The organism is Duganella dendranthematis (assembly GCF_012849375.1).
Lineage (GTDB): Bacteria > Pseudomonadota > Gammaproteobacteria > Burkholderiales > Burkholderiaceae_D > Rugamonas > Rugamonas dendranthematis.
The window spans coordinates 6,000,286-6,056,268 of record NZ_CP051684.1 but is presented as its reverse complement, the minus strand read 5'-3'; the positions used below and the strand labels follow the sequence as shown (position 1 = coordinate 6,056,268).

56 protein-coding genes and 2 riboswitches (2 of these 58 cut by a window edge) are annotated in these 55,983 nt (G+C 63.2%); of the genes, 36 read left to right on the top strand and 20 right to left on the bottom strand.

Annotation, left to right across the window (positions count from 1 at the left end):
* From pheT to HH213_RS27690, 5 genes are all read left to right on the top strand, one after another.
* Positions 1 to 183: the 3' portion of a phenylalanine--tRNA ligase subunit beta gene (pheT, locus tag HH213_RS27710; protein WP_169114421.1), read on the top strand. It extends 2,241 nt beyond the left edge of the window; the window shows 183 of its 2,424 coding nt (coding positions 2,242–2,424); the start codon falls outside the window, past its left edge; the stop codon is at positions 181 to 183.
* 145 nt (positions 184 to 328) lie between these two features.
* On the top strand, positions 329 to 676 hold the full coding sequence (locus HH213_RS27705) for an integration host factor subunit alpha (RefSeq protein ID WP_019919772.1): 348 nt from the start codon (positions 329 to 331) through the stop codon (positions 674 to 676).
* A 17-nt stretch (positions 677 to 693) separates the two neighbouring features.
* A complete protein-coding gene (locus HH213_RS27700) occupies positions 694 to 1,107 on the top strand; it encodes a MerR family transcriptional regulator (RefSeq protein ID WP_110849665.1) in 414 nt (137 codons plus the stop codon).
* 142 nt (positions 1,108 to 1,249) lie between these two features.
* Entirely contained in the window at positions 1,250 to 1,882 is a 633-nt protein-coding gene (locus tag HH213_RS27695; RefSeq protein WP_110849666.1) for a response regulator, read from the top strand.
* A gap of 108 nt (positions 1,883 to 1,990) precedes the next feature.
* A complete protein-coding gene (locus HH213_RS27690; RefSeq protein WP_110849667.1) occupies positions 1,991 to 3,571 on the top strand; it encodes a CHASE3 domain-containing protein in 1,581 nt (526 codons plus the stop codon).
* On the opposite strand, the gene HH213_RS27685 is transcribed toward HH213_RS27690, so the two are convergent.
* Positions 3,468 to 4,271 (bottom strand): Crp/Fnr family transcriptional regulator, encoded by an 804-nt coding sequence (locus HH213_RS27685; protein WP_169114420.1) that lies wholly within the window; start codon positions 4,269 to 4,271, stop codon positions 3,468 to 3,470. The two genes, HH213_RS27690 and HH213_RS27685, sit on opposite strands and share 104 nt — an antisense overlap.
* A gap of 224 nt (positions 4,272 to 4,495) precedes the next feature.
* On the opposite strand from HH213_RS27685, the gene HH213_RS27680 reads away from it, so the two are divergent.
* From HH213_RS27680 to HH213_RS27640, 9 genes are all read left to right on the top strand, one after another.
* Positions 4,496 to 5,164, top strand: coding sequence for a response regulator transcription factor (locus tag HH213_RS27680; protein WP_169114419.1), 669 nt, complete (start codon positions 4,496 to 4,498; stop codon positions 5,162 to 5,164).
* A complete protein-coding gene (locus HH213_RS27675) occupies positions 5,161 to 6,150 on the top strand; it encodes a sensor histidine kinase (protein WP_169114418.1) in 990 nt (329 codons plus the stop codon). The genes HH213_RS27680 and HH213_RS27675 overlap by 4 nt, the downstream gene beginning before the upstream one ends.
* 101 nt (positions 6,151 to 6,251) lie before the next feature.
* Positions 6,252 to 6,680, top strand: coding sequence for a type IV pilin protein (locus HH213_RS27670; protein WP_110849670.1), 429 nt, complete (start codon positions 6,252 to 6,254; stop codon positions 6,678 to 6,680).
* On the top strand, positions 6,665 to 7,297 hold the full coding sequence (locus HH213_RS27665) for a GspH/FimT family pseudopilin (RefSeq protein ID WP_169114417.1): 633 nt from the start codon (positions 6,665 to 6,667) through the stop codon (positions 7,295 to 7,297). Before HH213_RS27670 ends, HH213_RS27665 begins: the two co-directional genes overlap by 16 nt.
* Entirely contained in the window at positions 7,294 to 7,713 is a 420-nt protein-coding gene (locus tag HH213_RS27660; protein ID WP_110849672.1) for a type IV pilus modification PilV family protein, read from the top strand. Before HH213_RS27665 ends, HH213_RS27660 begins: the two co-directional genes overlap by 4 nt.
* Position 7,714: 1 nt before the next feature.
* Positions 7,715 to 8,914 carry a PilW family protein gene (locus HH213_RS27655; protein ID WP_169114416.1) on the top strand — a complete coding sequence of 400 codons (1,200 nt, stop codon included), beginning with the start codon at positions 7,715 to 7,717 and terminating at the stop codon, positions 8,912 to 8,914.
* Positions 8,911 to 9,507 carry a pilus assembly PilX family protein gene (locus tag HH213_RS27650; protein ID WP_229263197.1) on the top strand — a complete coding sequence of 199 codons (597 nt, stop codon included), beginning with the start codon at positions 8,911 to 8,913 and terminating at the stop codon, positions 9,505 to 9,507. The genes HH213_RS27655 and HH213_RS27650 overlap by 4 nt, the downstream gene beginning before the upstream one ends.
* A gap of 25 nt (positions 9,508 to 9,532) precedes the next feature.
* Positions 9,533 to 14,140 carry a pilus assembly protein gene (locus tag HH213_RS27645; RefSeq protein ID WP_169114414.1) on the top strand — a complete coding sequence of 1,536 codons (4,608 nt, stop codon included), beginning with the start codon at positions 9,533 to 9,535 and terminating at the stop codon, positions 14,138 to 14,140.
* Positions 14,141 to 14,208: 68 nt separating this feature from the next.
* The gene (locus tag HH213_RS27640; protein WP_110849675.1) at positions 14,209 to 15,873 is read left to right on the top strand and encodes a peptide chain release factor 3; all 1,665 of its coding nucleotides are present in this window, start codon (positions 14,209 to 14,211) and stop codon (positions 15,871 to 15,873) included.
* Positions 15,874 to 15,904: 31 nt separating this feature from the next.
* On the opposite strand, the gene HH213_RS27635 is transcribed toward HH213_RS27640, so the two are convergent.
* The 3 genes from HH213_RS27635 to xth are packed head-to-tail and all read right to left on the bottom strand — an operon-like array spanning position 15,905 to position 18,347.
* Entirely contained in the window at positions 15,905 to 16,801 is an 897-nt protein-coding gene (locus tag HH213_RS27635) for an NAD(P)H-hydrate dehydratase (protein WP_169114413.1), read from the bottom strand.
* Positions 16,798 to 17,562, bottom strand: coding sequence for a histidine phosphatase family protein (locus HH213_RS27630; RefSeq protein ID WP_169114412.1), 765 nt, complete (start codon positions 17,560 to 17,562; stop codon positions 16,798 to 16,800). Before HH213_RS27630 ends, HH213_RS27635 begins: the two co-directional genes overlap by 4 nt.
* Complete coding sequence (gene xth / locus HH213_RS27625; RefSeq protein ID WP_169114411.1) at positions 17,562 to 18,347, bottom strand: exodeoxyribonuclease III; 786 nt, start codon at positions 18,345 to 18,347, stop codon at positions 17,562 to 17,564. Before xth ends, HH213_RS27630 begins: the two co-directional genes overlap by 1 nt.
* 184 nt (positions 18,348 to 18,531) lie before the next feature.
* Between xth and HH213_RS27620 the strand changes: the two genes are divergently transcribed.
* Genes HH213_RS27620 through HH213_RS27610 form a run of 3 tightly spaced genes read left to right on the top strand, consistent with a single transcriptional unit; the run spans position 18,532 to position 21,034 of the window.
* Complete coding sequence (locus HH213_RS27620) at positions 18,532 to 18,912, top strand: GntR family transcriptional regulator (protein WP_229263196.1); 381 nt, start codon at positions 18,532 to 18,534, stop codon at positions 18,910 to 18,912.
* Positions 18,909 to 19,622 carry an ABC transporter ATP-binding protein gene (locus HH213_RS27615; RefSeq protein WP_169114409.1) on the top strand — a complete coding sequence of 238 codons (714 nt, stop codon included), beginning with the start codon at positions 18,909 to 18,911 and terminating at the stop codon, positions 19,620 to 19,622. The genes HH213_RS27620 and HH213_RS27615 overlap by 4 nt, the downstream gene beginning before the upstream one ends.
* Positions 19,619 to 21,034, top strand: a complete 1,416-nt coding sequence (locus HH213_RS27610) for a hypothetical protein (RefSeq protein WP_169114408.1) — start codon at positions 19,619 to 19,621, stop codon at positions 21,032 to 21,034. Before HH213_RS27615 ends, HH213_RS27610 begins: the two co-directional genes overlap by 4 nt.
* Here the strand turns inward: HH213_RS27610 and HH213_RS27605 are convergent.
* Positions 21,031 to 21,372 (bottom strand): hypothetical protein, encoded by a 342-nt coding sequence (locus HH213_RS27605; protein WP_169114407.1) that lies wholly within the window; start codon positions 21,370 to 21,372, stop codon positions 21,031 to 21,033. The genes HH213_RS27610 and HH213_RS27605 overlap by 4 nt on opposite strands.
* A 96-nt stretch (positions 21,373 to 21,468) precedes the next feature.
* On the opposite strand from HH213_RS27605, the gene HH213_RS27600 reads away from it, so the two are divergent.
* On the top strand, positions 21,469 to 21,903 hold the full coding sequence (locus HH213_RS27600) for a cache domain-containing protein (RefSeq protein ID WP_110849683.1): 435 nt from the start codon (positions 21,469 to 21,471) through the stop codon (positions 21,901 to 21,903).
* Between the two features lie 61 nt (positions 21,904 to 21,964).
* Positions 21,965 to 23,545 (top strand): methyl-accepting chemotaxis protein, encoded by a 1,581-nt coding sequence (locus HH213_RS27595; protein ID WP_229263195.1) that lies wholly within the window; start codon positions 21,965 to 21,967, stop codon positions 23,543 to 23,545.
* Here HH213_RS27595 and HH213_RS27590 read toward each other — a convergent pair.
* The 6 genes from HH213_RS27590 to gcvT all read right to left on the bottom strand — a co-directional run bounded on the left by HH213_RS27590 (position 23,542) and on the right by gcvT (position 29,137).
* Positions 23,542 to 23,949: a hypothetical protein gene (locus HH213_RS27590; RefSeq protein WP_169114406.1), complete on the bottom strand. Its 408-nt coding sequence runs from the start codon at positions 23,947 to 23,949 to the stop codon at positions 23,542 to 23,544. The two genes, HH213_RS27595 and HH213_RS27590, sit on opposite strands and share 4 nt — an antisense overlap.
* A gap of 26 nt (positions 23,950 to 23,975) precedes the next feature.
* A complete protein-coding gene (locus HH213_RS27585; RefSeq protein WP_110849684.1) occupies positions 23,976 to 24,212 on the bottom strand; it encodes a hypothetical protein in 237 nt (78 codons plus the stop codon).
* A gap of 9 nt (positions 24,213 to 24,221) precedes the next feature.
* A complete protein-coding gene (locus HH213_RS27580; RefSeq protein WP_110849685.1) occupies positions 24,222 to 24,548 on the bottom strand; it encodes an ArsR/SmtB family transcription factor in 327 nt (108 codons plus the stop codon).
* A 92-nt stretch (positions 24,549 to 24,640) separates the two neighbouring features.
* Positions 24,641 to 27,535 (bottom strand): aminomethyl-transferring glycine dehydrogenase, encoded by a 2,895-nt coding sequence (gene gcvP, locus HH213_RS27575; RefSeq protein ID WP_169114405.1) that lies wholly within the window; start codon positions 27,533 to 27,535, stop codon positions 24,641 to 24,643.
* Positions 27,536 to 27,603: 68 nt separating this feature from the next.
* Positions 27,604 to 27,984, bottom strand: coding sequence for a glycine cleavage system protein GcvH (gene gcvH, locus HH213_RS27570; protein ID WP_110849687.1), 381 nt, complete (start codon positions 27,982 to 27,984; stop codon positions 27,604 to 27,606).
* 28 nt (positions 27,985 to 28,012) lie between these two features.
* Positions 28,013 to 29,137, bottom strand: coding sequence for a glycine cleavage system aminomethyltransferase GcvT (gene gcvT, locus HH213_RS27565; protein WP_169114404.1), 1,125 nt, complete (start codon positions 29,135 to 29,137; stop codon positions 28,013 to 28,015).
* A 43-nt stretch (positions 29,138 to 29,180) separates the two neighbouring features.
* Positions 29,181 to 29,280, bottom strand: a riboswitch (glycine riboswitch).
* Between the two features lie 8 nt (positions 29,281 to 29,288).
* Positions 29,289 to 29,375, bottom strand: a riboswitch (glycine riboswitch).
* Between the two features lie 122 nt (positions 29,376 to 29,497).
* Between gcvT and HH213_RS27560 the strand changes: the two genes are divergently transcribed.
* Positions 29,498 to 30,058 carry an ATP-dependent Clp protease proteolytic subunit gene (locus HH213_RS27560; protein WP_110849689.1) on the top strand — a complete coding sequence of 187 codons (561 nt, stop codon included), beginning with the start codon at positions 29,498 to 29,500 and terminating at the stop codon, positions 30,056 to 30,058.
* Positions 30,059 to 30,120: 62 nt separating this feature from the next.
* Here the strand turns inward: HH213_RS27560 and HH213_RS27555 are convergent, their stop codons facing one another.
* Positions 30,121 to 30,327: a hypothetical protein gene (locus HH213_RS27555; protein WP_110849690.1), complete on the bottom strand. Its 207-nt coding sequence runs from the start codon at positions 30,325 to 30,327 to the stop codon at positions 30,121 to 30,123.
* Between the two features lie 157 nt (positions 30,328 to 30,484).
* Positions 30,485 to 31,969 carry a methyl-accepting chemotaxis protein gene (locus HH213_RS27550; RefSeq protein WP_169114403.1) on the bottom strand — a complete coding sequence of 495 codons (1,485 nt, stop codon included), beginning with the start codon at positions 31,967 to 31,969 and terminating at the stop codon, positions 30,485 to 30,487.
* Between the two features lie 176 nt (positions 31,970 to 32,145).
* On the opposite strand from HH213_RS27550, the gene HH213_RS30375 reads away from it, so the two are divergent.
* Both HH213_RS30375 and HH213_RS27545 read left to right on the top strand, forming a co-directional pair.
* Entirely contained in the window at positions 32,146 to 32,505 is a 360-nt protein-coding gene (locus tag HH213_RS30375) for a hypothetical protein (RefSeq protein ID WP_229263194.1), read from the top strand.
* Positions 32,498 to 34,669 carry a DUF1631 family protein gene (locus HH213_RS27545; RefSeq protein WP_229263193.1) on the top strand — a complete coding sequence of 724 codons (2,172 nt, stop codon included), beginning with the start codon at positions 32,498 to 32,500 and terminating at the stop codon, positions 34,667 to 34,669. The genes HH213_RS30375 and HH213_RS27545 overlap by 8 nt, the downstream gene beginning before the upstream one ends.
* Here HH213_RS27545 and HH213_RS27540 read toward each other — a convergent pair.
* Positions 34,666 to 35,289 (bottom strand): LysE family translocator, encoded by a 624-nt coding sequence (locus HH213_RS27540; RefSeq protein WP_169114402.1) that lies wholly within the window; start codon positions 35,287 to 35,289, stop codon positions 34,666 to 34,668. The genes HH213_RS27545 and HH213_RS27540 overlap by 4 nt on opposite strands.
* A 97-nt stretch (positions 35,290 to 35,386) precedes the next feature.
* Between HH213_RS27540 and HH213_RS27535 the strand changes: the two genes are divergently transcribed.
* Positions 35,387 to 36,262: a LysR family transcriptional regulator gene (locus HH213_RS27535; protein ID WP_169114401.1), complete on the top strand. Its 876-nt coding sequence runs from the start codon at positions 35,387 to 35,389 to the stop codon at positions 36,260 to 36,262.
* Here the strand turns inward: HH213_RS27535 and HH213_RS30730 are convergent, their stop codons facing one another.
* Positions 36,263 to 36,421 carry a glutathione S-transferase family protein gene (locus HH213_RS30730; protein ID WP_371875688.1) on the bottom strand — a complete coding sequence of 53 codons (159 nt, stop codon included), beginning with the start codon at positions 36,419 to 36,421 and terminating at the stop codon, positions 36,263 to 36,265. It lies immediately after the preceding gene.
* A complete protein-coding gene (locus HH213_RS30725; RefSeq protein ID WP_371875687.1) occupies positions 36,412 to 36,648 on the bottom strand; it encodes a thioredoxin domain-containing protein in 237 nt (78 codons plus the stop codon). The genes HH213_RS30730 and HH213_RS30725 overlap by 10 nt, the downstream gene beginning before the upstream one ends.
* 44 nt (positions 36,649 to 36,692) lie before the next feature.
* Here HH213_RS30725 and HH213_RS27525 point away from each other — a divergent pair, with 44 nt between their 5' ends.
* The 7 genes from HH213_RS27525 (at position 36,693) to HH213_RS27495 (ending at position 46,979) form a co-directional block, all read left to right on the top strand.
* On the top strand, positions 36,693 to 37,319 hold the full coding sequence (locus HH213_RS27525; protein WP_169114400.1) for a phosphatase PAP2 family protein: 627 nt from the start codon (positions 36,693 to 36,695) through the stop codon (positions 37,317 to 37,319).
* Between the two features lie 92 nt (positions 37,320 to 37,411).
* Positions 37,412 to 40,939 (top strand): chromosome segregation protein SMC, encoded by a 3,528-nt coding sequence (gene smc / locus HH213_RS27520; protein WP_110849696.1) that lies wholly within the window; start codon positions 37,412 to 37,414, stop codon positions 40,937 to 40,939.
* Positions 40,936 to 42,123, top strand: a complete 1,188-nt coding sequence (locus HH213_RS27515; RefSeq protein WP_169114399.1) for a cell division protein ZipA C-terminal FtsZ-binding domain-containing protein — start codon at positions 40,936 to 40,938, stop codon at positions 42,121 to 42,123. The genes smc and HH213_RS27515 overlap by 4 nt, the downstream gene beginning before the upstream one ends.
* A 12-nt stretch (positions 42,124 to 42,135) precedes the next feature.
* Positions 42,136 to 44,475: an NAD-dependent DNA ligase LigA gene (gene ligA, locus HH213_RS27510; RefSeq protein WP_169114398.1), complete on the top strand. Its 2,340-nt coding sequence runs from the start codon at positions 42,136 to 42,138 to the stop codon at positions 44,473 to 44,475.
* Position 44,476: 1 nt separating this feature from the next.
* Positions 44,477 to 45,376, top strand: coding sequence for a UTP--glucose-1-phosphate uridylyltransferase GalU (galU, locus tag HH213_RS27505; RefSeq protein ID WP_110849699.1), 900 nt, complete (start codon positions 44,477 to 44,479; stop codon positions 45,374 to 45,376).
* Entirely contained in the window at positions 45,373 to 45,909 is a 537-nt protein-coding gene (gene def / locus HH213_RS27500) for a peptide deformylase (protein ID WP_110849700.1), read from the top strand. Before galU ends, def begins: the two co-directional genes overlap by 4 nt.
* Before the next feature lie 11 nt (positions 45,910 to 45,920).
* Positions 45,921 to 46,979, top strand: coding sequence for an AI-2E family transporter (locus tag HH213_RS27495; protein ID WP_110849701.1), 1,059 nt, complete (start codon positions 45,921 to 45,923; stop codon positions 46,977 to 46,979).
* On the opposite strand, the gene HH213_RS27490 is transcribed toward HH213_RS27495, so the two are convergent.
* From HH213_RS27490 to HH213_RS27480, 3 genes are all read right to left on the bottom strand, one after another.
* Positions 46,976 to 47,401 carry a hypothetical protein gene (locus HH213_RS27490; RefSeq protein ID WP_169114397.1) on the bottom strand — a complete coding sequence of 142 codons (426 nt, stop codon included), beginning with the start codon at positions 47,399 to 47,401 and terminating at the stop codon, positions 46,976 to 46,978. The genes HH213_RS27495 and HH213_RS27490 overlap by 4 nt on opposite strands.
* Before the next feature lie 60 nt (positions 47,402 to 47,461).
* Positions 47,462 to 48,538, bottom strand: a complete 1,077-nt coding sequence (locus HH213_RS27485; protein WP_169114396.1) for a DNA topoisomerase IB — start codon at positions 48,536 to 48,538, stop codon at positions 47,462 to 47,464.
* A gap of 73 nt (positions 48,539 to 48,611) precedes the next feature.
* Positions 48,612 to 48,839, bottom strand: coding sequence for a hypothetical protein (locus tag HH213_RS27480; RefSeq protein ID WP_110849704.1), 228 nt, complete (start codon positions 48,837 to 48,839; stop codon positions 48,612 to 48,614).
* A 152-nt stretch (positions 48,840 to 48,991) separates the two neighbouring features.
* On the opposite strand from HH213_RS27480, the gene HH213_RS27475 reads away from it, so the two are divergent.
* From HH213_RS27475 to urtE, 6 genes are all read left to right on the top strand, one after another.
* On the top strand, positions 48,992 to 50,104 hold the full coding sequence (locus HH213_RS27475) for a porin (protein WP_229263192.1): 1,113 nt from the start codon (positions 48,992 to 48,994) through the stop codon (positions 50,102 to 50,104).
* Between the two features lie 22 nt (positions 50,105 to 50,126).
* A complete protein-coding gene (urtA, locus tag HH213_RS27470) occupies positions 50,127 to 51,383 on the top strand; it encodes an urea ABC transporter substrate-binding protein (protein WP_169114395.1) in 1,257 nt (418 codons plus the stop codon).
* A gap of 102 nt (positions 51,384 to 51,485) precedes the next feature.
* A complete protein-coding gene (gene urtB / locus HH213_RS27465) occupies positions 51,486 to 53,060 on the top strand; it encodes an urea ABC transporter permease subunit UrtB (RefSeq protein ID WP_169114394.1) in 1,575 nt (524 codons plus the stop codon).
* Positions 53,057 to 54,130 (top strand): urea ABC transporter permease subunit UrtC, encoded by a 1,074-nt coding sequence (gene urtC / locus HH213_RS27460; RefSeq protein ID WP_110849707.1) that lies wholly within the window; start codon positions 53,057 to 53,059, stop codon positions 54,128 to 54,130. Before urtB ends, urtC begins: the two co-directional genes overlap by 4 nt.
* Positions 54,127 to 54,918, top strand: coding sequence for an urea ABC transporter ATP-binding protein UrtD (gene urtD, locus HH213_RS27455; protein ID WP_169114393.1), 792 nt, complete (start codon positions 54,127 to 54,129; stop codon positions 54,916 to 54,918). The genes urtC and urtD overlap by 4 nt, the downstream gene beginning before the upstream one ends.
* Before the next feature lie 4 nt (positions 54,919 to 54,922).
* Positions 54,923 to 55,621 carry an urea ABC transporter ATP-binding subunit UrtE gene (gene urtE / locus HH213_RS27450; RefSeq protein ID WP_169114392.1) on the top strand — a complete coding sequence of 233 codons (699 nt, stop codon included), beginning with the start codon at positions 54,923 to 54,925 and terminating at the stop codon, positions 55,619 to 55,621.
* 12 nt (positions 55,622 to 55,633) lie between these two features.
* Here urtE and HH213_RS27445 read toward each other — a convergent pair whose 3' ends face one another.
* Positions 55,634 to 55,983 carry the final stretch of a c-type cytochrome gene (locus HH213_RS27445; protein ID WP_169114391.1) on the bottom strand. The gene runs 544 nt beyond the window's last position, so the window shows 350 of its 894 coding nt (coding positions 545–894); its start codon lies off the right edge, out of view; the stop codon is at positions 55,634 to 55,636.

Below are 55,983 nucleotides of genomic sequence, written 5' to 3'. Positions count from 1 at the left end.
GTGCAAGCCATTGTTTTGTTTGATGAATATCGTGGTAAAGGTTTGGAGGCAGACGAAAAATCGCTTGCTTTCCGCTTTAGCTTGCAAGATACTCAAAACACGCTGCAAGACGATGTGGTCGAAGCCGTCATGGCTGCCGCCAGCGATGCCGCCAAGCAGAAACATGGTGCGCGTCTGCGCTAGTAAGTATTGCATTTTTGACTAATAGGGAGTCCGGCCTGCGCCGGACTTGTTCATTTTTGATATAAGGCAGGGCTGGAAAATTAATAACAACGACGTTGATTCCGCCGTACTCCAATCCGCATTGGCTGCCGATCTGCACCGGGCCATGCAGGTTGCCAAAGTGCGCCAGGATGCTGAAAAAGATTTGCCCACGCTGACCAAGGCGGAACTGGCCGAACTGTTGTTCGAGCAGGTCGGCCTGAACAAGCGTGAGGCCAAGGACATGGTGGAGACCTTCTTTGACGAGATCCGCAATGCGCTGGAACGCGGCGAAGCCGTCAAATTGTCCGGTTTCGGCAATTTCCAGCTGCGCGACAAGCCGCAGCGTCCAGGCCGCAACCCGAAGACCGGCGAAGAGATCCCGATCACGGCGCGCCGCGTCGTGACCTTCCACGCCAGCCAGAAGCTCAAGGGCATGGTCGAAGAGAGCAATCCGATGGCGCGCGCCGCCTGAACGGGAGCTGAGTCGTCATGAACGATCGTCTCGCCAAGTCCGAACTGGTCGTGCTGCCGCCGATCCCGGCCAAACGCTACTTCACCATCGGCGAAGTTAGCGAGCTGTGCGGCGTGAAGCCGCATGTGCTGCGTTACTGGGAGCAGGAATTTACCCAGCTCAAGCCGGTCAAGCGGCGTGGCAACCGCCGTTATTACCAGCACCACGAGGTGCTGCTGATTCGGCGCATCCGGGAACTGTTGTACGAGCAGGGCTTCACCATCAGTGGCGCGCGCAATAAACTCGACAGCCGTGCCTACGATAGCGCGGCTGCGGAGTATGATGCGGGAGCGGTCAACGGCGTGCATCCGTCGGCCGTTGTACCCCCGCTGGACCGCGACTTGATACGCGGCGAATTGCTGGCGATCCTCGGCTTGCTCAAGCAGGACTAAGGATCCCGCGCACCGCTGGCGCAAAGCGCGGCGGGCGGAGCGTGATTGCTGCTATACTTCTTTCAATATTATTTTATTATCAGCGACGCTGATGCACGGTGGCGGATAGCCCGACTTCGAGCGGGTACGACGAGAGGAAACAATGATACGCGTTGCCATTTGTGACGACCATCAAATTGTAAGAGCAGGCTTTAAACAGATTTTTTCATCCTCGGACGATTTCGAGGTGGTGGCGGAAGCCGGTACCGGGCGCGAAGCGCTGGATATCGCCCGTCGCGAAATTTGCGATGTGCTGTTGCTCGATATCGCTATGCCGGACCAGAGCGGTATCGACACCTTGCGCACCATCCGTCAGGGGCAGCCTGATCTGCCGGTGCTGATCCTGTCCGGGTATCCGGCGCAGCAGTACGCGCTGAACCTGTTCAAGATGGGTGCCAACGGTTACCTGAACAAGGAATGCGAAGCGGACGAGCTGATCACTGCGGTGCGCACGGTATTCCAGGGCCGCCGCTATGTGAGCTCCCAAGTGGGCGAGTTGCTGGCGCAAAGCTTTGACCGCGACCCGAACAAGGCGCCGCATACGGAGTTGTCCGACCGCGAGTTCCAGGTGTTCCTGCGCCTGGCGCGTGGATCGACCGTGTCCGACATCGGCGTGGCGCTGTCGCTGAGCATTAAAACCGTTAGCACCTACCGCACTCGCATCATGGAAAAGATGGGGATGCAGTCGAATTCGGACCTGACATACTACGCGATGAAGAATAATCTTTTAGATTAGCAACACGTGCGCACCGTTGGGGTGCGCACAGACGCATCAACTTTTCTTCCAGTCTATAATTGGTATGCTTGGCGTAGTTACGCCTTGCCCCAATTGTGAAGGAAACGGATGTATTTTACCGTCGAAACAGCGCCGCATCACCGCTTGCCGCTGTACAAGACTCTCTTGTGCGTGACTTGCGCATTGCTGCTCATCGTCAACGGTTTCAGCCTGTTCCACAATTTGCAAGCACTGCGCGGTGCGCAAGTCCTGCTGAGCCAGACTGCGCGCGTCGCCGACCGTCTGCAATACCTGAACGTGCTGGTGCTGGATGCCGAAAGCAGCATGCGCAGCTATTTCCTGTCCGACCGCGACGCCTATCTCGGGCCGACCCGTACCGCGCTGACCGACAGCGAAGCCGAGTTCAAGGAACTGGAAAAGCTGCTGTCCGATAATCCCTCGCAATTGAAGAATCTGACCCAGCTGCACACGCTGGTGCGCCGCCGCCTGAGCATCATGAGCCAGGCCATCGACGTCTACCGTGATGGCGGCCTGCAGGAAATCGTTAATATCGCCAAGCTCAGCGACGACCGTTCCAGCATGGACGAGATCCGCCTGCTGGTGGTGATCATGGAGCAGGAGCAGAACGAAACGCTGAACGCGCGCAGTGCCGTGTTTTACAAGGAATACCAGAAGGCCGTGTGGCTGGGCGTCAGCATCAATGCGCTGGCGATCCTGGTGCTGGTGATGTTCTACCAGCTGGTGCGGCGCAGCTTTGCGCACCGCGCGGCGGTCGAGCACGCGCTGCAAAGCGCCAACGAGAATCTGGAAACCACCGTCGAGCAACGTACCGAGCAATTGTCGGTGCTGTCACGCCGCCTGATCAGCATCAGCGAAGAAGAGAAGATGCACCTGTCGCGCGAACTGCACGACGAGCTGGGCGCCAATCTGACCTCGATCAGCATGGATATCGCCGCCGTCACGCAGCAACTGCGTCACAGTCATCCGGAACTGGCTGAGCAACTCAAGCGGGCCCGTGGCACGCTGGTGGAAACGGTGGAGATGAAGCGCCGCATTGTCGAGAATCTGCGGCCGAGTCTGCTGGATAATCTGGGTCTGTGCGCGGCCATCGAAAGCTATTGCATGGAATTTACGAGGGCGTCGCAAGTGCGCTGCGATTGCAGCGTCGCGGCCGAGATTGAGGGATTGAGCCGCCATTCCGGCGACTTGTCGATTGCGCTGTTCCGCATCGTGCAGGAATCGCTGACCAACATCCGCAAGTACGCCAAGGCCAGCCGCGTGACCGTCACGCTGAACCGCACCACGGAAGGCTTGATGCTGCGGATTATCGATGACGGCATCGGCATCGCGCCGGATACCATCATCAAGCCGATGTCGCATGGTTTGCTGGGGATGCGCGAACGCGCCTTGCAATTGGGCGGTGTGATGAATATTCGCCGTGGCCGCAACGATACGGGTACCTGTATTGAGGTAGCGATTCCGCTGCGTCACCGCGAGGGCATGACGCCACCACCTGAGCCGACGGCGCAGGAGCGCCGCGCCAACATGACGCCGACCATCCTCCCGCCGGCGATCAGCGATGTGATCAGCAGCGCGCTACATCCAGGCGCAGACGGTCAAACTCCGTCTTCGCCACCTTATAGCACTCACCCGCATACGCCTCCAAGCCTGAGCGATCAAGCACAGTGATATTGCCGCGACGGTAGGTGATCAGGCCTTCATCCTGCAACTTGCCGGCGGCGGCGGTGATGCTTTCGCGGCGCACGCCCAGCATGATCGAGATCATTTCCTGCGTGACTTTCAGCGAATTGGATGGCGAGCGGTCCAGGCGGTCCAGCAGCCAGCGGCACAGTTTCTGTTCGATCGAGCTGTGACGGCCGCCGACGGCGTTTTGCGCCATTTGCGCGAACAGCGCGGTGTTGTAGCGCATCAGCAGTGCCGGCAGCGCACCGCCACGGGCGAATGCAGCGCGCAGGTGTTCAGCCTTCATGCGGTAGCCATAACCGGCGGCCTGCACGACGGCGCTGCACATAGCGCGTTCACCTTCAAACAGCGACACGCCCACCACGCCTTCATGGCCGATCACGGCGATCTCGGTGGTGGCGCCGTCTTCCATCACGTACAGCAGCGAGACAATCGCCGAGGTTGGGAAGTGCACATATTCCATCGCATTGCCGAACTCGAACAGTTCTTTGCCAAATGGCAGTTGCACCATTTCCAGGTGTTCAAACAAGGATTCCAGCACCTCGCGCGGCAAGGCTGCCAGCAACTCGTTCTGCTGAGCGCCGGTGTAGGTTACCGCAGGCCGGGACGCAACTTTGATTGCTTTGGCGCCTGCCGGTAAAGCGCGGGCGGTTTTGGTGGTTGCGTTGACTTGGGTGGTGTTCATGGATTCCTCACAAAGCTAGTTACGTGTTGGTGTAACTTTATGGGGAATGTTAATTATCGAACATAAGAGCAGGGGACGCACAAATGTAGGCATGTGCCATGCACACTTGTAGTCCTGATCCTACATGGGCAGAGATGACCTGTCTTTATCGGGGAGGCAGGGGCATAATGTCACACATCCAAAATAAGCGGCGCACGAATATGCAGGCGAGTTTGCAGGCGAATATGCACATCCTTGTAGTAGAAGACGACGCCGTGTTGGCGGATGGTCTCAGCCGCGTGCTGGGTGGTCATGGCATGGCCGTGGAAGTGGTCGGCAATGGCACGCAAGCGGATCTGCTCCTACAACGCGCCGTCACCGCCGAAGTGGTGGTGCTGGACATCGGCCTGCCCGGCATGGACGGCTTCGAAGTGGTGCGGCGACTGCGCGCGCGCGGCAGTGCGGTGCCGGTGCTGCTGCTGACGGCGCGCGACGCCATTGAGGACCGCGTGCGCGGGCTGGAGCAGGGCGCCGACGATTATCTGGTCAAGCCCTTCGCTACCGCCGAACTGGTGGCGCGCGTGAAAGCGCTGGCGCGGCGCAATACGCCCAAGCCGGCCGGACTGGCGTTGGGCGACCTGTCGCTGGACCTGGCCGCCAAGCGCGCTCGCGTCGGCGATAAGGTGATCGAATTGTCGGTGCGCGAATGGGCGGTGCTGGAATATCTGCTACAACATGCGGCGCGCGTGGTCTCCAAGCAGCAGATCATCGACGCCATCCTGCCGTGGGGCGACGACCTGACGCTGAACGCGGTGGAAGTCTACATCTCGCGCCTGCGGCTGAAGATCGCCGATGCCGGCGTGGCGATCCGCACCATTCGCGGCTTCGGCTACGTGCTGGAACTGGCCACATGAGCGGCAGCATCCGCTTGCGCCTGCTGCGCTGGGTGATCCCGCCGGTGCTGCTGATGAATCTGCTGGCCGGCGCGCTGGCCTACATGCTGGCGCCGCCGCCATTGCGCGAAGTGGTGCTGCGCACGTTGGTGCTGCTGGAAATCGTATTTGCGCTGGGCTGTGTCGGGCTGGTGTGGTTCTCGGTCAGCAACGGCCTACGTCCGCTGAGCCGGCTGCGTTCCGAGCTCAACGCGCGCGAAGGCGACGACCTGGCGCCGATCGCGGCGGCCGAGGTGCCCTACGAGCTGGAGCCGGTGGTGTCGGCCTTCAACGGCCTGCTGGCCAAGGTGGGCGAGGGCGCGCAGGCGCGGCAGGATTTCCTGGCCAATGTTGCGCACCAGCTGCGCACGCCGCTGGCCGGCCTCAAGACCCAGCTGGAATGGCTGGGCGCGCGCCACACGGAGCCGGATACCGCCAAGTCGGTCGGCCTGATGCTGTCCGCCACCGAGCGCATGATACGGCAGACCAACCAGCTGCTGGCCCTGGCGCGCGCCGAGCCGCACCACTTCGAGAAAACCCGGCTGGAGCCGCTGGCGCTGGACGCGCTGGTGGCCGACGCGGTGCAATCCTTCGTCGACCAGGCGCGGCTGAAAAACATCGACATCGGCTTCGACCTGGCGCCAGCCACCGTGGTTGGCGACCGCTTCCTGCTGCGCGACCTGATCGATAACCTGATCGACAACGCCATCCGCTATACGCCGCCGCACGGCGCGGTGACGGTCAGCGTGCGGCCCAAGCTGCTGATCGTGGAAGACAACGGCCCCGGCATTCCACTGGCGCGGCGCGAGCAGGTTTTCAATCGCTACGTGCGGCTGGACGACAAGACCCACGGTAGCGGCTTGGGCCTGGCAATCGTGCGCGATATCGCCGTGGTGCACGGCGCCCGGCTGACCATTTCCGACCCGCCCGACGGCAGTGGCGCGCTATTTACGGTCAAATTTAGCTGACTTTGTGCGCTTGTCAGCGGTTTGTCAGGATTTCCTCAGGGAAATGCAAGCTGGCCACGTTATACTTTCTCCATAGAACAATTTTCGTCTATGGGGACATCATGAAACGCGCACATGCAGGCTTTACCCTGATCGAACTGCTGGTGACGGTGGTCATCATCGGCATTTTATCGGCGGTGGCGATTCCGATGTATGGTGACTACGTCACCCGCAGCCGCCTGACCGAGGCCTTCACCGCGCTCGGCGCAGCGCAGCCGGCCGCCGAACAGTTCTGGCCGAATAGCCGCACCTATGCCGGCTTCGACGGCGCCACCGGCTTCCCGGCGGCCAGCAGCAACTTCACCTATGCGCTGAGCAATGCCGGCGCCTCCACCTACACGCTGACCGCGACCGGCATCGGCAAGATGAACGGCTTTGTCTACACGCTCGACCAGAACGGCAAGCGTGCTACCACCGGCAGCCCAAGTGGCTGGGGTACCAGCACCGATTGCTGGGTCGACCGCAAGGGCGGGAAATGTTCGTCCAACTAAATCGTCGCGCAGCGGGCTTCACGCTGCTCGAGATGATGATCGCCATCGTCATCATGGGCGTGCTGCTGGCGATCGCCATCCCCAATATGAGCGCCTGGTTGCTGGCCACGCGGGCCCGCTCGGCCAGCGAGTTCTACATGGAAGGCTTTGCGCTGGCGCGCCGCCAGGCCGTCAGCCACAACAGCGAGAGCCGCATCACGCTGACCGTCAATCCCGGCACCGGCCAGATGGACTGGCAGGTCGACATCTGCTTCCCGCGTCCCGGCACGCCGTGCGACGACAACAGCGGTTCCTGGTCCACCACCGATGCCGCCGCCGGCAACGACCCGCAAGGCGTGGCCGGCTACCGCTCGGTGTTCCGCGCCGCCAGCGCCTTGCCCGGCACCGACGTCCTCGCCCCCAGCATCCTGCCGGAAGGCGCGACCGCCATCTATTACACGCCGCTGGGCTGGGTCGATCCGTCGGTCGACAACCGCCTGACCCAGCTGCGGCTGGACCCGTCCGCCGCCTACCAGCGCGACGTGCCGGTCAGTGCGCTGGCGGTGTCGCTGGCCGGCATGCCGACCAAATGCGACCCGACCAAGGCGGCCGGCGATTCGCGGGCGTGTCCGCCATGATGCGGCGCCGGCACAGCCGCGTGCAGCGCGGCATTGCGCTGCTGGAGGTGATGATCGCACTGGTCATCCTCGGCATCGGCCTGCTGGGCGCGATCGGCATGCAGGCGCGTGCCTATTCGGTGCTGTCAGATGCGGGCCTGCGCGCCGAGGCCACGCTGGCGTGCGAAAAGCTGGTCGGGACCATCAGCACCGACGCCGCCAATGTGGCCAACTACGCGCTGGCTGAAGGCGCCACGCCCAACAGCACTATCGGCCCATGGGCGCGCGAAACCGGCGCCGCGATTCCCGGCGCGGTGATCTCGGTAGTGGTGACACCGCAGACGCGGCGCAGCCAGGTCGACATCAGCATCCGCTGGACCCGCAAGGCCGGCTCGGCGCAACTGCGCGAGCAGCTCACCGCTTACATAGGCTCCTGATATGCGCCGCGTGCTTGTTTTCCGCCATGCTGCCGGCTTTTCGCTGGTCGAACTGATGGTCAGTGTCGTGATCGGCATGCTGGCGATCTTGTTTGCCACGCGGCTGATCGTCAGCGGCGAGCAGACCAAGGATAGCGCGGTCGGCGGTTCCGACTCGATGCAGAATGGCATGCTGGCGCTGTATTCAATCAGCAACGACGCTGCCCAGTCCGGCTGGGGCCTCAACGACACGCTGGCGGCCGGCTGCGAAACCAGCTTCAGCGATAGCGGCGGTTACGCGCTGGCGCAGATCAGCGTCAATGGCGTCACCCGCACACCGCTGGCGGCGGCCGTGATCCAGCCGGGCGGCGCCGGGCCGGACGTGATTTCGCTGTATGCCGGCAAGTCGGCGGCCGCCGTGGCGTCGCTGCGTATCAATGGCGAGATCGTCGCCGGCGCCAGCGTGCTGCCGACCACCACCCAGACGCCGTTCGGTTTTGCCGCCGGCGACGTGCTGCTGGTGGTGCCGGAACCGGCCACGGCCGCCAATCCGGCCTGCTCGATCGTGCAGATGAGCGGCATGCAGGCGGCGCCGGACAACGACAAGATCGCCCTCGGCAGCGGCAATAATTTCCGCTTCGGCCCGAGCGCCGGCATTCAAAACGCCTACGCCAAAGGCGGCGGCCGCATCTTCAATCTCGGCGCGCCGGGACGGCTGGCTTTCCATACCTGGTCGGTGGCGGGCGGCACGCTGCTGCTACGCGCCACCGACCAGTCCGGCGCCAGCGCGCAGGGCGTATCGGTGACCGACAACATCGTCACGATCAAGGCCCAGTACGGGCTGGACACGCGCGCCATGGCGGTCTACAACCCGCTGCCGGCGCCGGACGGCAGCGGCGTACAGCTGACGCAATGGAGCAATACCATGATCGATGCCGATGGCGATCTGGTCGTGGCCGGACCGGGCGACTTCCAGCGCGTGGTGGCGTTGCGGCTGGCGGTGGTGGCGCGCAGCAAGTCGGCGCAACGGCCGGACAGCGACGGCCAGTGCCATGCCACCGATACCAAGCCGACTCTGTTCAGTACGGCGGTGGGCAGCGCGGCAGCGGTGCCGGTGACCGTCAACGTCGCCGTTGCCGGCGATCCGATCGCCTGGCAGTGCTACCGCTACCGGGTATTTGAAACCGTGGTACCCGTGCGCAACGCGCAATGGAGGCCATGATGGCGCATCTATCCCGCTGCGACCAGCGCGGCATCGCCTTGCCGATCATCCTGATCATGCTGACGGTGATGCTGGTCAGCAGTATCTACCTGCTGCGCGCCAGCACTTCGACCACGCTGACGGTGAACAACCTGGCCTATGACGCCGCGCTCAGCAAAGAAGCCGACCTCGGCGTGCACGCTGCCTTCGAATGGCTGTCGCAGCCGTCCACCAAGGCGCTGCTGGTGGCCGACAGCGCCGCCAACGGCTATGTCGCCACCATGAATCCCATGTGGACCGTCAGCACGCCGGCGTTCTGGACCGGCTCGGTGACCAAGGATCCGGTCGGTGGCGGCAGCCGCGTCGAATACGTGATTCACCGCATGTGTACCTTTGCCGGCACCTACAACGCGACTTCGCCAGCGGCCAACAGCTGCATGCTGAGCGCTGCCAAGCAGGGCGTCGCCGCGCCAGTCGCGCTCGGTTCCAGCCTGTCGCAGAGCTCGGTCATATATGACAACCAGCCGCAGCTGCACTACGTGATTACCGCGCGCATCTTCGGCCCGCGCGGCGGCAACGTGGTGGTGCAGTCGGTCGTGATGATGGGGCCGTGAGGCCGATCTTTAGAATGGAACGATCATGAGATTCTCGCTGCCTTCACCGGCCCGCCGCGTTTTGCTGAGCCTGATGCTGCTGGCGTCGGCCGCCGCGTTTGCGGCCCAGACCCAGATCGCCCAGGTGCCGCTGCTGAACATCACCGGCACCGGTACCGTCAAGCCGAATCTGATGCTGTTGTTTGACAATTCCGGCTCGATGGACCAGGCCTACACGCCGGACTACGTGGACGACGCCATCTGCCGCGGCGCCGCCACGCTGGCCTCCAGCGCGGTCAGCTGCTCGCCCGGCCATCCGCCATACATGACGGCCGACTTCAACAAGCAATACTACAATCCGGCGATTCTGTATGCGGTGCCGGTCAAGGCCGACGGCACCTTTTATCCGTCGCAGACCACCTTCACCAAGGTCAGCAACGACGGCTTCAGCGTGCGCTACAGCGTGCTGGGCGGCACCGCCAGCGGCACCGCCTCGAACATCAACCTGCTGACCGACTTTCCCGATCTTCGCTGGTGCAATCCCAACAACAGCAACGACTGTGGCACCAACACCACCACCTACACCTACCCGGACGCCACCCACACCTCGGCCACGCAGATTTCCGGCGGACCGTACTACTACAACATCGGCGTCACCGAATACTGCACCGACGACACCATGACCGTGTGCCGCACCACTTCGGCGGGGGCGGGGGCACCGACCAATTATCCGGTGGCGGTCAAGGTGCGCTGGTGCAGCGACAAGGCACTGACCGTTTGCCAGGCCAAGCAGGTGGGGGCGTTCAAATATCCGCGCTATTCGACCTCCGCCGGTTCGGTGGCAGCGTACGCCACCATTGCCATCGGCACCTCGATCGCCACCGGCCCGCTGGACATTAGCAGCGTGACCATCAATGCGAACGGCACCATCGTGCCGCTGACGTCGGGTCCGGTGACTGCCAGCGGCGGCACCACCACCGCCATCAATCGCCAGGCCATGGCCAGCGCGCTGGCGTCCAACATCAACAACGCGCCGACTACGCAATATCTGGCGTGCGTGCGCACCCCAACTGGTGTCAGCAACGTGCCGACCTGCGCCAGCCTGGGCATCACGCTCAGCGCCGACAATATCGTCGGCGTGGTGGCGGTCGATTGCAGCAGCACACCCAAGAACGCCGCCAGCTGCCCGCGCATCTTTGACGCCTCGCGTTCCGGCTATGCGCTGACGGTGACGACCTCGCCGCCGGCGGCGGTGCCGTCCACCGCGCTGCTGACGATCGCCGGCACGGCTGCCAATTCGCTGTTTCTGTCGACTACCATCAAGCTCGATAGCACCACGCTGGCCAGCAATGTGTCGATCGGCCGCAACGCCAGCGCCGCCACGGTCGCCAGCACGATTGCCAACGCGATTGGCGTCAATGGTAACGTCCGCGGCTATGTCGGCGGCAATGGCGTGACCGACATCTGCCGCGCCGCCACCAACAGCACGGTCTGCCTGGTCAATGTGGCGGCCACCGGCAGTGGCCAGACGCCCGCCGCCAGCGCAGTCTCCGGCCTGACCTTCAGCGCCACCAAGAGCGCCGGCTTTGCCGATACGATCCCGATCACGACGGCGCCGATGTCGGGCGGCTCGACCGGGCCTAGCAGCTTCGTGCGCGTGAATATCGTATCGGGCAGCACCTATCCGAAGGGCAGCGACCGCACCGATTGCGTGGCCCAGTCCGGTGTCTGCACCTACCAGGAGGAAATGACCAACTTCGCCAACTGGTACGTCTATTACAAGACCCGGCTGCAAATGATGAAGACCTCGGTGGGGCTGGCGTTCGCCGCGCTCAACGCCAATTACAAGGTTGGTTTTGCCAAGCTGTCGGTGGTGGCCACCGGTGGTGCGATGGACATCGTGCCGGCCGATTTCACCGGCGCCTCGCGCAGCAGCTGGTACACCAAGCTGTACGCCACCACCACCTCCGGTTCGACGCCGACCCGGCCGGCGCTCGATAACATCGGCCGCATGTTCGCCAACCAGACGCCGTACCAGTACGCGGCGGGCCAGGAAGTGGTGCAGTTTCCCTGCCAGCAGAACTTCGTGATCCTGACCACCGACGGCTACTGGAACGGCGGCTCGACCAAGGATTACAACGACGACTACTCGCCGGTGGTCAACAACGACAACGCCGAAAGCACCGCGCGCTTCTGCAGCTACGCCTCCGGCTGCGTCGATACGCGTGCCCAGAGCGTGCCGTCGCTGGCGGACGTGGCGCTGCACTGGTACAACGGCGGCTCCAGCGACGGCACCATCTCGCTGCGGCCGACGCTGGAACCGAATATGGCCAAGGCCGGCTCGGTGCCGGCGCGCTCCGGCGAAAACACCCACCTGCACATGAACACCTACACGCTGGGCCTGGGCGTGGACGGTGTGATGAACTACGACCCCAACTACGACACCACCGCGCGCAAGGTCGGCGGCGACTTCTACAACCTGATCACCCGCGTGGCCACCGGCTGCCCGTGGAACAACAACGGCCCGTACGTCTGGCCGAATCCGGACGTGACCAACGGCGGCAACACGGTGCAGGAGCGGGTGGACGACCTGTGGCACGCGGCCGTCAACGGCCACGGCAAGTATTTCAGCGCCTCGCAGCCGAAGGAAGTGGTTGCCGGCCTCAGCGAAGCGCTGTCGAATATGCAGATCCGCCTTGGTGCAGCAGCGGCGGCGGCGACCTCGACGCCGAATATCTCGCAGCAGGACAACGACATCTTCTCCGACACCTTCACCACCGTGAAGTGGTATGGCGAGCTATCGGCCAAAAAAATCAACACGTCGACCGGCGAAGTCGGCAGCACCGTCACCTGGACCAGTTCCGACACGGTTGGCCGCAATCCCGGCGCCAGCGGCCCGGCCGGGCGCATCATCAAGATGCTGGACACCACCAACGGCACACTGAAGGAAGTCACCTATGCCAACATGAGCACGCTGGAAAAAGGCTGGTTCAGCAACAAGTGCACGGCGCTGGCGCAGTGCACATTGCTGACCACGGCCGAACGCGCCACCGTCAACGATGGCGCCAACCTGGTCAACTGGCTGCGCGGCGCGCAGACCTATGCCGACGACCGCCTGTTCCGCGCCTACACGCTGACCGACCACACGCCGGCCGGCCTGAGCGGCCCAATTCCGATCCTGCTGGGCGACATCGCCTCGTCCAAGCCGGCTTATCTGCGCGACTCGCGCAAGAATTACACGCGGGCCGGCTATGCGGCCTTCAAGGCCGCCACGCAAACCCGCCCGGCGACGGTGCTGACCGCCGCCAACGACGGCATGCTGCATGCGTTCGACGCCACCAATGGCAACGAGCGCTGGGCTTACATGCCGCGCATCACCATGAAAAAGCTGTATTTGCAGGCCAGCACCACCTACGGTACCAACCACCAGTTCAGCACCGACGGCTCGCCGGAGCTGGCTGACGTGCAGATCGGCGGCGTCTGGAAGACCGTGATGGTGGCCGGCCTCAATGGCGGCGGCCGTGGCTACTACGCGCTGGATGTGACCGATCCCGTCAATCCGGTGGCGCTGTGGGAATTCTGCGCCGATTCCACCGTGTGCAGCCGCAACGATCCTGATTTGGGGTTGACCTTCGGCAATCCGCAATTTGGCCTGTGGAACAACCAGTGGGTGGTGTTCCTGACCTCCGGCTACAACAATGTGCCGGGCACGGATGGCGTCAATACCGGCAGCGGTCAGGGCATTCTGTACATTGTCGATGTCGCCACTGGTGCGGTGCTGAAGAAAGTTTCGACCCAGACCGGCGACACCACCACGCCGTCTGGCCTGGCCAAAATCACCTCGATCAGCAGCGACCCCAACCTGGACCCGGCCACCACCTACATCTACGGCGGCGACAATAACGGCCGCATGTGGCGCTTCGATCTGACCGACGCCACCGGCGCGACCGTACCAGTAGTCAAGATGGGCGACGCCGGCGCTACCAAACCGATCACCACCCGGCCGGACGTGACACTGTGCGCGATGACCACCAGCAGCACCGACAACGGCGTCACCAGCAGCGCCACTACCGCGCAGCGCGTGGTGCTGTTCGGCACCGGCCGGCTGCTGGACGTGCCGGACACCACCAACACCGACGTCCAGAGCCTGTTCCTGCTGAAGGACAGCGGCGCCACCATCAGCAACGTACGCGGCAGCACCATGGTGCGGCAGACGCTGAGCCAGGTCGGCACCAGCAGCAACATCACCTTCGCGCTGACCAGCAACCCGGTCGACCTGAGCCAGAAAGACGGCTGGTTCTTCGACTGGAGCATCACCGCCGGCGAGCGCATGAACCTGGACCCGCAAATCGTCAGCGGCGTCGCCAATGTGGTGACCAACCTGCCATCGTCGTCGTCGGCCTGCTCGGTGGGCGGCACCAGCAATGCCTACCAGGTCGACGTCTGCACCGGCACCGCGCTGCCGAATACGCCGGCCGGCACCATCCTGTCGTCGGACTCGGCGGCGGTCGGCTTCATCATCTACCGCCTGCAAAATGGCCAGCTGAAGATGACTAGCACGCTGGCGACCGGGGTCACCAAGACCAACCAGCTGCAGGAGGGCAAATCGGCCGAGGCGCACCGGGTCGGCTGGCGCCGGGTGCAGGGGGAATAAGTTACTGTCGCAGGGGCCAAGAGCCGGTATAATCGAGGGTTTGCAGAACCGCCTCAGATCGCTCACACATGGCCAACGATAACGAAAACGTAACTCCCGACAGCAACGACGACAGCGGCTTGTCCGCCAGCGCCAAGACACCGGCGCTGATCGCGCGCGAAGTGCAGCGCCGTCGCACCTTCGGCATCATCTCCCACCCGGATGCGGGTAAAACCACGCTGACCGAAAAACTGCTGCTGTTCTCGGGCGCGATTCAGATGGCCGGTACCGTCAAGGCCCGTAAATCGGGCCGTCACGCCACCTCGGACTGGATGGAAATCGAGAAGCAGCGCGGCATTTCGGTGGCCTCGTCGGTGATGCAGTTCGAATTCCGCGACCACGTGGTCAATCTGCTGGACACCCCGGGCCACCAGGACTTCTCGGAAGATACCTACCGCGTGCTGACGGCGGTCGACTCGGCGCTGATGGTGATCGACGCCGCCAAGGGTGTGGAAGCGCAGACCATCAAGCTGCTGGACGTGTGCCGCATGCGCAATACGCCGATCGTCACGTTCATGAACAAGATGGACCGCGAAACCCGCGATCCGCTGGAACTGCTGGACGAGCTGGAATCGGTGCTGAAGATCCAATGCGCGCCGGTGACCTGGCCGATCGGCATGGGCAAGAACTTCCGCGGCGTGTACCACCTGCTGAACGACACCATCATGCTGTTCAAGGCCGGTGAAGAGAAGGCCGACGGCGCGTTCGAGCTGATCGAAGGCATCGACAATCCACGCCTGCAGGAAATGTTCCCGCTGGAGATGGACCAGTTGCGCATGGAAGTGGAGCTGGTCAACGGCGCTTCGCATCCGTTCGACCTGGAGCAATTCCTGGCCGGTGTGCAGACGCCGGTCTTCTTCGGTTCGGCGATCAACAACTTCGGCGTGCGCGAGATTCTGTCGGCGCTGGTCGACTGGGCGCCGGCGCCGCGCGAGCGTGACGCCACCGTGCGCGCGGTCGATCCGAAAGAAGAACCGTTCACTGGCTTCGTGTTCAAGATTCAGGCCAATATGGATCCGGCGCACCGCGACCGCATCGCCTTCCTGCGCGTATGCTCGGGCCGCTTTGAACGCGGCATGAAGGTCAAGCACCTGCGCCTGGGACGTGAAGTCAAGGTATCGTCAGTGGTGACCTTCATGGCATCAACCCGCGAGCAGGTGGAAGAAGCGTACGCCGGCGACATCATCGGCCTGCCGAACCACGGCAACATGCAGATCGGCGACTCGTTCTCCGAAGGCGAGCTGCTGACCTTCACCGGCATCCCGTTCTTTGCGCCGGACTTCTTCCGCCAGGTACGCATCCGCAACCCGCTGAAGATCAAGCAGCTGCACAAAGGCTTGCAGCAGCTGGGCGAAGAGGGCGCGGTGCAGGTGTTCAAGCCAGTGCAAGGTGGCGAGCTGGTGCTCGGCGCGGTCGGCGTGCTGCAGTTTGAAGTGGTCGCCAGCCGCTTGCTGAATGAATATGGCGTCGACGCCGTGTTTGAGAGTACCAGCATCAGCAGCGCGCGCTGGGTATCGAGCGATGACAAGAAAGCGCTGTCCGACTTCGAAGACCAGCTCGGCCACAACGTCGCCTACGACGCCGCCGGCAACCTGGCCTACCTGGCGACCTCGGGCGTCAATCTGCGCCTGACGCAGGAGCGCTGGCCGAAGCTGCAATTCCACGCCACGCGCGAACACTCCGCCAAGCTCTAACAAACCCGGGGTCAGAACTGACCCCGAATTACTAAAAAGCGCGGAGCAGGGCGGGGACTTCGTTGCTGAGCTCGCGGGCGAGGTAGCCTAGCGGGCCGTGCTTCAATGCGAGTTGTTCGCCCGCCAGCGCGTGCAGCGCGATGCCCCAGGCTGCGGCCTGTTCCAGCGTCGCGCCGCGCGCCGCCAGGCCGGTGATGATGCCGGCCAGTACGTCTCCCGAGCCCGATATCGCCAGCCCGGCATTGCCGCCTTCGTGACGCCATTGCTGGCCGTCGGCCGCCGCCAGCATCGTGATCGCACCTTTCAGCGCAACCGTGGCTTGCCAGCGTTGCGCCGCCAGCCGCGCGGCAGCCTCCGGCTGCGCTTGAATATCCTGTTTGTCGGCGCCGGTCAGGCGCGCCAGTTCGCCTGCGTGCGGCGTCAGCAGGACGGGACGGTCGAAGCGGAAGCCGTATGGCGCGTCTTCCGTGCCACACTCGGCGTCGCGGCCCACCAGACTCATGCCAGCCGCATCCAGTATCAGATGACTGTCAACGCAATGCGGCAGCAGGGTTCGCACCAGCTGGCAGCAGGCGGCGTCGTCCTGCATGCCTGGGCCAATCAATACGGCACTGGCCTGCTGGCAGGCTTGATGCAGTCCGGACGCATCCTCGGCCAGCAGGCCGCCGTCGTGCGTTTCCTGCAGGCTGATCACGCGCGCTTCCGGCACGGCGGTGCCGATATGGGCGGCGACGCTGGCGGCGGTGGCAATGGTGAGCTTGCCGGCGCCGGCGCGCAACGCGGCGCTGGCCGCCAGCAGCACCGCTCCCGGCATTTCCCGCGATCCGGCGACGATCAGCACGTGGCCGCGTACTTCCTTGTCGGCGTCTGCGCCCGGCATCGGCAGCGGCCACTCACGCAGCAGTTGCGGCGTGATGTCCTGGTTCATGATTTGGGCGCGGCCGGCTGGTCGGCCTCGTGGGTCACCGGCGTGCCGGTCTGCTCCAGCGGGGCGACGAAGTTGGCTTGTACCAGCTTCAACTTGCCGTTTTTGCCGGCATGCGGGTCGAAACGGTATTCGGTGATGCCGCAGTTGGGCACGTCACCGGCACGGTCGATGGCCAGGATGCCGTCCTCATCCATCCGCTCCAGCAGGTAGCGGAAGCAGTTGACGATCACCTGATGGCCGACGATCAGCACCCGTTCGCCACGGTATTCGCGGGTAATGGTGTCGATGACGCTGCGCAGTCGCAGGATGACATCGCACCAGCTTTCGCCGCCCGGCGGCCGGAAGTAGAACTTGCCCACATGCGCGCGTTGCTCGGCCAGGTCCGGGTATTTGTCATGGATGCCCAGCGGTGTCAGCCGGTCGAGGATGCCGAATTCCTTCTCGCGCAGCCGTTCGTCGGCGGCCACGGCGGTCAGTTGCTCGCGGTCCATTCGGTCCAGCACGGCTTTGGCGGTGGACCGCGCCCGCACGTAGGGCGAGTACAGCACCACGGTCGGCCCGGCTTCCGGTCCCAGAGCCTGGAACCAGTCGCTCATGGCCTGCGCCTGACGCTCGCCCAGTTCGGACAGCGGAACGTCGACGTCCCGGTCGGCGATGTCGATATGCAAATGTTTTGCGGCCTCGGCCGCATCGCGCGCGACGTTGCCGGCGCTCTGGCCATGCCGCACCAGCCACAGTTGCTGAGGCCATTTTTGTTCCATCAGCCTATCCTTTTGAGATCCAGTTCAACCCATACCGGCGTGTGGTCGCTGGGCTTTTCACGGCCCCGCACGTCGCGGTCGACTTCGGCGGCCTTGAGGGCCGGCGTCAGTGACGGGCTGAGCAGCAAATGGTCAATGCGCAGTCCGGCATTGCGGCCGTAAGCATTGCGGAAATAATCCCAGAAGGTATAAATCACTTCGTCCGGATGCATAGTCCGTAAGGCGTCGCACCAGCCCTGTTTGATTAACCGGTGGAATGCTGCGCGCGTCTCTGGCCGGAATAGCGCGTCATCGACCCAGCGTTCCGGTTTATAGACATCCAGTTCAGTTGGCATGACGTTAAAATCGCCGGCCAGCATAGCCGGTGCACCGCTGTCGATTAACTTGGCGGCATGGGTGATTAATCGTTCAAACCATTGCAGCTTGTAGTCGAATTTCGGTCCAGGCGCCGGATTGCCATTCGGCAGATACAAGCCGCCGATAATCACGCCGTTGACCACCGCCTCAATATAGCGGCTTTGAATGTCATCCGGGTCACCCGGCAAACCCCGGCCGGTTTCCATCGGTGTTTCGCCGCGCTCCAATATGGCCACGCCATTCCAGCTTTTCTGTCCGTGCCAGATGGCGCCATAACCGGCGTCGTTAATTGCCTGTATGGGGAATTTCTCCTGCGGTGCTTTTAATTCTTGCAGGCAGACGACGTCCGGCTTGCTCTCATCGAGCCATTGAAGGAGGGCGGGCAGACGGCTGCCGATGCCATTGACATTGAAGGTGGCGATACGCATACGGCAAGTTTAACCGCCAATCGCGGCGGCCGGCGTGCGGGAACGTACGAAAGCGCGGCTATGTATGCCAAGTATTGGCGCGATCCAGCCAGCTTCTGGCGCCACATAATTTTTGCGCTTGACAATGCCACTGGCTGGGTATACTGTATTAATCAACTAATACACAAATACGACTGACATGGCCATGCATACAGCTGCCTTATTTTCGATAGCGACCGGTTCGTCCGATCCTATCTACCGCCAATTAATCGAACAGGTCCGGCGATTAACTGCGGCGGCCGTCTTGAAACCGGGCGATGTTTTACCGTCAGTGCGGGACGTGGCGTTGGCCCTGGCTGTCAATCCGATGACGGTGTCCAAGGCTTATAACATGCTGGAGACCGAAGGCTTGTTAAGTCGCGCCCGCGGCGTCGGCATGTTGGTTGCGGAAGGAAATAAGCCGCAGGGACGCGAAAATCTTTTAAGACCGGCATTGGAACGGGCCGCAGCCGAAGCCCGCCAATTGGAACTCGATCCGGACACGGTGCTGCAATTGTTTGCGAAAATTCTTGGAGAAACTAAATGAATCCAGTCGTGGTGGAAAACCTGCATAAGGCCTTCGGCAGTCAGCAGGTATTGCAGGGCGTGAATTGGAATATTGCTCCTGGCAAGGTGATCGGTTTATTGGGCCGCAATGGCGCCGGTAAATCGACCTTGCTGGAATGTCTGCTCGGCCTGCGTGAATCGGACGCCGGCAGCAGCCGCGTATTTGGTCGATCGGTCACTGCGCTGGACGAGCAAACCCGCGCCAACATCGGCTACGTTCCACAGAAATCCGACCTGTTCGACTGGTTGACACCTGTGCAACTTCTAACCTATTTCAAAGCGCTGTATCCGCGCTGGAACCAGGGCAAGGTAGATGGCCTGATGGAGCGCTGGGGCTTCCATGGCGAGGCGCGCGACAAGCAAATCAGCCAATTGTCTGGCGGGCAACGTCAGCGTCTGTCGATCATCCGCGCGCTGGCGCATGATCCGCAACTGCTGGTGCTGGACGAACCGGTCGCCAGTCTGGACCCGGTCGGGCGCCGCGATTTCTTGCAGGAACTGATCAGCGGCGTCATTGAGCGTGACACCACGGTGATCTTCTCCACCCACATCCTGTCCGACCTGGAACGGGTGGCGCTGGACGTCGCTTTCCTACAAGGCGGCAAGATCGTGCTGCAAGGCGGGCTGGATGAGCTGCTGGAAGGCAAAAACCTGAGCCTGGAAGACTTGTTTGTTGAGGTGACCAAATGACACTCCGCCAAGCCTACGGCCCCATGCTGGCGCAAATGATTCAGGATAGCGCCAGCCGCCGTCAAATGTTACGCGCCAGCCTGCTGCTGGCCGGCGCCGAGATTATCCTGCTGGCGCTGCACGGCGACCGCCAGGGCCCGGCGGGCAATCTGGTGCTGGTCTGCATGCCATGGGTGGCGTTGCAGCTCTGGTGCGGCGCGTTCCTGAAAAACGCGATCCGGCAGAATCGGCCGGAATATGCCGCTCTGGTGCCGCATCTGCGCAGCCGGCTGATAAGGGCGACAGCCGCGATGTACGCCGTCGAAATCGCGCTGCTGGCGGTGATGTGCGGATTGGTGTTCGGCCACGCCGGTTACGGCCTGGTGTTTGGTGGCGCGGTCACCGTGCTCACCATCTTCATGAACCGTTATATGGCGCTGGCCTGGGTGATGGCTTTGGCGATCCCGTTCGGTATGTCGTATGCGGTAAACAGTTTGCCTTTATTGCTGGCCAAACTCGACGAAGGCCTCGTGACGGCCGCCGCCATGGCGCCGATCATGCTGCTGGGCGGCTGGGGGCTGCACCTGATCTTGCCGCGCGCGGGCGATCGCCATTGGGACTGGCAGTCGCGGTTCAACCAGCGCCAGGCCGCGGTGAGCTGTGGGCTGGCCAACACCTCGTCCGGACGAGCGCCGTCGCGCTTCAGGCGAATGATGCAGAGCTTTTATCTGTCGGCGCTCCGGCGCGACAGCCGGCGTGGAGTGGCGGCGGACCGCGCCTTGATGCATGCGATCGGTCCCGGCGCCCATCCGGCCCGCGTGATCGCGTTCTCGCTGGTCTCCACGCTGCTGGCGCTGGTAATCGGCCGCTTTCTCAGCGACAGCGCCCGTACCGGCCTCACCATCGCGACCGGGCTGACGCAACTCGGGGCGGTGCTGATGTACGCCATCAGCGTTGCCGACGATGTCCTACTGCACGGGCCCGAGCAGCAACTGTATTTGCTGACGCCGGCCGCGCCAGCCGCCACGCGCATCAACCGTTTGTTGACAAGCACGGTGCTGCGCCGCGCTCTGGCGGTGTGGCTGGTGTCGTTTGCCTGCGTGCTCTGCCTGGACTCGGTGCTGGCTGGCCACCTCAACCTGCACGGTGTGAGCTTTGCCATGGCCATGGTCGTGTTGTGGACGGTGACGCCGCTGCTGCGCAACTACGCCGTGGCGCCGGCGCGGCGTCTTGGCGTGACGTGGACGGCAGTCATTGTGTTTGTGGTGCTGGTATGTCTGGCCGCCGTCGGGCTGCTACAGACAGCGCCCGACTTCCCGTGGTACGTAGTGGGCAGCGTCGCCGGATTTGGCGCGGTGATCGCTATCGGCCTGCGCTGGCGCGCGCTGATGGCGCTGCCGCCGGTGCTGCCGGCTGGCCGGCTAGCGGTCTAACCCTGCGTGCGCTTGCCCAACCATATGATGTCGACCACGGCGCCGATCCAGCCCACCAGCAGCACGGCCGAGGCCAGGTTGGTGGCCGGATTGTCGATGCCGGACGCATGTACGCGGTCCAGGATGGCGAACGGATCGAGCGCCAGCTTGCCGGCGTCCAGTTCATCTTGTAATTGAGACAGCAAGTGCAGCATGGTGCTCAGCAGATACAGCACGGCGGCGGCGGTCGGTAGCAGGAACAGCATGCCGCGTACCGCGCGGCGCGGCCGCAATGCCAGGTGACCGAGTCCGGGAAACAGCAACGCGGAGATGAGTACCGCCCTGGATGATGCTTTCATGATGCTCCTGTTGTTACTTTGTGCCGATTGACCGAACGCAAGATTGCAGCGCGGCAGCGAGCGTAGATTACAACATCTTGGCTGCCAGGGGGAATCATGCGTGCTTGGATCATTATCGCTTTGTTGACGAGTTGTGCGGCGCACGCTGCGCCCGGCGAAAAGGACGCGGTGGCGTTGGCCGAGAAGGGTGCGCAATTCGTGCGCGCGCACGGCAAGGCCGAGATGATCGCGCGCATCAATAGCAAGGACGCCGAATTTAATCAGGGTGCGCTGTACCTGGCGATGCGCGACCTGCAAGGCATCACGGTGGCCCATCCGACCACCGCGCTGATCGGCAAGAACCTGCTGGACGTGCCGGACGCCGACGGCAAGCTGTTCCGCCAGGAGATGGTGGCGCTGGCCAAGGGTGTGGGACACGGCTGGGTCGATTATAAGTTCCGCAACCCGGAAACCGGCAAGGTCGAGGCCAAGCGTACTTACGTGCTGCGGGTTGGCGACGTCGCGCTCGAAGCCGGCATCTACAAACACTGAGCGTGCGAACCATGCTCAGTAAACTGAAGCTCGGGCCCAAGCTGCTGCTGGCCCCGGAGTGGTGCTGATCCTGCTGATCGTGCTGTCCGCTGGCGCGTACCTCGGGCTGCTGCGGCAGAACCAGTCGCTCGACAACATGGTGCAGCAGCGCGCGGTGCGCCTGAAGGCGGCGGCCGACTTGGTGGCCGGCGCGCACAAGGCGCATACTGAAATCTACCAGCTGCTCACCTGGATCAACGCCAGCTTCTCGGCGCCGCGCGTGGATGCGCTGGTGCGCGACATCCACCTGCGTCACGCGGCGCTGGACCGCCAGTTCGCGCAGCTGGAAATGGCTACGCAATCGGATCCGGCCGAACGCCGGTTCGTGGTGCAGTCGCAGGCCGCGCATACGGTGTACGTCAAGGCCATGCAGGACGTGATCGAGCTGGCGATGGCCGACCAGTCGATGGCGGCCAACGCCATGTCCAAGGCCGAGCGGTCGTTCGACGTGGTGGCGCAGCGCCTGGAGGAGCTGTCGAAGCTGGAACAAAGCCTGAGCGAGCGCGCCTACGCCGATGCCGAAACCGATTTCCGCGTGCTGTCCACCTGGATGCCGATCGTGGTGGCGTTGTCGATTGCCTTGTCGCTGCTGGTGACCATGGCGGTGCGTAACGCCATGCTGAAAGAGGTGCGCGAGATTGGGGCGGCGGCGGTCGATCTGGCCGAAGGCAACCTGACGGTGCGCCAGCGGGTCTACGGCCGCGATGAAATCGCCGAAACCTCGCGCGCGCTCGACACCAGCATCCGCAACCTGAACACCACGCTCAAAACCATCCTGTCGACCGCGCAGTCGATCGACAGTGCCTCGCGAGAAATCGCCCAGGGTAACGCGGTGCTGACGCGGCGCACACGTGCGCAAGCCGGCACGCTGGAGGAAGCCGGCGACGCTATGCAGGAGTTGGGTGGGCAGGTATCCGACACCGCTACCCACGCCGAATTGGCCGGCCAGCTGGCGCAATGCGCCAACAGCTTTGCCGCGCGTGGCGGTTCGGTGGTGCAGCGGCTGGTGGTGACCCTGGCGTCGATTCGCGGCAGCACGCGGCGGGTGGTGGAAATCGTCGGCGTGATCGATGGCCTGGCGGTGCAGACGCATATGCTGGCCTTGAGCGCGGCGGTGGAAGCGGCGCGCGCCGGCGAACATGGACAGGGCTTTGCGGTGGTGGCCGGCGAAGTGCGCATCCTGGCGCAGCGTTCGACATCGGCGGCGCAGGAAATCAAGCTACTGGTGGCCGAATCGGTGGCGGATATCGACAGCGGCGCGCGTTCGGTGGCGGAAGCCGGTGACAGCGTGGCCGAGATTGTGGCCTCGGTGCGCCAGGTCGGTGACATTATCGGCCAGATCGGCGACACCAGTGCGCAGCAGGCGCAGGGCGTGCTGGGTGTGCAGCAGGCCATCGTCAGCATGGATCAGGTGACGCAGCAAAACCTGGCGCTGGTGCAGCAAGCCGCTGCCGCCGCCAGCAGCCTTCAACGACAGGCGTTGTATCTGTCGCAAGCGGTGGCCATCTTCAAGCTGGACGAAGGTCTGGAGCCGCCCGACGCCACGCGCCCGGCCGGCAGCCCGCGCGTGGTGCGTCTGCGGCTGGCGTCAGTACGGAGTTAAGCGGCGCGCCAGCGGTCGCCCGGTTGCTGGATGTAGCGGGCGATCACGTACTTCCACGGCATGGCCAGCGGGATGATGATGGCGACCATGCATTCCATCGCCGTGCCCATGATGTTCTCGTCCATGGCGCCGCTTTGCCACGCGGGCAGGGCGACGATCAGCAGCCAGATCGACTTCCACGCCAGTTCCCAGAACAGCACCGGCAGCATTTGCAGCGGATAGCGTATGCCGATCACGCACAGCAGGCTGAAGGCGGCCAGCATGCATTTCACTACTCCTTGCGACAGGCCCCACGGCTCGGCGTGATGGATCACGCTTGGCCACACCACCAGCGCCAGTCCCAGCGCAATGATCAGATACACGGCTCTCAGCGAATACAGGCGAAACAGCGATACGTGCGGCATGGTGCGGCTCCTCGATGTGGGTGAGATTACTCGACTTGTTTCAGTACGTTTTCAATGGCGATGATGCGGATCTTCAGGTCGGCCAGTGCGGCTGCCGTTTGCTCCTGCGCGGCGACGGCGCGTTCGGCCAGCTGGCGGTAAGCCTCGTTGCCTTGCGCTTCCAGCTCGGCCTTCTTGACGGCCGTCCGGGAGCGCAGCAGGAAGATCAGGAAGATGGTCCCCAGCGGCATCAGCAGGGTAAGCAGGTAAATATTTTCGGACATGGTAAGCCTCTACTTTTCAGGATTGGTCGTCAGGGTACGTACTGCTTCGGCGATGGTGGCCGGGGTCAGGTCGATGGCGAACGGTGCGGCGTCGAAATAATTGAGCGCCTTGCCGTCGTTCGACAGCTCCATCTGACTGGTCACCAGGCCCGCTTCCTCCAGCTTTTGCAAATGCAGGTGCAGCAGCGGGCGGCTGATATTCAACTCCCGCGCCAGCTGGCTGACGTAATTCCGTCCACCAGCCGCCAGCGCCGCCACCACCCTCAGACGATGGGGGTTCGACAGCGCCGAGAGCGCCGCGAGCAATTCATCGCCAGTGAGTTGTTTTGATTTCATGTGTAAAGAATATCTGACAGGTGTAAGCATGTCAAACACTTTCGGCAAAAAAAAGCCCGGCGCGCAGCCGGGCTTTTTGGGGCGGACGAGGATTACTCGTAGTCGCTTATCGGCGCGCAGCCGCAGAAGAGGTTGCGGTCGCCGTAGACGTTGTCGGCGCGGCCGACTGGTGGCCAGTATTTCTGCTTGCGCAGCGATGGCAGCGGGTAGGCCGCCACTTCACGCGAATACTTGCGCTCCCAGACGTCGGCCGTCAGCACCTGGGCGGTGTGCGGCGCGAATTTCAGCGGGTTGTCCAGCTTGTCGAATTCGCCGCTTTCCACTTTGGCGATCTCGCCGCGGATGGCGATCATGGCGTCGATGAAGCGGTCCATTTCCATTTTCGATTCCGACTCGGTCGGCTCGATCATCAGCGTGCCCGGTACCGGGAACGACATGGTTGGTGCGTGGAAGCCGAAGTCCATCAGGCGCTTGGCCACGTCTTCGTTCGAGATGCCGGTGGCATCCTGCAGCGGACGCAGGTCGATGATGCACTCGTGCGCCACCAGACCGTCGTGGCCCGAGTACAGCACAGGGAAGTGCGGCGACAGGCGACGGGCGATGTAGTTGGCGTTGAGGATCGCGGTTTCGGTCGCGGCGGTCAGGCCTTCGGCGCCCATCATGGCGATGTACATCCACGAAATCGGCAGGATCGACGCCGAACCGTATGGCGCAGCCGAGACGGCGCCGATGCCGGCGTTGTCGCGGATGTAGCCGTTCGAGCGCTGGTTCGGCAGGAATTTGGCCAGGTGCGCACCAACGCCGATCGGGCCGACGCCTGGGCCGCCACCGCCGTGTGGAATGCAGAAGGTTTTGTGCAGGTTCAGGTGCGAAACGTCGCCGCCGAACGCGCCTGGTGCGGCCACGCCAACCAATGCATTCATATTGGCGCCGTCGACGTAAACCTGGCCGCCGTGGCTGTGGATGATGTCGCACAGTTCGCGGATGCCTTCTTCAAACACGCCGTGAGTCGAAGGGTAGGTGACCATGACGGCCGCCAGGTTCTTCGAGTGCAGCTCGGCCTTGGCTTTCAGGTCGGCCAGGTCGACGTTGCCGTTTTCGTCGCAGGCGGTGACCACTACCTGCATGCCGACCATCGAAGCCGATGCCGGGTTGGTGCCGTGCGCCGACGATGGAATCAGGCAGATGTTGCGATGGCCTTCGCCACGCGACTGGTGGTAAGCCTGGATTACCAGCAGGCCGGCGTATTCGCCTTGCGAGCCGGCGTTAGGCTGCAGCGAGATGGCGGCGTAGCCGGTCACCGCGCACAGCATCTCTTCCAGCGAAGCGATCATCTCGCGGTAGCCGATGGTTTGCGCTTCCGGCGCGAACGGGTGGATGGTCGAGAACTCAGGCCAGGTCACCGGGATCATTTCGCTGGTGGCGTTCAGCTTCATGGTGCAGGAACCCAGCGGGATCATGGTGCGGTCCAGCGCCAGGTCCTTGTCGGCCAGCGAACGCAGGTAGCGCAGCATCTCGGTTTCCGAGTGATAGCGGTTGAATACCGGGTGCGTCAGGTAGGCGCTTTCGCGTTGCAGCGCTTCAGGGAACGAACGCTCGACGGCGGCTTCCACGCTGTCGAAGTCCGGGCCGTGGGCCGGGCCGCCGACAGGATGCGAGAACACGGTCCACAGCAGCGCGATGTCTTCGCGGGTGGTGGTTTCGTCCAGCGAGATGCCGACGTGCGAAGCGTCGATCACGCGCAGGTTGACGCCGTGCGAGTGGGCCGATGCATGCAGCTGCTCGGCGTTTTTGACGTTGATGGTCAGGGTGTCGAACCAGCTGTCGTTGGTGATGGTGTAGCCCAGCGTTTTCAGGTTCGACGCCAGCACGCCGGTCAGGCGGTGCACGCGCTTGGCGATCTGCTGCAGGCCTTGCGGGCCATGGTAGACGGCGTACATCGAGGCCATCACCGCCAGCAGAACCTGCGCGGTGCAGATGTTGGAGGTGGCTTTTTCGCGGCGGATGTGCTGCTCGCGGGTTTGCAGCGCCAGGCGGTACGCCTTGTTGCCCTGCGCGTCGATGGTGACGCCAACCAGGCGGCCCGGCATCGAGCGTTTGAATTCGTCGCGGGTCGCCATGTAGCCGGCGTGCGGGCCGCCGAAGCCCAGCGGTACGCCGAAGCGCTGCGAGTTACCGACGACGACATCGGCGCCCCATTCGCCCGGAGGCGTCAGCATGGTCAGCGCCAGCAGGTCGGCGGCGGCAACTACCATCGCGCCTTTTGCCTTGATGGCTGCGACGTCGGCTTTGTAATCGCGCACATTGCCGTTCACGCCCGGGTATTGCAGCAGCACGCCGAAGCAGTCGCCGACGGCGGACAATTCGGCCGGGTGGAAGGTCTTGATGTCGATGTCGAGCGGTTTGGCGCGAGTCTGGATCACTTCCAGCGTTTGCGGCAGCACGTCGTCGGCGACGTAGAACACATTCGATTTCGATTTGCTGACGCGCTGGATCAGCGTCATCGCTTCGGCGGCGGCGGTGCCTTCGTCCAGCATCGACGCATTGGCGATGCCCATGCCGGTCAGGTCGGTGATGGTCTGCTGGAAGTTCAGGATGGCTTCCAGGCGGCCTTGCGAAATCTCTGGCTGGTACGGCGTATAGGCGGTGTACCAGGCCGGGTTTTCAAAGATGTTACGCAGGACGACGTTCGGCGTCAGCGTGTTGTAGTAGCCCTGGCCGATCAGCGACTTGAGCACCTTGTTTTTCGAGGCGATCTTCTTCAGCTGGTTCAGCGCTTCCTGCTCAGGCATCGGCTGGGTGTAGGCGCCCAGTGGCAGCGCGGCCTTGTTGCGGATGTTGGCGGGCACGATGGCGTCGATCAGGGCGGCGCGCGTGGCGTAGCCGAGGACCGACAGCATGTCCTGCTGTTCTGCGGCGTCTGGGCCGATGTGGCGGGCGATGAAGGCGTCGCGTGCTTCGAGTTGGGAGAGGCTGGTGCGGGTCATGATATGTCAGGGCTAGAGAGGGAAATACAAAAAGGCCAGCGCAAGGCTGGCCTCATGGCGCGCTGTGATTAAGCGCCGGTGTTTTTGCCGTAGGCTGCGGCGTCCAGCAGGCCGTTGATCGCGTTGGCGTCTGCCGGCTTGATCTTGAACAGCCAGTTGGCGTAAGCGTCGGCGTTGATCGATTCCGGCGCGTTGACCACGTCTTCGTTCACGGCCACGACTTCGCCGGCCACTGGGGCGTAGATGTCGCTGGCGGCTTTCACCGATTCCACCACGGCGGCGTCGTTGCCGGCTTCGTAGCTGTCGCCGACTTTCGGCAGTTCGACGAAGACGATGTCGCCCAGCGCGTCCTGCGCGTACTCGGTAATACCAACGGTGACGGTGCCGTCTTCTTCAGCGCGTACCCACTCGTGGGATTCGGTGTACTTCAGGTCTGCAGGAATGTTCATGTTTGGGCTCCAGAGGTGGTGAATTAAATTAGACTGCCAGGATTTTACCGTTACGGACGAACGGCAGCTTCACCACGGAAGCAGCCAGTTTCTTGTCGCGGATTTCTACGTGGACGGTGTCGCCGACGTTCACGCCCATCGGCACGCGCGCCAGCGCGATCGCCTGCTGCATCGAAGGGCTGAAGGTGCCGCTGGTGATTTCGCCGGTGGCCTCGCTGCCGGCCACGATGACTTTCTGGTGCGCGCGCAGCACGCCGCCTTTTTCGCGCAGGATCAGGCCGACGAACTGGCTGTTCTGCCCCTTGGCTTGCAGCGCGGCCTTGCCGATGAAGTCACGTTCGGAGACCAGGTCGATGGTCCATGCCAGGCCGGCGTCCAGCGGGTTCACGGTGTCGTCCATGTCCTGGCCGTACAGGTTCATGCCGGCTTCCAGACGCAGCGTGTCGCGTGCGCCCAGGCCTGCCGGTTTGACACCGGCGGCGGTCAGCGCGTTCCACAGCTGTTCCGCCTTGTCGGCGGCGACGCCGATTTCAAAACCGTCTTCGCCGGTGTAGCCGGTGCGGGCGATCATCGCCTCGCCAAACGCGGCGCTCTGGGCGAAGGCGACGTTGAACGGCTTCATGTCGGCGGTGGCTTCCTTCGATTCCGGAATCACTTCCCACACCTTGGCGCGGGCGTTCGGGCCTTGCACGGCGATCAGCGCCATGGCATCGCTGCCGCCGTCGCGGCGCTGGGTGATGGTCAGGCCGCTGCTGGTGGCGTCATTTTGCGCCTGCATCCACGCCACGTCCTTCTCGGCGGTGCCGGCGTTGACCACCAGGCGGAACCAGCTCTCGTTGATGAAGTAGACGATCAGGTCGTCGATCACGGTGCCTTCCGGATTCAGCATGCAGGAGTAGAGCGCCTTGCCGGATACTTGCAGCTTGTCGACGTTGTTGGCCAGCAGGCCGCGCAGGAAAGCGCGCGCGTTGTCGCCCTTGATGTCGACCACGCACATGTGGGCGACGTCGAACATGCCGACGTCGGTGCGCACGGCGTTGTGTTCTTCGATTTGGGAACCGTAGTTGACCGGCATGTCCCAGCCGCCGAAATCGACCATGCGGGCGCCGGCTGCGCGGTGTGCGTTATTGAGGGGGGTGGCTTTGAGCGTCATGTCCGGTCCAAACGAAAAGAGGTTAACAGGGAATACGCATATTCCAAACCCCTCTGTCCTTGGTACCTGAGAGATAGCGGAAAGCTGCTTCCGCACGCCCCTTCGGTGGATTGCCCATGCAATCTCTCTCCAGAGTTTGAGCCGTTTTCTGGCCCCTTGACCGGTCCTTTTGCCTGAGAGTTTGTGGGTAGTGCCCCTTCGGCGGCAAAGCTGGTTTGCCCTCTCCCGATCAAGACTCGGGAATATATGTCAGAAGGGCTTGAATGTCAATTTTTGCCCCTGTGCGCACGAATGAACAACAGAAAAGCTGGAAAAGAAACAATTTGCTAGAATTAATCACACTATTTCGAGAGCCCAACCATGAGCCAAGATCACACCAGTTATGAAGGGCACGCGTGGTTCACGCTGTCCGGCGACGTTAACAGCGACATGGTCCGCCGCGTGTTTGACGCCGTTGCCGATATGACCGAGGACCGGATTACCACGGCCCACATCCTGATTCAGTCCAACGGCGGCTATGTCAGCGACGGTATTTGTCTGTACAACTACCTGAGCAAGTTGCCGATCAAGATCGTCACCTACAATGCCGGCGCCGTGGCGTCGATCGCAGTGATTTTGTTCCTGGCCGGCGCCGAGCGCTATGCCAGCGACACGGCGCGCTTCATGGTGCACAAGTCGCACGCCAGCGCGCCGCATGGCGCCCGACCGGACGCCCTGCGTATCATCGTCGAAGGCTTGCAGGCGGACGACGCCCGTACCGAGCAAATCCTGCGTAACCATGTGCAGTTGAGTGACGACAATTGGCGCACGCACGAATATTCGGACCTGCATCTGACGGCGGCCGAAGCGTTAAAAGTGGGATTGGTGAACGGGGTGACGGACTTTGTACCGCCTGCCGGCCAGCGGGTAGCCAACATTTAGAATTTATTGAGAGCTTCGGCGATGCGGCGCGCGGGGCGCCGCATTTACCGCTGATTGTCTACTTAGCGGTTGCCGGATTGCTTGTTGCCGTCATTCTTGTGGCTTTGACGACCAGCTTCGACGTGCTGCTCATGAGTGCCGCCCTGGGTGCCAGTGCGTGCGCCGCTGGACGAACCGGCGTTGCCCGACTGCTTGTTGCTCTGATTCGAGCCTTGTTTCGAGCCTTGATTGCTGCTGTTGCTGGTGCTGCTTTTTTGGTTCGAGTTCATTTTTGATTCCTTTGATAAAGTGAAAAGAACGTACTCGCCGGTGACACCTTGGCGTAAATGCTGAGGCGTTTCCGGTGACTTCATGATGCTCGGAGCAAGGCTGGGTCGGTATCGGAATACTCCCTGGTGGGTTGTAGGAGCATGCCTTGCTGGCAGATTAAAACTCTTCCCATTCGACTGGCTGTTGCGGTTGCTGCGCGGCGCGCGCCGGGCGGGAAAGGGCGCCAGCCGACGGCCGCATTGGTGGCGCAGAGCGCGGCGGCTGTACGGGCGGCAATGTTGTGGCAGGTTTGACTGGTGCCGATGCCGCTGTAGCGCGCTGCATGTCAGTCGCGGCGAACAAGCTGATCGCATCGCCCAGCTTGCCGGTTTCGGCGCGCATGGAGGCGGCGGCCATGGCGGCCTGACCGACCAGCGTGGCATTCTGCTGCGTGGCTTGATCCATCGCGAGAATCGCCTGGTTGACCTGTTCCAGCCCCGCAGTCTGCTCGGCGCTGGCGGCGGCAATCTCGCCGATCAGGCCAGTCACCTGCTTGACGCTGCCCACCACCTCATCCATCGTTTTGCGCGCCTGATCGGCCAGTTGCGTGCCGCGCGCCACCTTGTCGACCGAATCGTCGATCAGCTCCTTGATTTCCTTGGCCGCCGCCGCGGAGCGTTGCGCCAGACTGCGGACTTCCGACGCCACTACCGCAAAACCACGCCCTTGTTCGCCGGCGCGCGCCGCTTCCACTGCCGCATTCAAGGCCAGGATATTGGTCTGGAAAGCAATGCCATCGATCACGCCGATGATTTCCGCAATCTTGCGCGAACTATCGTTGATTGACGCCATGGTACCGACCACCTGTGCCACATCATTGCCGCCGCGCAGCGCGACGGCCGACGCCGACAGCGCCAGCTTGTTGGCCTCCACCGCATGGCCGGCATTCTGGCGTACGGTGGCGGTCAGCTGTTCCATTGACGAGGCAGTCTCCTCCAACGCCGACGCCTGCTGCTCCGTTCGCGCGGACAGATCCTGGTTGCCGTCCGCAATTTCCGTCGCCGCGCCGCCGATCGCCCGTGCGCCGTGCTGCACCCGGCAGACGATGGCCTGCAGGCTGTCGTTCATGTGCTGCATGGCGCGCAGCAGCTTGCCGGTCTGGTTGTCCGGCTGCGGTGCGATTTGCGTACCGAGGTCGCCACTGGCGATGCGTTGCGCCACCAGCATGGCCTGCTGCAGCGGCGTGGTAATCGAGCGCGCTGTCCACAGCGCCAGGAGCGTGCCGCCGGCAACAGCCAGGAAGAGCAGGCTGTAGGTTGTGACGCGGGCGCTGACGTACAATTCATCGGTCTGCCGAGTGGCTTCCTGGCTGGACTGAATGGCCGAGACCAGCAGCTGGCTCAGCTGGGTATTGAGGGCGCGGGTTTGCTGCAATTGGGCTTCCGGCGACGGTGTTGCGCCTTCGCTGAGTAGTGCCTCGTTGCGCTTGGCCAGCGCCGACATGGTTTGCGGCAGCCACTTGCCGGCCAGTTCCGCCGACGCATGGTTGATCGCGCTGATGCGCGACAGCGCGCTCAGCCCCATCAGCGCTGTCAGGCTGAGCACCACAGCAAAGGCAGCCAGCAGCTTGCGGGACGTTTCCAGGTTGTGCAGGAATTTCATGGGCATCCTTGGTGGACGGTGGAGGGAGTTTTTTATCTTAGGGAAACTGCAAGCTTGCCTGTTGAGCCGTCGCAAAATACGCAAAAAATTGCATATTCTTGGCTTCTTGGTATTGCTTGATGGAAATATCATGTAACAATGTAGTGGACAGTTGATTTCATTCATCAGGCACACCCATGGTTGCACCTCCAACAACGCCCGCAGCGCCGAAAAAGACGGTGTCGCCCCGTCACGCCTTGCTGGAGGAGTTAATTGGGATTGCGGTCAAGCACGCCGGTGATCAGTATCTGGAGCTGGCCAACAAGCTGGCCGGGGCGCTGATTGATGCCACGGATGGCGACACACGGTTGATCCAGCAGCGCATTCGCGCCGGCAACCAGCTGTGGAATCGGAATTTTGCGTTTCTGCATCTGGCGACCAGTTCGCTGGAAAAGGCGTTGCGGCGCGAAATCGCGGAGTTGGCGCCCGCCGTCAAGCGGGGGGGCGCGCAGTGCGGACCAGCCGCTGTCGCTGGTGCCGTTCGAGGAAATGGATAATCAGGTCGCGCTGGGCGGCGTCAGCAAGCCGTTCGAGGTGTTGCATGCGGATGCCTTGCAGACGCTGAATGTGCGGCTGGCGTTTTTGCTGGATCGCGATATTTTGCGGCTGAGCCAGAATCCGTTTCGGCCGGCGGTGTTTCTCGAGGCTTTGCAGCAGGCCTGGACGGAATTTGATCCGGAGGAAGCGTCGGCAGGGCTGTTGCAGCCATGGATCAAGCCGGAGATGTTCATTGCGCTGGGGCCGATGCTGGAGGCGTTGAGCCTGGCTTTGCAGAGTAGTGGCGTGGTGCCGGGCGGAACGGATGGCTACAAGCGCCGCAAGCTGGATGGCGGGATGGCGGCCAAGGCAAAAACCAATCAGGCGGCGCTGGCGCAGCAGCTAAGGCAGTTTTTTGCGTCGAGCGATGTGGCGGGATCGGCGGCGGGGCAGATTGTGGACGGCATCGCCAGCGGCATGCTGCACGCCGGCGGCGTCGACCTGACGATACCGGACTTGCCTGCAGCGGCGTTGTCGGCCGGCAGCACGTGGGCGCCCAACGCCGCGCCGCAAGCCACGCGCGGCCACGCAGCCGGCACGGCCGCGATCGCCGGCATGAGCGCCGCCCAGCCGGTCGCGGTCGGCTTGCTGGTGCCTCGCGTGGCCGCTGGTCATCCCGGCGACGCGGTAGGTGCTGTGGGCGAGCAGGTTGGCGGCTGGGTGCAAGGCGCGGCGCAGGGATTCCATGCCGGCGCTTTGCCGAACGAAACCGCCCAGCGGCTGGCGCAAGTTGACGCCAAGCAGCCCTTGCTTGCCTACCTCGCCGAGCTGCAAAAGGCCGTGCCTTACGAATCCATTGGTACTCTGGCGGCCGTCACCGGCGGCGCGACGCCAGCGTCTGCATCTGCGCAGAGCACGTCCGCTGGCAACATCTTCTACCTGCCGACCCTCAAGCAAACCATGCCGCAAGGAAGCCTGACGCGCGCAGACGAGTCCACCATCGACCTGCTGTCCGCCGTCTTCGACACCGTCTTCCGCGACCAAACCATCTCGCCCGAAATTCGCGAGCTGATCCGCTTCCTGCAAATCCCGGTGCTGAAAGCCGCCCTGGTCGACAAAAACTTCTTCTTCCAGGAAGCCCACCCCGCGCGCCGCCTCCTGGAACTGCTGTCGCGCATGGGCTGGGAGCAGCGCAAAGGCCCGGACGACCCGCTATTCCAGGCCATGCAGCGCAGCGTTGACCGGGTCGGCCGCGACTACGAGCAAGAGCTGTCTGTGTTCACCGAAGCCGTCAATGAACTGGAAGCCTCGATCCAGGCGGAAGAGAAGGCTGCCGCAGCGGCCATCGCCGCCCCGATCGCCGCTGCGCTCAAGCAGGAAAAGCTGGCCGAGTCGAACCAGCTGGCCAGGAACGCCGTCGCCTTGCGCATCGGCACCGGCGAAGTCATTGCCGTGGTGGAAGCTTTCCTCGAACAGCGCTGGACCTCGGTACTGACGATCGCCTACAGCATTGAAGACGACAAGCCCGGCGCCGTCAACAACGCCACCAAAACCATGGACGACCTGATCTGGAGCGTGCGTCCCAAGCTGACGGCCGACGACCGCAAGCAGTTGATTGCCAAGCTGCCGGGGCTGTTGTCCGCGCTGAATAAATGGTTGGATGTCATCAAGTGGCAGGACGCCGACCGTCTGCAATTCTTTGCCGAGCTGGCTGAATGCCATGCCTCGATCGTCCGCGCGCCGCTGGAAATGTCGCCCGAACGGCAGGTGGAAATCGCCATGCAGGTCGCCCAGCAAGCCGCCGAGCGCCGGCTTGCGCTGCAAGCCAAGGCCGAAGCCGAGGCTGCGGCCGACCACCAGACCGCGCCGCTAGCCGAAGAGGACGTTGCCCTGATCGAAGTGGACAGCCTCACGCGCGGCATGTGGCTGGCGTTTGAGCAGGAAGACGGCAGCAGCCGCAAAGTCAAACTGGCGTGGATCAGTCCGCGCCGCACGCTGTACATCTTCTCGACCGCCGCGCGGCAGGAGGCCTTCTCCATGTCCGGCGACGACCTGATCCGCCGCTTCCGCGACGGCAGTGCCCAGGTCGCCCGCGCAGAAGGCGTGGTCGCCGTGGCACTCTCGCAAGCCCTGTCCCGCAGCGCCGACAACGACGCCATCGCCAGCCAGGCGGCGGCTGGCTAACGCACGGCTAATAGTGCGCCGCCCATTCCGATGAACACCACCGCCGTGCTGCGGCCGGCCAGACGGCGGCGGCTTGCGCTGGCTGCTACGTTCCTCGTCAGCCACGCCGCGCAGCTGACGTAAAAGAAATGCGATACCAACGTGCAGATCGTGAACGTCGACGTCAGCAACAGGAAACGATGCAGGTCGATATGGTCATGCGGCATAAACTGCGGGAACACGGCAGTGAAAAACAGGATCGCCTTTGGATTGCTGACCGCGATCAGCAATCCTGAGCGAAACGTTTGGAAGCGGCTTTGCGCCATTGGCTGTGTCGCCTGCGTGTCGGCCGGCGCGCCGGCATTGCGCCATGCCTTGATGCCGAGATACACGAGATACGCCGCGCCGGCTGCTTTCAACAGTCCGAACGCCAGCGCGGACGCTTGCAACACCAGGCCTAAACCGGTTGCCGCCGTCGCTGCGACGACAAATACGCCTAGCGCGTTGCCCGCCGAACTGTAGAGCGCGCGGTGGGCGCCCTGGCTGGATGCGGTGGAAATCGCCATCAACACGCCAGGGCCGGGGCTGAACGCCGCAGCCAACGATACCGACAGGAATAGCAGCCAGGTCGAAAAATCCATCTCGGTCACTCCGGAAAGAAAAACTTAGTATCGTTTTAAACCGAAAAAATATAAATGCTCTAATATTTACAATATTTTTAACCGATGATTCACAATCATGGACAGATTACGTAGTATGGAAGTCTTCGTCGGCGTGGTTGAAGCCGGCAGTTTTACGGCGGCTGCCAAGATGTTCGAGATGTCGGTGGTCATGGTCGGCAAACACATCGCCGAGCTGGAGCAGCGGCTCGGCACGCGGCTATTGAACCGCACCACGCGTCGCCAGAGTCTGACCGAAATCGGCGAGCAGTACTGCGAGCAGTGCCGGCAGATCCTCGCTCACGTGCAAAGTGCGGATTCGGGCGCGCTGGCCATGCGCAGCAGCGCGCGCGGCATCTTGCGGATCAGTGCCCCGGTCGCGTTTGGCAGCGCATTGCTGGCGCCGAGCCTGCCGGACTACATGGTGGCCCATCCCGAAGTCAGCGTCGACCTGGAGCTGAGCGAACGCATCTCCGATGTGGTGGAAGAGGGGCTGGACGCGGCCATCCGGATTGGCCGCCTGGAGGATTCGACCATGATTGCCCGGCCGCTTCAGCCTTACGGCATGGTAATCTGCGCTGCGCCAGCTTACCTGTCGCAATACGGCACGCCGCGCACGCCGGCCGATCTGGCCCATCACCAATGCCTGGATTTCCTGCATTGGCGGCGCGTAGTGCGCTGGCGGCTGAATCCAAGCGCTGCGCCCAAGCCTAGCCGGTTTCGTTCCAATAATGGTCAGGCACTCAAGCAAATGGCGCTCAACGGTTTCGGGCTGGCCATGCTGGCGGAAATCGTCGTCGCTGAAGAGATCGCAGTCGGCCGCCTGGTGCCGGTCTTGCGTGACTTCATGCCGCCGATGCGGCCGCTGCACCTGATTTATCCGCGCGGTCGGCAAGCTACGCCCAAACTAAACAGTTTTGTCGATTTCGTGGTGGCGCAGTTCGGCCTGCCCTGATTACGGCGCGCCGTTGGCGCCATGTAGCAGCCAGCCTGGGCGCTCGCCCAGCAGCTTGGCCCAGGCGGACAGTGCCGGCAGGGCAGGACGCTCCATCGGCGTCGATAGCCAGCGGTTGAATGCCAGGCCCAGCACGATATCGGCCAGCGTCACTCCCATAACACCTCACCGGCGTCCACCAAGACCGGCACCATGGCGTGAGGATTGAGGTGCTGCACATCGGTCCCGCAGAACGGTTGAAGTTGATATGAAACGCCGATTTCAGCGCAGGTCCGCCATACTTCGCGGACATTGATGGAAGTGTTCTTGCCAAGAATGATCACTTTTAAAATATTCTGCTTGCCCGTTGGTACTTTAACCTGAACTTCACTTTTGTTGCGCTGCAATGAAGGCTAGAATGTTGTCACACGGTGAAATGGGAAAAAGCACGATGGTTTGGTGGCACTGGTTAAGTGTGATTGGCAGCCTGGCGGTGACCGGGCCGCTTGGCGTGGCGATTGTGTTTTGGTTGGTGGCCGGGAAGTCCTGGCGGCTGACCGCCATCTGGCTGGCGCTGTTTGGCGCGGGTATGGCGCTGGTGGTGATCACCAAAATGGCGTTCGTCGGCTGGGGCATCGGCGTGCAATCGGTCGATTTTGCCGGCTTCAGCGGCCACGCAATGCGCGCCGCCGCTGTCTACCCGGTGGCCGGCTTCCTGATTACGCGCTCGTCCCCGCTGTGGGCACGCCAGCTCGGCACCTTGGCCGGCGTGGTGCTGGCCGTGCTCATTTCGATTTCGCGCGTCTACGTGCAGGCGCATTCCAGTTCTGAAGCGATCACCGGCTGCCTGCTGGGGCTGGTAGTAGCGGCCGCGTTTATCAGGTACGCCAGCGGCGAAGGGCATCTGGCGCTGAGCCGCGTGCTGGTCGTGCTGTGCGTGCCCATCCTGCTGCTGGCGCCCCATGCCGAGCCGATCCCGGCCGAGATGTGGATTACCAAGGCCGCGCTCTTCCTGTCCGGCCGCGATCATCCGTTTACCCGCGCCATGTGGCGCGCGCCACGGCCGCAGCTGCGTTAGGACAATGGTGTAGCCGTCTGTGTTTTTGGCCTGATATGATACGCAAAATGGTATTATTGTGAAATTTTACAGCCCCCACACCAGATAACAACGTGCGTCTATCTTCCATCAAATTGTCGGGATTTAAGTCTTTCGTTGATCCCACCAATTTCCAGGTGCCGGGTCAGTTGGTTGGCGTGGTTGGTCCCAACGGGTGCGGCAAGTCGAACATCATCGATGCCGTGCGCTGGGTGCTGGGCGAATCGAAGGCCTCGGAATTGCGCGGCGAGTCGATGCAGGACGTGATCTTCAATGGCTCGACCCACCGCAAGCCGGCCGGCCGCTCGTCGGTGGAACTGGTGTTCGACAATCACGCCGGCAAGGCCGCCGGCCAGTGGGGCCAGTATGCCGAAATCGCCGTCAAGCGCACGCTGACGCGCGACGGCACCTCGACCTACTACATCAACGGCCAGCCGGTGCGCCGGCGCGACATCCAGGACATCTTCCTCGGCACCGGCCTCGGTCCGCGCGCCTATGCGATCATCGGCCAGGGCATGATCTCGCGGATTATCGAGTCGCGTCCGGAAGAGCTGCGGGTGTTCCTGGAGGAAGCCGCCGGCGTCTCGAAGTACAAGGAACGCCGCCGCGAAACCGAGAACCGTCTGCACGACACGCGCGAAAACCTGCTGCGGGTGGAAGACATCCTGCGCGAGCTGAATTCCAACCTGGAGAAGCTGGAAGGCCAGGCCGCCGTGGCGACCAAGTTCCACCAGCTGCAAGCCGACCAGGAAGAGAAGCAAAAGCTGCTTTGGCTGCTGCGCAAGGTGGAAGCCGAGAACGAGCAGAAAAAATACTTCCGCGAAGTCGAACAGGCGCAGAACGATCTGGAAGAGCAGACCGCCAAGCTGCGCAACGTCGAACTGTCGCTGGAGCAGATGCGCCAGTCGCACTTTGCCGCCGGCGACCGTCTGCACACGGCGCAAGGCGCGCTGTATCAGACCAACGCCGAAATCGGCAGCCTGGAAGCCAAGATCAAGTTCGCGCTCGAATCGCGCACGCGCCTGCAATCGCAGCTGGCGGCGCTGACCGCGCAGCGCGACCAGTGGCAGCGCCAGTCCAGCGAATACGGCGAGCAGATTGCGGAAGCCGAATTCACACTGGAAGAACTGGGCGCCAAGGTGGAAGAGGCGCAGATGATGGCCGAGCAAAAGGCCGAGTCGCTGCCGATGCTGGAGCAGGCGTGGAAAGAAGCGCAGACGCTGAGCACCGAATCGCGCGCTCGCATTATGCAGGCGCAGCAACAGCTGGAGCTGGAGTCCGCGCACCAGCGTAACGCCAACAACATCCTCAACGGCCTGGCCGTGCGGCGCGAGCGTTTGCAGCAGGAGAAGAACGGTTTGAGTCTGCCGGACAGCTCGCACCTGTCCAACCTGCGCATGCAGCTGGAAGAGAAGCAGCAGGCGCTGGAGGAGCAGAACTTCGTGCTGGAAGAAGCGCTGGAGCAGCAGCCCAGGCTGGAGCAGGAACGCCAGGAGGCGCAGCAGCAGGTCAACGCCGAAACCACCGCCAACGCGCAGCTGGAAGCGCGTCTGAATGCGCTGCGCCAGTTGCAGGAACGCGTGCAAACGCAGGGCAAGGTGACGCCGTGGCTGCAAAAGCACGAGCTGGAATCGCTGCCCCGGTTATGGCAAAAACTGAATATCGAGGCAGGCTGGGAGCAGGCGCTGGAATCGGTGTTGCGCGAGCGCACCTCGGCCTTGCAGATGTCGAATATCGACTGGGCCAAGGCCTTTTTCAGCGATGCGCCGCCGGCCAAGCTGGCGCTGTTTGCGCCGTCCACCGCCGTGCCGCCAGCGCCGCTGGAAGCGCCTGGCCTCAAGCCTTTCCTCAATCTGCTGAAATTGAACGATCCTGGCTTGCGTGGTTTGCTGCAGGACTGGCTGCACAACGTCTACATCGCCGAAGACGCGGCCGAAGCGTTTGCCGATCGGGGCAAGCTGCCGGCCGGCGGCAGCATCATCACCCGTCAGGGCCACGTCATCACGCAGGGCAGCGTGCGTTTCTACGCCGCCGATTCCGAGCAGGATGGCATGCTGGGACGCCAGCAGGAAATCGACAACATCACCAAGCAGCTGCGCGCGCAGCAGATGCTGGCCGACGAAGCGCGTTCGCGTTCGGTGCGCGCGGACGCCGCCGTGTCGGACCTGACGCGCCGCCTGGCCGAATACCGCGCCAAGCTGCAAAGCCTGCAATCGTCGGTACATACCATGCAGCTGGAGGTGATGAAGCTGTCCGAGGTGGAAGCGCGCTTCAACCAGCGTAGCACGCAGATCGAAGCCGACCTGGCCGAAATCACCGCGCAGGAGGAAGAACACACCCAGGTCAAGCTGGAGTCGGAAGAAAAGTTCGAGCAGCTGGATATGGAACTCGGCAACCTGCAAGGCACGCATGAAGACGGCCAGACCGACTTTATGCAAAAGGAGCAGCGCCTGGCCGATGCGCGCGAAGCGCTGCGCGACCTGGAACGCTCGGCGCAGGAAGTCCAGTTCGCCGAGAAGACCCAGCGCAGCAAGATCGAGGAATTCCGCCGCAATATCGCCACTGCCAACGCGCAGGTGGCGCAGGTGACGGAGAGCCTGGAATCGGGCCGCATGGAGCTGGAAGAGCTGGAATCCGGCGAAACCAGCGATGGCCTGCAAGAGCTACTGGACCGCCGCACGGCGCAGGAGAAAGCGCTATCCGACGCGCGCCACGAACTCGATCAGATCGCGCAGCAACTGCGCCTGTTCGAGGAGGGGCGCATGTCGACCGAGCGCGCGCTGCAACCGCAGCGCGACAAGATCATGGAAATGCAACTGAAGGAACAGGCCGCGCGCCTGAACCAGGAGCAGTTTGCGGCGCAATTGGCCGAGGTGCAGGCCGACGAGGCGGCGCTGTCCGAGAAGCTGCATCCGGAGATGAAGGCGTCCTACTTGCAAGGCGAGGTGACGCGCCTGACCAACGCTATCTCGCTTCTCGGCGCCGTCAACCTGGCGGCCTTGGACGAGCTGGCGACGGCGTCCGAGCGCAAGAACTTCCTCGATTCGCAGAACGCGGATCTGACGGAGGCGATCAACACGCTGGAAGACGCCATCAACCGGATCGACAAGGAAACCCGCGATCTGCTGCAGGATACCTTCGACCGCGTCAACGGCCACTTCTCCGAACTGTTCCCAATCCTGTTCGGCGGCGGCCAGGCCAAACTGATTATGACGGGCGACGAAATCCTCGACTCCGGCGTGCAGGTCATGGCCCAGCCGCCGGGCAAGAAGAATGCCACCATCCACCTGCTGTCCGGTGGCGAGAAAGCGCTGACCGCCACCGCGCTGGTGTTCTCCATGTTCCGCCTGAATCCCGCGCCTTTCTGCCTGCTCGACGAGGTGGACGCGCCGCTGGACGACGCCAATACCGAACGATTCTGCCGCATGGTCAAGCGCATGTCTGAACATACTCAATTCCTCTTCATCTCGCACAACAAGATTGCGATGGAGATGGCCAATCAACTGATCGGTGTGACGATGCAAGAGCAGGGTGTATCGCGCATCGTGGCGGTGGATATGGAATCCGCCGCAAACTTCGCTTCCGAGGCACAAGCAGCATGACAGACCTTCAAATCAGCTTACTCGCAGCCGCAGGCGTGTTTATCGCCGGCGTCTTCACGTACAACAAAATCCAGGAATACAAGGCCAAGAAAAGCGTGGAACGCGCTTTCTCGACCGACCATGACGATGTGCTGATGCGCACCGGCGGCGAAGAACCGCAACTGGCGCCGACAGCGATCAATCCTGCTGCGCCGCATGCGCGCCAGGAGCCAAGCTTCTCGCTTGACAGTTCCGCGCCCGGCGTCGCCGGCGGCGAAGCATCGGCGGCAGCTGCCGCACTCGGTGCTTTGGCAGCGGACTTCACCAGTGACGATGGCGCGCTGCTGACCGTCAGCGAAGAGGAACTGGCGGCGCGCGCCAACGCGGCATCGGCAGCGGCGGCGGAACAGGCCACCGCCCTGGTCGATCCGCTGATCGACTGCCTGCTGCCGCTGGCGCTGGAAGCTCCGGCGCGCGGTGACAAGCTGCTGCCGGTGCTGCAAACCCTGCGCATGGTCGGCAGCAAGCCGGTGCACTACATCGGCAAGGCCGTCAGCGGCGATTGGGAACCAGTCGCCCACGGCGGCGTCTACACCGAACTGCAAGGCGGCGTGCAACTGGCCAGCCGCAGCACCGCGCTGAACGAACTGGAATACTCGGAACTGGTGACGCGCCTGCGCGCCATGGCCGACGAAATCGGCGCCGAGCCGCAGATCCCCGACATGATCGAAGTAATGGCTGAAGCGCGCAACCTGCACCGCTTCGTCGCCGGTCACGATGCTCAGTTGGGCGTCAACCTGCAATCGAACGGCGCGCCATGGGCCATCAACACGCTGATCGGCGCGCTGGAGAAGCAAGGCTTCGACCTGCGTCCGGACGGCCGCTTCGTGATGCCGGACGGCGAGGGCGGCTTCCTGTTCTCGCTGTCGACCAATGTGACGCCGGCCGAGGAAACCACTGCGCGCCTGACGTTGCTGCTGGACGTGCCGTGCGTGGCGCCGGCGCGTGACGGTTTCGGCGCGATGGTCGCCTGCGCCAAGGGCCTGATGGTACGCCTTGACGGCACCATCGTCGACGACTACAACCAGCCGCTGTCGGATGCGGCGCTGACCGAGATCGCCGGCCAGGTGCAGGATTTCTACGCCGAGATGAACGATGCGGATATTCCGGCCGGTTCCACCCGCGCGATGCGTTTGTTCAGCTAAGAAGGTTAGGTAATGACGGAAGTAGATTTCAAAACGCGCATCGAGCAACTCAGCGCGGAGCTGAACCGGCATTTGCACGCCTATCATGTGGAAGACGCGCCGACTATTCCGGACGCGGAGTATGACAAGCTGTTTATCACGCTGCAAAAGCTGGAGGAAGAATACCCCGAGCTGGCGCTGCCGGACTCGCCGACCAAGCGCGTAGGCGCGGCCCCGCTGCCGCAGTTCGACCAAGTCACGCACACGGTGCCGATGCTGTCGCTGAATAACGGCTTCAGCGACGAGGATATCGAGAACTTCGACCGCCGCGTGCGCGAAGGCCTGGATACGGCCGCACTGGTGGAATACGCAGCCGAAGTAAAGTACGATGGCCTGGCCATCAACCTGCGCTATATCGATGGCGTTCTGGCGCAGGCGGCCACGCGCGGCGACGGCTACACCGGCGAGGATGTCACCGCCAATATCCGCACCATCCGTAGCATCCCTTTGCGCCTGAAGACCGACAACCCGCCCGCCATCCTTGATGTGCGCGGCGAAGTGCTGATGTTCAAGCGCGATTTCCAAGCGTTGAATGCCCGCCAGCGCGAAGCGGGACAGAAGGAATTCGCCAACCCGCGCAACGCCGCGGCGGGCAGCCTGCGACAGCTGGATTCACGCATCACCGCCTCGCGCAAACTGAGTTTCTTTGCCTATGGCGTCGGCGCGCTGGAAGGCGCCGAGATGCCGCTGTCGCATTCCGCGCTGCTGGACTGGTATCGCCAGCTTGGCCTGCCGGTGGCCAAGGAAGCCTCGCTGGTGCGCGGCTACGATGGCCTGATGGCGTACTACAAGCAGATCGGCGACGCCCGTCCAGGCATGCCGTACGAGATCGACGGCGTGGTCTACAAGGCCAACCTGCTGGCCGACCAGCGCGCGCTGGGCTTCGTTTCGCGTGCGCCGCGTTTCGCGCTGGCGCACAAATTCCCGGCCGAAGAAGCGCTGACCGTCGTGCAGGCGATTGAAGTGCAGGTCGGCCGCACCGGCGCGATTACGCCGGTGGCGCGGCTGGCGTCCGTGTTCGTCGGTGGCGTCAACGTTACGAACGCTACGCTGCACAATGAAGATGAGGTGCGCCGCAAGGACGTGCGCGTTGGCGACACCGTCATCGTGCGGCGCGCCGGCGACGTGATTCCTGAGGTGCTGGCGGTGGTGCTGGAGCGTCGTCCAACGCCGGAGCCGGCGCAATACGTGCTGCCGAAAACCTGCCCGGTGTGCGGCTCGCACGTTGTGCGCGAAGAGGGCGAGGCGATTGCGCGCTGCTCCGGTGGCCTGTTCTGTTCCGCGCAGCGCAAGGAAGCCATACGCCACTTCGCCGGCCGTCGCATGATGGACATCGAAGGCCTGGGCGACCGCTACATCGACAGTCTGGTCGAATGGGGCAAGGTGCAGCGCGTGGCCGACCTGTATTCGCTGAAGCTGGAAGACCTGCTGGAAATGAAGCGCCTCGCCGATGAACGCGATGGCACGACGCCGGAGACGGTCGCCAAGGGCAAGATCGCCACCAAGTGGGCGGACAATCTGCTGGAGGCCATCGCCGCCAGCAAGAATCCGCCGCTGGAGCGCCTGCTGTTCGCGCTGGGCATCCGCCACGTCGGCGAGTCCACCGCCAAGACGCTGGCCGAGTGGCTGGGCCGCTTTGACCTCATCCGCCGCGTGCCGGCCGCGCTGCTGCGCGTGCTGCCCGATATTGGCGGCACCGTGGCTGAATCGATCGCCGACTTCTTCGCCGAAGAGAAGAACCAGGAAGCCATCGATGCACTGCTGGCCGCCGGTGTGGCGCCGAAAGACGAGCATCCGCCAAGCGCCAAGCTGCGCGAAAAGCTGGACACGGTCAAGCTGATGGCGGCGCTGGCGATTCCCAAATTGACGGAACCGCGCAGCAAGCAGCTGGTGGAAGAAGGCGTGACGCTGGAAGCGCTGGCTTACCTGCAGGTGTTCAACGTCTTCGGCCTGCCGGCCACTGTATCGGATGCGCTTGAGGCGTGGATGTCGGAGCCGGCTAACCGCGCGCAAGTCAAGGCGCTGCATCTGCTGCGCAACGACCTGCTGGCGCAGCTGCCGGAAACAGTGGCCGCCGAAGGTCACCTGACCGGCAAAACCTTTGTATTAACCGGCACCTTGCCGAATATGGGCCGCGACCAGGCTGCTGCGCTGATTGAAGCGGAGGGCGGCAAGATCTCCGGTTCGGTCTCGAAAAAAACACACTATCTGGTTGCCGGCGCAGACGCCGGCAGCAAACTGGCCAAAGCACAAGAGCTGGAAGTCACCATTTTGGATGAAGCCGGCCTGCTCGAACTCCTCGCACAAAAATAACATGACCAAAATAAGAAAAGCAGTTTTCCCGGTTGCCGGTCTCGGTAGCCGTTTTCTCCCTGCCACCAAGGCACAGCCGAAAGAGATGTTGCCCATCGTCGACAAGCCGCTGATTCAATACGCGGTGGAGGAAGCGGTGGCGGCCGGCATTACCGAGATGGTGTTCATCACTGGCCGTAACAAGCGCGCCATCGAAGACCATTTCGACACCGCCTATGAGCTGGAGGCCGAGCTGGAAGCGGCCAATAAGCGCGTGCTGCTGGATCTGGTACAGAACGTTATCCCTAAACATATCAACTGCATCTACATCCGCCAGTCGGCGCCGCTCGGCCTCGGCCACGCGGTGCTGTGCGCGCGGCCGGTGGTAGGCGACGAACCGTTTGCCGTGCTGCTGGCCGATGACTTCATGGATACCGAGGACGGCGTCAAGCCGGTGCTGGCGCAGATGACCGAGGTGTATGAGCGTGAGCAGTCCAGCATCCTGGCGGTGCAGGACGTGCCGCGCGCGGCAACGCGCCAATACGGCATCGTCAGCGCCAGCGCCTATCAGCCAAAGCTGGAACAGGTGCATGGCATCGTCGAGAAGCCGATGCCGGAAGTGGCGCCGTCCACGCTGGCGGTGGTGGGACGCTATGTGCTGACGGGCCGCATCTTCAGCTACCTGGAAAACATCGGCAAGGGCGCCGGCGGCGAGATCCAGCTCACCGACGGCATCGCCGCGCTGATGAAGGACGAACGTGTGCTGGCCTACCGATACGACGGTACGCGCTATGATTGCGGCTCCAAGCTGGGCTACCTGAAGGCCACTACCGCGATGGGCCTCAAGCACCTGGAAACGGGCGACGAATACTGCGAGTTCCTGCGCCAGATACAGTGCGATATCAAGGGAGAAACGCGATGACGGTAAGAGAAATCCTGAAGATGGGCGATCCGCGCCTGCTGCGCGTGGCTGAACCGGTGACCGAGTTCGACACACCGGCGATGAAGGCGCTGATCGCCGATATGTTCGACACCATGCATGCCGCCAATGGCGCCGGGCTGGCGGCGCCGCAGATCGGCGTCAATCTGCAACTGGTGATCTTCGGCTTCAAACAGAACGCGCGCTATCCGGATGCGCCGCAGGTGCCGGAAACGGTATTAATCAATCCCATCCTCACTCCGCTGTCGGACGAGATGGAAGAGGGCTTTGAAGGCTGCCTGTCGGTGCCTGGCCTGCGCGGCAGCGTGCCGCGCTACGTCAAGCTGCGTTACGAGGGCGTGGATGAACACCAGCAGCCGATCAAGCGCGACGTCGACGGCTTCCACGCGCGCGTGGTGCAGCACGAAGTGGATCACCTGCTGGGCAAGCTGTACCCGATGCGCATCAAGGACTTTTCCAAGTTCGGCTTCACCGAGGTGATGTTCCCCGATCTTGATCCGAACGACGACGATTGAGCGCGCCGCCAATGCCCCAGTTCTCATTCCAACAAAAAGTATTCCTCGCCCTGCTGGCGTTAGTCACCATCGGCTTTGTCTGGATACTCGCGCCGTACGGCGGCGCCATTTTCTGGGGTGTGGTGCTGGCCATCCTGTTCGCGCCGATTTATCGCTGGTTGTTGCAGCGCACCCGCAACCGGGCCGGCCTGGCCGCCGTTCTGACGCTGCTGCTGATCGTGGTGATCGTTATCCTGCCGCTGACACTGGTGTCGATCTCGATCGTCAACCAGGCCGCAGCCGTGGTGCAGATGGTGCAGTCGGGTGAAATCACGGTCGCCATGTTTTTCAATAAGCTGATGGCGGCGCTGCCGAACTGGCTGGTGTCGCTGCTGGACCGCTTCCATCTGACCAGCCTGGAATATTTGCAGGCCAAACTCACCGAAGCGGCGTCGCAGGTGAGCAAGGAAGTGGCCACGCGCGCTATTAATGCGGGCCTGTACACCTTCGACTTCCTGACCGGCTTGTGCATCATGCTGTACCTGCTGTTCTTCCTGCTGCGCGATGGCGACAAGCTGGCCAAGCGCATCCGCGAGGCAGTGCCGCTGAGCCGCAAGTACAAGCAACGGTTGTTCCAGAACTTCACCACGGTGATTCGCGCCACAGTCAAGGGCAACATCCTGGTCGCCATCGCGCAAGGCGCGCTGGGTGGCCTGATCTTCTGGTTCCTGGACGTGAGCGCGCCGGTGCTGTGGGGCGTGTTGATGGCTTTCCTGTCGCTGCTGCCGGCGGTGGGCGCGGCCATTGTCTGGGCGCCGGTAGCGGTGTACTTCCTGGCGACGGGCTCTGTGTGGCAGGGCGTGACATTGGCGGTGTTCGGCGTGTTCGTCATCGGCCTGGTGGACAACTTCCTGCGCCCCGTGCTGGTGGGGCAGGACACCAAGATGCCCGATTACGTGGTGCTGCTGTCCACCGTGGGCGGCATGGCGCTGTTTGGCCTGAACGGCTTTGTCATCGGTCCGGTGGTGGCGGCGCTGTTTCTCGCGGCGTGGGATTTGTTCGTCAACGCCAGCGAGTTCCATACCGACTAGTCGTCGGTGGCCAGCAGGTCGCCGGCGTTCAGCAACGCGTACACGATGTCCGGCTTGTTGCGGAAGCAGCGGCGCAGCGCGGCGGGCAGGGCCTCATGCGTTTTGCGGCACAGGCCCGGCTTCTCGGCCAGTTTGATCGACAGGCCCATCACCGTGCTGACGCCGCGTACCGATGGCGTGATGGTCAGCGTGATGCCCAGCAGTTCGTCCAGCCGGCGCTTGATGCGGCCCAGGTCTTCATAGGTGGCGAGATTTTCGATGGCGGCCACCAGCTTCTTTTCCTCCTCGCGCGTGAGCTTCAGCACGCGGATATCGGCATCGTCCGGCGCCCGTTCCCATGCGTCCAGCAAGTCGTCGCGGCCGCATACGCAGGCGCCGGGCGGGCACTCTTTACGGATGAGGAAGGGCAGGGCGCGGGACATGGATCGGCTGGCGGCAGGGAGGACAGGGGAGACTGATTCTACTCCGCCCGCCGGGCCTTGTCAGCCAGCTTTCAGCCGCTGTTGCAGCAACGCCAGGACCGCCGCTTCCTCCGGTCGCAGCGCATGCAGGTCTTCCTTGAGTTCCTGTTGCGCGCGGCGGCGCAGGGCGTCCAGCATGCTGCCGTCGAGGTAGGACTCGATCACGGCCGGATGCACATAGCACTTGCGGCAGATGGTGGGCGTGTTGCCGAGTTTTTTGGAGACCGACTCAATCGCCTGCACCACGTTTTTCTTGGCCTGGGCTTCGGAGTCGTATTTTTCATACTCTTTCAGCGCCACTGCCGCCAGCACGGTGCCGGCCCAGGTGCGGAAGTCCTTGGCCGTGTAATCGGCGCCGGTGATGGCGTGCAGGTAGTCGTTGACGTCGGCCGAATCGATGGCGTGCGGATTGCCGTCGTCGTCCTCATACTGGAACAGCTCCTGGCCCGGCAGGTCGCGGATGCGGGCGATGATGCGCGCCAGCCGGCGGTCTTGCACCTCCACCGCGTGATGCACGCCGCTCTTGCCACGGAAGCGGAACTGCACCTTGCCGCCGTCCAGCCGCACATGGCGGTCGCGCAGCGTGGTCAGGCCGAAGGACTTGTTCTCGCGCGCGTACTCCTCGTTCCCGATCCGCATCAGCGTCGCCTCCAGCAGGTAGACGATGGTGGCCAGCACCTTCTCGCGCGGCAGGCCAGGTTTGCGCAAGGCTTCATCGACCGCTCTGCGCACCGCCGGTAGGGCCTTGCCGAAGCTGAGCATGCGCCCGTACTTGGCGTCGTCACGGTGTGCGCGCCAGCGCGGATGGTAGCGGTATTGCTTGCGGCCGCGCGCATCGCGGCCGGTGGCTTGCAGGTGGCCCAGCGGCTGCTTGCAAATCCAGACATCGACCCATGCCGGCGGAATCACCAGCGACTTGATGCGGGCCAGCGTGGCCTCGTCGGTGACGGCGTGGCCGTCGCTGTCGAGATAGCGGAACTGTTTGCCGCGCGCCTTGCGCACAATGCCCGGCTGGCCGTCGTGCACATACCGCAGGCCGGCGGCGCGGGCGGCGTCGGCGGGCGCCAGGTCGGCGGCTGGAATGTCATCGCGCTTCATCGCTATCCTTGGTGGGCTGAATACGATGCATCGTACTCGGCCGGCGGGAGGGACGATGTGCGCTAACGCACGATTAGTCCATGCGCTTGAGGCGCTGGCCGACGATGCTCCACTTGCAGGCCACGCCGTCGACGGTGCCGGTCAACACCCATCCGGTGCCGAGCTTCTCGACGCCGATCTCGCATTCCAGTTCCCTGGCCAGCTTTTCAGCCCAGCCCTTGGCGGCGCCCTGGCCCTTGAACAGTTCATTGCCTTCGTAGATTACGGTGGCGTCGAATACGGAGGCGGCGAATACGGTCATGATGGTCTTCCAAAAAAATCAAGCCGCTATTGTGCCACGACTGTGATAAGTCGGGCGGCGTCGCGGCGGCACCACTACGTCATTCAACGTATTCCTTGAAGATTGTCGGCTAGTTAATCTTGTCTCATCCAAAACCGAACGGGGAGAGCAAGATGGGGGTGAACAAGAAGCTGCTGGCGGCGCTGGCCGCAGCGGCGGTGGGCAATGCCTGGGCCGGGGCGACGATCAATATGGGCGACGACAAGTCGGTCACGGTCGGTTTCGGCCTGCGCGAGAGCTACACCAGCGCCGACAACGGCGCGCCGGACGGTGGCCGCTCCAGCGACTTTAACCTGGACAGCGGCCGCCTGTATTTCGGCGCGTCGCTGAACAAGAACATCAAGGGCATGTTCAACACCGAGTGGGACGGCGACAAGATCCGCGTGCTGGATGCGGCCGGGCAGTTCGCCATTTCGCCGGAACTCAATATCTGGGCCGGCCGCCTGCTGTCGCCGTCCGACCGTGCCAACATGGCCGGTCCTTACTACTCGCTGGGCGGCGGCTACTGGGCCGGCGTGGCATCGCGCTACGGCTACAACGGCGGCATTTTCCGTGGCCGCGACGACGGCGTGGTCGTATGGGGCAATGCCGGCGACGGCGGCCGCCTGGGCTACTCGTTCGGCGCCTTCGAGGGCCACACCTTCGGCATCGGTTCGCTGACGCAGTCGCAGGCCAAGGCGGCCGGCATCAAGGCCGACGACGCGCTGATGTACGCGGGCCGCGTGCAGTACGACTTCTGGGACGCGGAACCGGGCTACTACGGCACCGGCAATTACCTCGGCGGCGCCGACATCCTCGCCATCGGCGTGGCGGGCCGTTATCAGAAGGACGGCATCCTGACCACCGGGGCGGTTGGCAAGTACAGCTCCTACAACGTCGACTTCCTGCTGGAGAAGCGCATCAAAGGCGCCGGCGCCGTGGCCATCGAGGCGGCCTGGTACAACTACGACACCGACGACATCATCAAGGCCGAACAGGGCAAGGCGTATTCCGCCGGCGCTTCCTACATCTTCGAGCAGAAGGTCGGCTGGGGCAAGTTCCAGCCCTTCGTGCGCTGGCAGAAGTTCGCCGCCGACACCAACATCGACACCATGCAGTACGACGCCGGCGTCAATTACATCATCGATGGCTACAACGCGCAGGTCAGCGCGGTGTACTCGAAGACCAAGATCACCAGCGTGGCCGACCAGGACAAGTTCCAGATCGCGCTGCAACTTCAATACTGATTAACCACCACGGAGTTTAGCTATGCAAAATCGTCGTCATTTTATCGGCACCTTGAGCCGCATCGCCGCCGCTACCGCTTTGCTGGCGGCCGGCACGCAGGCCTACGCTGCGGACACCATCAAGATCGGCATCCTGCATTCGCTGTCCGGCACCATGGCCATTTCGGAGACGTCGCTGAAGGACGTGGCGCTGATGACCATCGATGAAATCAACGCCAAGGGCGGCGTGATGGGCAAGAAGCTGGAGGCGGTGGTGGTCGATCCGGCCTCCAACTGGCCGCTGTTCGCGGAAAAGGCGCGTGGCCTGATCGCGCAGGACAAGGTGTCGGTGGTGTTCGGGTGCTGGACTTCGGTGTCGCGCAAGTCGGTGCTGCCAGTGTTCAAGGAGCTCAATAGCCTGTTGTTCTACCCGGTGCAGTACGAGGGCGAGGAACTGGAGAAGAATGTGTTCTACACCGGCGCGGCGCCGAACCAGCAGGCGATTCCTGCGGTCGAGTACCTGATGAGCAAGGACGGCGGCGGCGCCAAGCGCTTCGTGCTGCTGGGGACCGATTACGTGTATCCGCGCACGACCAACAAGATTCTGCGCGCTTTCCTGAAGAGCAAAGGCGTGAAGGATGGCGATATCGACGAGGTGTACACGCCGTTCGGTCATTCGGATTACCAGACCATCGTCGCCAACATCAAGAAGTTTTCGGCGGGCGGCAAGACGGCGGTGATTTCGACCATCAATGGTGACTCCAATGTGCCGTTCTACAAAGAGCTGGGCAACGCCGGCCTGAAGGCGACCGACGTGCCGGTGGTGGCGTTCTCGGTCGGCGAGGAAGAGCTGCGCGGCGTCGATACCAAGCCGCTGGTGGGCCACCTGGCGGCGTGGAACTACTTCGAGTCGATCAAAAATCCGGTGAATGCGGAGTTCATCAAGAAGTGGAAGGCGTATGCGGTCGCCAAGAAGCTGCCGAATGCGGCCACGGTGGTGACCAACGATCCGATGGAAGCGACTTATGTCGGCATCCACATGTGGGCACAGGCGGTGGAGAAGGCCAAGTCGACCGACACCGACAAGGTGATCGCGGCGATGGCGGGGCAGACCTACAAGGCGCCGGACGGCTTTACGCTGACCATGGATGCGACCAATCACCACCTGCACAAGCCGGTGTTCATTGGCGAGATTCGTCCGGATGGGCAGTTCAACGTGGTGTGGAAAACGCCAGGCCCGGTGCGCGCCAACCCATGGAGCCCGTACATTCCGGGTAACGAGGGCAAGCAGAAGCTGTAGGTTGAGCCACGCCGTACCCCTAAGTGAAGGGGTCTGACCCCGCAGGGTCAGACCCCAGTCCGCCGCAGTGCGGGTTTCACGATTTCCGCATACTGGAGCTGTATGTTACGCAAACTATTTCTGATCGCCTGCCTGTGCTTCGCCCGCGCGGGTCATGCGGGCATTCCCCCGGATGTGCTGGTGCCATTGGCCGGTGACGACGCCGACGCGCGCGTCGCCGCCATCGCCAGCATCGGCGCACTCGCCACCGACGATGCCACGCGCCTGCTGACGGCGCTGCAAAACGGCGACGTCTACACCACGCCGGACGGCAAGCTGTATATCGTCGCCGACGACAAGGCCTACAACCCCGCCACCGGCGCCACCACCGCGCTGCCCGAAGGACTGGACGGCATCATGATTAACAACCGCCTGCGCGGCGCCGTCGAAGAGGCGCTGTCGGCGCTGAAGATGTTCTCGCCGGACCGCGCGCAACGCCTGGCTGCCGTCACCGAACTGCAGAAGAGCACCACGCTGGCGCAAGCACCGCTGATCGAGAAGGCGCTGGCGCAAGAGCAGGACGCCGAAATCCGCGAACTCCTGCGCCTGGTCGCCGCCACCGCCAACCTGCAATCGCCGCAAGCGGCCAAGCGCAAGGCCGCCGTCGAAGCGCTGGCCGACAGCAGCAACGCCAATCTGCGTCCCGCGCTGCAGGCGATGCTGGCCAACGATGCCGATCAAGGCGTGCGCATCGCCGCCGCCCATACGCTGCAGGCGCTGGACAGCCGCCTGGCGCGCACCGAATTTGTCGGCAACCTGTTTTACGGCGTCTCGCTGGGCAGCGTGCTGCTGCTGGCAGCGCTGGGCCTGGCCATCACCTTTGGTCTGATGGGCATCATCAACATGGCGCACGGCGAGCTGCTGATGATCGGCGCCTACACCACCTACCTGTGCCAGATGGCCTTTCGCCGCTGGGCGCCGGACGCGCTGGATTGGTATCTGGCCGCCGCGCTGCCGGCAGCCTTCATCGTTACCGCGCTGGTCGGGATTGTGCTGGAGCGCACGGTGATCCGCTGGCTGTATGGCCGGCCGCTGGAAACGCTGCTGGCCACCTGGGGCATCAGCCTGATATTGATGCAGGCGGTGCGCACCATCTTCGGCGCGCAGAACGTGGAAGTAGCCAATCCGGCGTGGATGTCCGGCGGTGTGACCGTGCTCGGATCGCTGGTGCTGGCTTATAACCGCATTGCCATCATCGTCTTCGCCGCGCTGGTGGTGGCCGGTGTGTGGCTGATCCTGAACAAGACGCGTCTCGGCCTGTTCGTCCGCGCCGTCATGCAGAACCGCCGCATGGCCGGCTGCGTCGGCGTCTCCACCGCCAGGATCGACATGATGACATTTGGGCTCGGCTCCGGCATCGCCGGCCTCGGTGGCGTGGCGCTGTCGCAGCTGGGAAATGTGGGGCCGGACCTGGGCCAGGGCTATATCGTCGATTCCTTCATGGTGGTGGTGCTGGGTGGCGTCGGCCAGCTGGCGGGCACGGTGATCGCCGCGCTGGGACTGGGCGAAGCCAACAAATTCCTGGAACCGGTGGCCGGCGCGGTGCTGGCCAAGATCGCCATCCTGGTGTTCATCATCATCTTTATCCAGAAGCGTCCGCAAGGGCTGTTCGCCATGAAAGGCAGGAGCGCTGAATGAATCATCCCTCGTTGTTTTCGCGCCGGGCGTGGACCGGCATCGTCGCCTGTACCGTGGTGCTGGCGGCGCTGCCGCTGCTCAATCTCTTCTTCGCCGACGGCCATGCGCTGCACGTGCCGAGCTACCTCGTGAGCCTGATCGGCAAATTCATGTGCTACGCGCTGGCGGCGCTGGCGCTGGACATGGTGTGGGGCTATGCCGGCATCCTGTCGCTGGGCCATGGCGTGTTCTTCGCGCTGGGCGCTTATGCGCACGGCATGTATCTGATGCGCGCCATCGGCCGCGAAGGCGTGTACCAGAGCGACCTGCCGGACTTCATGGTGTTTTTGGACTGGAAGACCTATCCGTGGTTCTGGAGCGGTACCGACAGCTTCTGGGTGTCGCTGGCGCTGGTGGTGCTGGTGCCTGGCGTGCTGGCCTTCGTGTTCGGCTTCTTCGCCTTCCGCTCGCGCATCAAGGGCGTGTACTTCTCGATCATCACGCAGGCCATGACGTATGCCTTCATGCTGCTGTTCTTCCGGAATAACACCGGCTTTGGCGGCAACAACGGCTTCACCGACTTCAAGCGCATTCTTGGTTATTCGATCAGCGCGCCGGGCACCAAGGCCACGCTGTACCTGGTGACGCTGGCGGTGCTGCTTGGCGCGCTGCTGCTGTGCCGCTGGATCGTTACGTCCAAGCTGGGACGCGTGCTGCAGGCGGTGCGCGATTCGGAGTCGCGGTTGATGTTCATCGGCTATAACCCGCTGTGGTTCAAGCTCTTTGTGTGGACACTGTCGGCGGTGCTGTGCGGGATCGCCGGCGCGCTGTATGTACCGCAGGTGGGCATCATCAACCCATCCGAGATGTCGCCGGCGAATTCGATCGAGATGGTGATCTGGGCGGCGGTCGGCGGGCGTGGCACGCTGCTTGGCCCCATCATCGGCGCGTTTTCGGTGAATGGCCTGAAAAGCTGGTTCACCGGCGCTTTCCCGGACCTGTGGCTGTTTGCATTGGGCTTGATCTTTATCCTGGTGACGCGCTATCTGCCGCGCGGGCTGGCCGGGCTGGTACGCAAGGAGCAGGCATGACTTTGAACGACGCGCGCATTGCGCAGCAAGGGCTGGATACGACACATGGCGCGATCCTGTACCTGGAAGAGATCAGCGTGGTGTTCGACGGCTTTCGCGCACTGAATAAACTGAGCCTGGATATTTCGGTCGGTGAGCTGCGCTGCATTATCGGACCGAATGGCGCCGGCAAGACCACCATGATGGACGTCATCACCGGCAAGACGAGGCCGACGTCCGGCACCGCGTACTTCGGCCAGACCATGGACTTGAGCCGCATGAGCGAGCACCAGATCGCGCACGCCGGCATCGGCCGCAAGTTCCAGCGGCCGACGGTGTTCGAGCAGCACACGGTGTTCGAGAATCTGGAGCTGGCCATGAAGCTGGACAAGCGCGTGCGGCCAACGCTGTTCGCGCGCCTGTCGTCCGAACAGCGCGGCAAGATCGACGAGATCCTCAAGCTGATACGCCTGAACGGCAGCGAGCATCGGCTTGCGGGGCTGCTGTCGCACGGGCAGAAGCAGTGGCTGGAGATCGGCATGCTGCTGATGCAGGAGCCGCAGCTGATCCTGCTGGATGAACCGGTGGCCGGCATGTCGGATGCCGAAACGGCGCGCACGGCGGAGCTGCTCAATGAATTGCGCGGCAAGCATTCCATCGTGGTGGTCGAGCATGACATGGCCTTCGTTACCGAGATCGCGCAGCAGGGCGTGGTGACGGTGCTGCATGAAGGCGCGGTGCTGGCGCAGGGCCGCATGGAAGAAGTGCAGGCCGATGAACGTGTGATTGAAGTCTATCTGGGACGCTGACGCTATGCTGCAAGTAGAAAAAATCAACCAGTACTACGGTTCCTCGCACACCTTGCGCGGCGTGTCGCTGGAGCTGGAAAAGGGCAAGTGCATGGCGCTGCTGGGCCGTAATGGCGTCGGCAAGACCACGCTGCTCAAGTGTCTGATGGGGGTGCTGCCGGTATCCGCCGGCAGCGTCAAGCTGGAGGGACGCGATATCACGAAGCTGGCGCCGCACCAGCGCGCGCGGGCCGGCATCGCCTATGTGCCGCAGGGGCGCGAGATTTTTGCGCGGTTGACGGTCGAAGAGAACCTGCTGATGGGCCTTGCCACCCACAGCGGCAAGAAGGCGCACACCATCAAGGGCGAGGTGTATGAACTGTTCCCGGTGCTGAAGGAGATGCTGCACCGGCGCGGCGGCGACCTGTCGGGCGGCCAGCAGCAGCAGCTGGCGATTGCGCGCGCGCTGCTGGCGGAGCCAAAGCTGATCATCCTCGACGAGCCAACCGAAGGCATCCAGCCGTCGATCATCAAGGACATCGGCAATGTGATCCGCCTGCTGCGGCAGCGTGGCGATATGGCGATCCTGCTGTGCGAGCAGTACTTCGATTTCGCGCATGAATTGGCGGACCAGTTCATGGTGCTGTCGCGCGGCGAGGTGGTAGCGTCGGGCGCTCAGGCTGTGATGAACGACTCGGAGGTCAAGCGCCATCTGGCGGTGTGATCGCCGTCCGGCTTACGGTTGCAGCAGGTAGGCGGCCATGTCGCGGGCGTCGGATTCGCTGACGTTCATCGACGGCATGGCGCTTTGCGGGTGGATGCGCTGTGGTTCGCGTATCCATTGCGCCAGACCGGCGGCGGTGTTCGGCACGGCGCCGGCGATATGCTGGCGCTGGGCCAGGTCGTGCAGCGGCGGGCCGACCAGCGTGGCCGGGCCGGTGACGCCGGGGATCAGGTGGCAGGCGTTGCAGGCATACTGGGTCAGCGCCACGCGTCCACGTTCCGCGTCGGGCTGCGCGTGCTGCTGCCGCGCGGCGCGTGCGGGATAGCCGGCTTGCTCGGCCAGCGCGGCGTAAGCGGGCGGCG

Coding starts and splice junctions, on each gene's coding strand:
- HH213_RS27635 (WP_169114413.1), bottom strand. CDS start 16,801: ATGAACCAGGACATCACGCCGCAACTGCTGCGTGAGTGGCCGCTGCCG.
- HH213_RS27580 (WP_110849685.1), bottom strand. CDS start 24,548: ATGAAATCAAAACAACTCACTGGCGATGAATTGCTCGCGGCGCTCTCG.
- urtB (WP_169114394.1), top strand. CDS start 51,486: ATGTTACGCAAACTATTTCTGATCGCCTGCCTGTGCTTCGCCCGCGCG.
- HH213_RS27540 (WP_169114402.1), bottom strand. CDS start 35,289: ATGGATTTTTCGACCTGGCTGCTATTCCTGTCGGTATCGTTGGCTGCG.
- HH213_RS27700 (WP_110849665.1), top strand. CDS start 694: ATGAACGATCGTCTCGCCAAGTCCGAACTGGTCGTGCTGCCGCCGATC.
- HH213_RS27605 (WP_169114407.1), bottom strand. CDS start 21,372: ATGAAAGCATCATCCAGGGCGGTACTCATCTCCGCGTTGCTGTTTCCC.
- HH213_RS27485 (WP_169114396.1), bottom strand. CDS start 48,538: ATGAAGCGCGATGACATTCCAGCCGCCGACCTGGCGCCCGCCGACGCC.
- HH213_RS27545 (WP_229263193.1), top strand. CDS start 32,498: ATGGATAATCAGGTCGCGCTGGGCGGCGTCAGCAAGCCGTTCGAGGTG.
- HH213_RS30730 (WP_371875688.1), bottom strand. CDS start 36,421: ATGGGAGTGACGCTGGCCGATATCGTGCTGGGCCTGGCATTCAACCGC.
- HH213_RS27600 (WP_110849683.1), top strand. CDS start 21,469: ATGCGTGCTTGGATCATTATCGCTTTGTTGACGAGTTGTGCGGCGCAC.
- HH213_RS27695 (WP_110849666.1), top strand. CDS start 1,250: ATGATACGCGTTGCCATTTGTGACGACCATCAAATTGTAAGAGCAGGC.
- HH213_RS27610 (WP_169114408.1), top strand. CDS start 19,619: ATGACACTCCGCCAAGCCTACGGCCCCATGCTGGCGCAAATGATTCAG.
- HH213_RS27665 (WP_169114417.1), top strand. CDS start 6,665: ATGTTCGTCCAACTAAATCGTCGCGCAGCGGGCTTCACGCTGCTCGAG.
- urtE (WP_169114392.1), top strand. CDS start 54,923: ATGCTGCAAGTAGAAAAAATCAACCAGTACTACGGTTCCTCGCACACC.
- HH213_RS27645 (WP_169114414.1), top strand. CDS start 9,533: ATGAGATTCTCGCTGCCTTCACCGGCCCGCCGCGTTTTGCTGAGCCTG.
- HH213_RS27555 (WP_110849690.1), bottom strand. CDS start 30,327: ATGAACTCGAACCAAAAAAGCAGCACCAGCAACAGCAGCAATCAAGGC.
- gcvT (WP_169114404.1), bottom strand. CDS start 29,137: ATGACGCTCAAAGCCACCCCCCTCAATAACGCACACCGCGCAGCCGGC.
- HH213_RS27685 (WP_169114420.1), bottom strand. CDS start 4,271: ATGAACACCACCCAAGTCAACGCAACCACCAAAACCGCCCGCGCTTTA.
- urtA (WP_169114395.1), top strand. CDS start 50,127: ATGCAAAATCGTCGTCATTTTATCGGCACCTTGAGCCGCATCGCCGCC.
- HH213_RS27675 (WP_169114418.1), top strand. CDS start 5,161: ATGAGCGGCAGCATCCGCTTGCGCCTGCTGCGCTGGGTGATCCCGCCG.
- HH213_RS27705 (WP_019919772.1), top strand. CDS start 329: ATGCAGGTTGCCAAAGTGCGCCAGGATGCTGAAAAAGATTTGCCCACG.
- HH213_RS27590 (WP_169114406.1), bottom strand. CDS start 23,949: ATGCCGCACGTATCGCTGTTTCGCCTGTATTCGCTGAGAGCCGTGTAT.
- def (WP_110849700.1), top strand. CDS start 45,373: ATGACGGTAAGAGAAATCCTGAAGATGGGCGATCCGCGCCTGCTGCGC.
- galU (WP_110849699.1), top strand. CDS start 44,477: ATGACCAAAATAAGAAAAGCAGTTTTCCCGGTTGCCGGTCTCGGTAGC.
- urtC (WP_110849707.1), top strand. CDS start 53,057: ATGAATCATCCCTCGTTGTTTTCGCGCCGGGCGTGGACCGGCATCGTC.
- HH213_RS27480 (WP_110849704.1), bottom strand. CDS start 48,839: ATGACCGTATTCGCCGCCTCCGTATTCGACGCCACCGTAATCTACGAA.
- HH213_RS27475 (WP_229263192.1), top strand. CDS start 48,992: ATGGGGGTGAACAAGAAGCTGCTGGCGGCGCTGGCCGCAGCGGCGGTG.
- HH213_RS27585 (WP_110849684.1), bottom strand. CDS start 24,212: ATGTCCGAAAATATTTACCTGCTTACCCTGCTGATGCCGCTGGGGACC.
- HH213_RS27630 (WP_169114412.1), bottom strand. CDS start 17,562: ATGGAACAAAAATGGCCTCAGCAACTGTGGCTGGTGCGGCATGGCCAG.
- HH213_RS27680 (WP_169114419.1), top strand. CDS start 4,496: ATGCACATCCTTGTAGTAGAAGACGACGCCGTGTTGGCGGATGGTCTC.
- HH213_RS27615 (WP_169114409.1), top strand. CDS start 18,909: ATGAATCCAGTCGTGGTGGAAAACCTGCATAAGGCCTTCGGCAGTCAG.
- HH213_RS27560 (WP_110849689.1), top strand. CDS start 29,498: ATGAGCCAAGATCACACCAGTTATGAAGGGCACGCGTGGTTCACGCTG.
- HH213_RS27670 (WP_110849670.1), top strand. CDS start 6,252: ATGAAACGCGCACATGCAGGCTTTACCCTGATCGAACTGCTGGTGACG.
- HH213_RS27690 (WP_110849667.1), top strand. CDS start 1,991: ATGTATTTTACCGTCGAAACAGCGCCGCATCACCGCTTGCCGCTGTAC.
- HH213_RS27515 (WP_169114399.1), top strand. CDS start 40,936: ATGACAGACCTTCAAATCAGCTTACTCGCAGCCGCAGGCGTGTTTATC.
- urtD (WP_169114393.1), top strand. CDS start 54,127: ATGACTTTGAACGACGCGCGCATTGCGCAGCAAGGGCTGGATACGACA.
- HH213_RS27650 (WP_229263197.1), top strand. CDS start 8,911: ATGATGGCGCATCTATCCCGCTGCGACCAGCGCGGCATCGCCTTGCCG.
- ligA (WP_169114398.1), top strand. CDS start 42,136: ATGACGGAAGTAGATTTCAAAACGCGCATCGAGCAACTCAGCGCGGAG.
- HH213_RS27535 (WP_169114401.1), top strand. CDS start 35,387: ATGGACAGATTACGTAGTATGGAAGTCTTCGTCGGCGTGGTTGAAGCC.
- HH213_RS27525 (WP_169114400.1), top strand. CDS start 36,693: ATGGTTTGGTGGCACTGGTTAAGTGTGATTGGCAGCCTGGCGGTGACC.
- gcvH (WP_110849687.1), bottom strand. CDS start 27,984: ATGAACATTCCTGCAGACCTGAAGTACACCGAATCCCACGAGTGGGTA.
- HH213_RS27660 (WP_110849672.1), top strand. CDS start 7,294: ATGATGCGGCGCCGGCACAGCCGCGTGCAGCGCGGCATTGCGCTGCTG.
- HH213_RS27495 (WP_110849701.1), top strand. CDS start 45,921: ATGCCCCAGTTCTCATTCCAACAAAAAGTATTCCTCGCCCTGCTGGCG.
- HH213_RS27490 (WP_169114397.1), bottom strand. CDS start 47,401: ATGTCCCGCGCCCTGCCCTTCCTCATCCGTAAAGAGTGCCCGCCCGGC.
- HH213_RS27550 (WP_169114403.1), bottom strand. CDS start 31,969: ATGAAATTCCTGCACAACCTGGAAACGTCCCGCAAGCTGCTGGCTGCC.
- gcvP (WP_169114405.1), bottom strand. CDS start 27,535: ATGACCCGCACCAGCCTCTCCCAACTCGAAGCACGCGACGCCTTCATC.
- HH213_RS27620 (WP_229263196.1), top strand. CDS start 18,532: ATGCATACAGCTGCCTTATTTTCGATAGCGACCGGTTCGTCCGATCCT.
- HH213_RS27640 (WP_110849675.1), top strand. CDS start 14,209: ATGGCCAACGATAACGAAAACGTAACTCCCGACAGCAACGACGACAGC.
- HH213_RS27655 (WP_169114416.1), top strand. CDS start 7,715: ATGCGCCGCGTGCTTGTTTTCCGCCATGCTGCCGGCTTTTCGCTGGTC.
- xth (WP_169114411.1), bottom strand. CDS start 18,347: ATGCGTATCGCCACCTTCAATGTCAATGGCATCGGCAGCCGTCTGCCC.
- HH213_RS30375 (WP_229263194.1), top strand. CDS start 32,146: ATGGTTGCACCTCCAACAACGCCCGCAGCGCCGAAAAAGACGGTGTCG.